This is a genomic window from Ruegeria sp. AF3 (genome assembly GCF_056536285.1).
In genome coordinates this window covers 1518661-1572337 of sequence record NZ_JBQFJM010000001.1, presented here as the reverse complement: position 1 = coordinate 1572337, position 53677 = coordinate 1518661, and the positions used below count along the sequence as shown (strand labels likewise).

Annotated in this window: 59 protein-coding genes (2 of these 59 running past the window's edge); 33 read left to right on the top strand and 26 right to left on the bottom strand. The window is 57.9% G+C overall.

The window, feature by feature from the left end; all coding sequences use genetic code 11:
- Together rlmN and ACR3FC_RS07955 are read left to right on the top strand one after the other, a co-directional pair.
- A protein-coding gene (gene rlmN / locus ACR3FC_RS07960) for a dual-specificity RNA methyltransferase RlmN (protein WP_480474202.1) crosses the window boundary here: on the top strand, positions 1-432 show its final stretch. Its footprint begins 756 nt before the window's first position; the window shows 432 of its 1188 coding nt (coding positions 757-1188); its start codon lies beyond the left edge, outside the window; it ends in the stop codon at positions 430-432.
- Positions 433-718: 286 nt separating this feature from the next.
- Entirely contained in the window at positions 719-1339 is a 621-nt protein-coding gene (locus tag ACR3FC_RS07955; protein ID WP_480474201.1) for a cytochrome P460 family protein, read from the top strand.
- On the opposite strand, the gene ACR3FC_RS07950 is transcribed toward ACR3FC_RS07955, so the two are convergent.
- The 3 genes from ACR3FC_RS07950 to ACR3FC_RS07940 form a co-directional block, all read right to left on the bottom strand.
- Positions 1336-2994, bottom strand: a complete 1659-nt coding sequence (locus tag ACR3FC_RS07950) for a U32 family peptidase (RefSeq protein ID WP_480474200.1) — start codon at positions 2992-2994, stop codon at positions 1336-1338. The genes ACR3FC_RS07955 and ACR3FC_RS07950 overlap by 4 nt on opposite strands.
- Positions 2995-3058: 64 nt before the next feature.
- Entirely contained in the window at positions 3059-3397 is a 339-nt protein-coding gene (locus ACR3FC_RS07945) for a hypothetical protein (RefSeq protein ID WP_480474199.1), read from the bottom strand.
- Positions 3394-4314, bottom strand: a complete 921-nt coding sequence (locus ACR3FC_RS07940) for a DnaJ C-terminal domain-containing protein (RefSeq protein WP_480474198.1) — start codon at positions 4312-4314, stop codon at positions 3394-3396. The genes ACR3FC_RS07945 and ACR3FC_RS07940 overlap by 4 nt, the downstream gene beginning before the upstream one ends.
- Positions 4315-4473: 159 nt before the next feature.
- Between ACR3FC_RS07940 and ACR3FC_RS07935 the strand changes: the two genes are divergently transcribed.
- A complete protein-coding gene (locus ACR3FC_RS07935; protein WP_267363718.1) occupies positions 4474-4857 on the top strand; it encodes a hypothetical protein in 384 nt (127 codons plus the stop codon).
- Here ACR3FC_RS07935 and ACR3FC_RS07930 read toward each other — a convergent pair whose 3' ends face one another.
- Positions 4858-5958: a cystathionine gamma-lyase gene (locus ACR3FC_RS07930; RefSeq protein WP_480474197.1), complete on the bottom strand. Its 1101-nt coding sequence runs from the start codon at positions 5956-5958 to the stop codon at positions 4858-4860.
- A gap of 3 nt (positions 5959-5961) precedes the next feature.
- On the bottom strand, positions 5962-6804 hold the full coding sequence (locus ACR3FC_RS07925) for an LOG family protein (protein ID WP_480474196.1): 843 nt from the start codon (positions 6802-6804) through the stop codon (positions 5962-5964).
- 79 nt (positions 6805-6883) lie between these two features.
- Here ACR3FC_RS07925 and ACR3FC_RS07920 point away from each other — a divergent pair, with 79 nt between their 5' ends.
- The 3 genes from ACR3FC_RS07920 (at position 6884) to dapD (ending at position 9376) form a co-directional block, all read left to right on the top strand.
- Positions 6884-7795, top strand: a complete 912-nt coding sequence (locus ACR3FC_RS07920) for a threonine/serine dehydratase (protein ID WP_480474195.1) — start codon at positions 6884-6886, stop codon at positions 7793-7795.
- A 44-nt stretch (positions 7796-7839) separates the two neighbouring features.
- Positions 7840-8439 (top strand): GntR family transcriptional regulator, encoded by a 600-nt coding sequence (locus tag ACR3FC_RS07915; RefSeq protein WP_209598385.1) that lies wholly within the window; start codon positions 7840-7842, stop codon positions 8437-8439.
- A gap of 109 nt (positions 8440-8548) precedes the next feature.
- Positions 8549-9376: a 2,3,4,5-tetrahydropyridine-2,6-dicarboxylate N-succinyltransferase gene (gene dapD / locus ACR3FC_RS07910; protein WP_480474194.1), complete on the top strand. Its 828-nt coding sequence runs from the start codon at positions 8549-8551 to the stop codon at positions 9374-9376.
- A 298-nt stretch (positions 9377-9674) separates the two neighbouring features.
- Here the strand turns inward: dapD and ACR3FC_RS07905 are convergent, their stop codons facing one another.
- On the bottom strand, positions 9675-10031 hold the full coding sequence (locus ACR3FC_RS07905; RefSeq protein ID WP_480474193.1) for a cupin domain-containing protein: 357 nt from the start codon (positions 10029-10031) through the stop codon (positions 9675-9677).
- 116 nt (positions 10032-10147) lie between these two features.
- Here ACR3FC_RS07905 and ACR3FC_RS07900 point away from each other — a divergent pair, with 116 nt between their 5' ends.
- On the top strand, positions 10148-10492 hold the full coding sequence (locus ACR3FC_RS07900; protein WP_480474192.1) for a hypothetical protein: 345 nt from the start codon (positions 10148-10150) through the stop codon (positions 10490-10492).
- Here ACR3FC_RS07900 and ACR3FC_RS07895 read toward each other — a convergent pair.
- Positions 10489-11547, bottom strand: coding sequence for a transporter substrate-binding domain-containing protein (locus ACR3FC_RS07895; RefSeq protein ID WP_480474191.1), 1059 nt, complete (start codon positions 11545-11547; stop codon positions 10489-10491). The genes ACR3FC_RS07900 and ACR3FC_RS07895 overlap by 4 nt on opposite strands.
- Positions 11548-11756: 209 nt before the next feature.
- On the opposite strand from ACR3FC_RS07895, the gene dapE reads away from it, so the two are divergent.
- The 3 genes from dapE to rnr are packed head-to-tail and all read left to right on the top strand — an operon-like array spanning position 11757 to position 15781.
- Positions 11757-12896 carry a succinyl-diaminopimelate desuccinylase gene (dapE, locus tag ACR3FC_RS07890; RefSeq protein WP_480474190.1) on the top strand — a complete coding sequence of 380 codons (1140 nt, stop codon included), beginning with the start codon at positions 11757-11759 and terminating at the stop codon, positions 12894-12896.
- A 3-nt stretch (positions 12897-12899) separates the two neighbouring features.
- Entirely contained in the window at positions 12900-13475 is a 576-nt protein-coding gene (locus ACR3FC_RS07885) for a TIGR04282 family arsenosugar biosynthesis glycosyltransferase (protein WP_480474189.1), read from the top strand.
- Positions 13476-13522: 47 nt separating this feature from the next.
- The gene (rnr, locus tag ACR3FC_RS07880) at positions 13523-15781 is read left to right on the top strand and encodes a ribonuclease R (RefSeq protein WP_480474188.1); all 2259 of its coding nucleotides are present in this window, start codon (positions 13523-13525) and stop codon (positions 15779-15781) included.
- On the opposite strand, the gene ACR3FC_RS07875 is transcribed toward rnr, so the two are convergent.
- Together ACR3FC_RS07875 and ACR3FC_RS07870 are read right to left on the bottom strand one after the other, a co-directional pair.
- Positions 15772-16158, bottom strand: a complete 387-nt coding sequence (locus tag ACR3FC_RS07875; protein ID WP_480474187.1) for a DUF1801 domain-containing protein — start codon at positions 16156-16158, stop codon at positions 15772-15774. The two genes, rnr and ACR3FC_RS07875, sit on opposite strands and share 10 nt — an antisense overlap.
- The gene (locus ACR3FC_RS07870; RefSeq protein ID WP_480474186.1) at positions 16155-16853 is read right to left on the bottom strand and encodes a glutathione S-transferase family protein; all 699 of its coding nucleotides are present in this window, start codon (positions 16851-16853) and stop codon (positions 16155-16157) included. The genes ACR3FC_RS07875 and ACR3FC_RS07870 overlap by 4 nt, the downstream gene beginning before the upstream one ends.
- An 84-nt stretch (positions 16854-16937) precedes the next feature.
- Between ACR3FC_RS07870 and ACR3FC_RS07865 the strand changes: the two genes are divergently transcribed.
- Both ACR3FC_RS07865 and ACR3FC_RS07860 read left to right on the top strand, forming a co-directional pair.
- Positions 16938-17651 carry a helix-turn-helix transcriptional regulator gene (locus ACR3FC_RS07865; protein WP_480474185.1) on the top strand — a complete coding sequence of 238 codons (714 nt, stop codon included), beginning with the start codon at positions 16938-16940 and terminating at the stop codon, positions 17649-17651.
- 87 nt (positions 17652-17738) lie between these two features.
- Positions 17739-19031, top strand: coding sequence for a lytic murein transglycosylase (locus tag ACR3FC_RS07860; RefSeq protein ID WP_480474184.1), 1293 nt, complete (start codon positions 17739-17741; stop codon positions 19029-19031).
- A gap of 50 nt (positions 19032-19081) precedes the next feature.
- Here the strand turns inward: ACR3FC_RS07860 and ACR3FC_RS07855 are convergent, their stop codons facing one another.
- Positions 19082-20479, bottom strand: coding sequence for an aspartate aminotransferase family protein (locus tag ACR3FC_RS07855; protein ID WP_480474183.1), 1398 nt, complete (start codon positions 20477-20479; stop codon positions 19082-19084).
- A 77-nt stretch (positions 20480-20556) separates the two neighbouring features.
- Positions 20557-21240, bottom strand: coding sequence for a GntR family transcriptional regulator (locus ACR3FC_RS07850; protein WP_480474182.1), 684 nt, complete (start codon positions 21238-21240; stop codon positions 20557-20559).
- 140 nt (positions 21241-21380) lie between these two features.
- Between ACR3FC_RS07850 and ACR3FC_RS07845 the strand changes: the two genes are divergently transcribed.
- The 5 genes from ACR3FC_RS07845 (at position 21381) to ACR3FC_RS07825 (ending at position 26669) form a co-directional block, all read left to right on the top strand.
- Complete coding sequence (locus ACR3FC_RS07845) at positions 21381-22466, top strand: polyamine ABC transporter substrate-binding protein (protein ID WP_480474181.1); 1086 nt, start codon at positions 21381-21383, stop codon at positions 22464-22466.
- Positions 22467-22535: 69 nt separating this feature from the next.
- Positions 22536-23663: an ABC transporter ATP-binding protein gene (locus ACR3FC_RS07840; protein WP_480474180.1), complete on the top strand. Its 1128-nt coding sequence runs from the start codon at positions 22536-22538 to the stop codon at positions 23661-23663.
- The gene (locus ACR3FC_RS07835; RefSeq protein ID WP_480474179.1) at positions 23663-24553 is read left to right on the top strand and encodes an ABC transporter permease subunit; all 891 of its coding nucleotides are present in this window, start codon (positions 23663-23665) and stop codon (positions 24551-24553) included. The genes ACR3FC_RS07840 and ACR3FC_RS07835 overlap by 1 nt, the downstream gene beginning before the upstream one ends.
- Positions 24550-25368: an ABC transporter permease gene (locus tag ACR3FC_RS07830; protein ID WP_480474178.1), complete on the top strand. Its 819-nt coding sequence runs from the start codon at positions 24550-24552 to the stop codon at positions 25366-25368. Before ACR3FC_RS07835 ends, ACR3FC_RS07830 begins: the two co-directional genes overlap by 4 nt.
- Positions 25365-26669, top strand: a complete 1305-nt coding sequence (locus tag ACR3FC_RS07825) for an NAD(P)/FAD-dependent oxidoreductase (RefSeq protein WP_480474177.1) — start codon at positions 25365-25367, stop codon at positions 26667-26669. Before ACR3FC_RS07830 ends, ACR3FC_RS07825 begins: the two co-directional genes overlap by 4 nt.
- Here the strand turns inward: ACR3FC_RS07825 and ACR3FC_RS07820 are convergent.
- From ACR3FC_RS07820 to ACR3FC_RS07810, 3 genes are read right to left on the bottom strand one after another with little or no spacing between them, the layout of a single operon-like run.
- The gene (locus ACR3FC_RS07820; RefSeq protein WP_480474176.1) at positions 26662-27549 is read right to left on the bottom strand and encodes a phosphotransferase; all 888 of its coding nucleotides are present in this window, start codon (positions 27547-27549) and stop codon (positions 26662-26664) included. The two genes, ACR3FC_RS07825 and ACR3FC_RS07820, sit on opposite strands and share 8 nt — an antisense overlap.
- Before the next feature lie 50 nt (positions 27550-27599).
- Positions 27600-28262 carry a flagellar hook capping FlgD N-terminal domain-containing protein gene (locus tag ACR3FC_RS07815; protein ID WP_480474175.1) on the bottom strand — a complete coding sequence of 221 codons (663 nt, stop codon included), beginning with the start codon at positions 28260-28262 and terminating at the stop codon, positions 27600-27602.
- 3 nt (positions 28263-28265) lie between these two features.
- A complete protein-coding gene (locus ACR3FC_RS07810) occupies positions 28266-29510 on the bottom strand; it encodes a flagellar hook-length control protein FliK (protein WP_480474174.1) in 1245 nt (414 codons plus the stop codon).
- A gap of 110 nt (positions 29511-29620) precedes the next feature.
- On the opposite strand from ACR3FC_RS07810, the gene ACR3FC_RS07805 reads away from it, so the two are divergent.
- From ACR3FC_RS07805 to ACR3FC_RS07780, 6 genes are all read left to right on the top strand, one after another.
- Positions 29621-29896 carry a rod-binding protein gene (locus ACR3FC_RS07805; protein ID WP_480474173.1) on the top strand — a complete coding sequence of 92 codons (276 nt, stop codon included), beginning with the start codon at positions 29621-29623 and terminating at the stop codon, positions 29894-29896.
- A complete protein-coding gene (locus ACR3FC_RS07800) occupies positions 29886-30245 on the top strand; it encodes a flagellar biosynthesis protein FlgN (protein ID WP_480474172.1) in 360 nt (119 codons plus the stop codon). Before ACR3FC_RS07805 ends, ACR3FC_RS07800 begins: the two co-directional genes overlap by 11 nt.
- 210 nt (positions 30246-30455) lie before the next feature.
- A complete protein-coding gene (locus tag ACR3FC_RS07795; protein WP_209505009.1) occupies positions 30456-31667 on the top strand; it encodes a flagellin N-terminal helical domain-containing protein in 1212 nt (403 codons plus the stop codon).
- Positions 31668-31744: 77 nt separating this feature from the next.
- On the top strand, positions 31745-32119 hold the full coding sequence (gene flaF / locus ACR3FC_RS07790) for a flagellar biosynthesis regulator FlaF (RefSeq protein WP_267366590.1): 375 nt from the start codon (positions 31745-31747) through the stop codon (positions 32117-32119).
- Positions 32119-32520 (top strand): flagellar biosynthesis repressor FlbT, encoded by a 402-nt coding sequence (flbT, locus tag ACR3FC_RS07785; RefSeq protein WP_267366588.1) that lies wholly within the window; start codon positions 32119-32121, stop codon positions 32518-32520. The genes flaF and flbT overlap by 1 nt, the downstream gene beginning before the upstream one ends.
- The gene (locus ACR3FC_RS07780) at positions 32517-33311 is read left to right on the top strand and encodes a DUF1217 domain-containing protein (RefSeq protein ID WP_480474171.1); all 795 of its coding nucleotides are present in this window, start codon (positions 32517-32519) and stop codon (positions 33309-33311) included. Before flbT ends, ACR3FC_RS07780 begins: the two co-directional genes overlap by 4 nt.
- A 76-nt stretch (positions 33312-33387) precedes the next feature.
- On the opposite strand, the gene ACR3FC_RS07775 is transcribed toward ACR3FC_RS07780, so the two are convergent.
- From ACR3FC_RS07775 to ACR3FC_RS07765, 3 genes are all read right to left on the bottom strand, one after another.
- Positions 33388-34962 carry a DUF427 domain-containing protein gene (locus ACR3FC_RS07775; RefSeq protein WP_480474170.1) on the bottom strand — a complete coding sequence of 525 codons (1575 nt, stop codon included), beginning with the start codon at positions 34960-34962 and terminating at the stop codon, positions 33388-33390.
- Between the two features lie 104 nt (positions 34963-35066).
- Positions 35067-35768: a winged helix-turn-helix domain-containing protein gene (locus tag ACR3FC_RS07770; protein ID WP_267365085.1), complete on the bottom strand. Its 702-nt coding sequence runs from the start codon at positions 35766-35768 to the stop codon at positions 35067-35069.
- Positions 35740-36027 carry a hypothetical protein gene (locus ACR3FC_RS07765; RefSeq protein ID WP_480474169.1) on the bottom strand — a complete coding sequence of 96 codons (288 nt, stop codon included), beginning with the start codon at positions 36025-36027 and terminating at the stop codon, positions 35740-35742. The genes ACR3FC_RS07770 and ACR3FC_RS07765 overlap by 29 nt, the downstream gene beginning before the upstream one ends.
- A 176-nt stretch (positions 36028-36203) precedes the next feature.
- Here ACR3FC_RS07765 and ACR3FC_RS07760 point away from each other — a divergent pair, with 176 nt between their 5' ends.
- From ACR3FC_RS07760 to ACR3FC_RS07745, 4 genes are all read left to right on the top strand, one after another.
- Complete coding sequence (locus tag ACR3FC_RS07760) at positions 36204-36662, top strand: hypothetical protein (protein ID WP_480474168.1); 459 nt, start codon at positions 36204-36206, stop codon at positions 36660-36662.
- A gap of 110 nt (positions 36663-36772) precedes the next feature.
- Positions 36773-37390 (top strand): ribonuclease HII, encoded by a 618-nt coding sequence (locus tag ACR3FC_RS07755; protein ID WP_480474167.1) that lies wholly within the window; start codon positions 36773-36775, stop codon positions 37388-37390.
- 107 nt (positions 37391-37497) lie between these two features.
- Positions 37498-38601: a DNA methyltransferase gene (locus tag ACR3FC_RS07750; RefSeq protein ID WP_480474166.1), complete on the top strand. Its 1104-nt coding sequence runs from the start codon at positions 37498-37500 to the stop codon at positions 38599-38601.
- A gap of 139 nt (positions 38602-38740) precedes the next feature.
- Positions 38741-40123, top strand: a complete 1383-nt coding sequence (locus ACR3FC_RS07745; RefSeq protein WP_480474165.1) for an adenylate/guanylate cyclase domain-containing protein — start codon at positions 38741-38743, stop codon at positions 40121-40123.
- A 65-nt stretch (positions 40124-40188) separates the two neighbouring features.
- Here ACR3FC_RS07745 and ACR3FC_RS07740 read toward each other — a convergent pair whose 3' ends face one another.
- Entirely contained in the window at positions 40189-41325 is a 1137-nt protein-coding gene (locus tag ACR3FC_RS07740; protein WP_480474164.1) for an alkane 1-monooxygenase, read from the bottom strand.
- Between the two features lie 61 nt (positions 41326-41386).
- Complete coding sequence (mutY, locus tag ACR3FC_RS07735; RefSeq protein WP_480474163.1) at positions 41387-42442, bottom strand: A/G-specific adenine glycosylase; 1056 nt, start codon at positions 42440-42442, stop codon at positions 41387-41389.
- A gap of 81 nt (positions 42443-42523) precedes the next feature.
- On the opposite strand from mutY, the gene ACR3FC_RS07730 reads away from it, so the two are divergent.
- Positions 42524-43030: a DUF721 domain-containing protein gene (locus tag ACR3FC_RS07730; RefSeq protein ID WP_480474162.1), complete on the top strand. Its 507-nt coding sequence runs from the start codon at positions 42524-42526 to the stop codon at positions 43028-43030.
- Between the two features lie 13 nt (positions 43031-43043).
- Positions 43044-43706: a DsbA family protein gene (locus ACR3FC_RS07725; RefSeq protein ID WP_480474161.1), complete on the top strand. Its 663-nt coding sequence runs from the start codon at positions 43044-43046 to the stop codon at positions 43704-43706.
- A gap of 37 nt (positions 43707-43743) precedes the next feature.
- Here the strand turns inward: ACR3FC_RS07725 and lpxK are convergent, their stop codons facing one another.
- From lpxK to ACR3FC_RS07700, 5 genes are all read right to left on the bottom strand, one after another.
- Complete coding sequence (gene lpxK, locus ACR3FC_RS07720) at positions 43744-44745, bottom strand: tetraacyldisaccharide 4'-kinase (protein WP_480474160.1); 1002 nt, start codon at positions 44743-44745, stop codon at positions 43744-43746.
- A complete protein-coding gene (locus ACR3FC_RS07715; protein WP_480474159.1) occupies positions 44732-45970 on the bottom strand; it encodes a 3-deoxy-D-manno-octulosonic acid transferase in 1239 nt (412 codons plus the stop codon). Before ACR3FC_RS07715 ends, lpxK begins: the two co-directional genes overlap by 14 nt.
- Positions 45967-46767, bottom strand: a complete 801-nt coding sequence (locus ACR3FC_RS07710) for an inositol monophosphatase family protein (protein ID WP_480474158.1) — start codon at positions 46765-46767, stop codon at positions 45967-45969. Before ACR3FC_RS07710 ends, ACR3FC_RS07715 begins: the two co-directional genes overlap by 4 nt.
- On the bottom strand, positions 46754-48100 hold the full coding sequence (locus tag ACR3FC_RS07705) for a TldD/PmbA family protein (RefSeq protein WP_480474157.1): 1347 nt from the start codon (positions 48098-48100) through the stop codon (positions 46754-46756). Before ACR3FC_RS07705 ends, ACR3FC_RS07710 begins: the two co-directional genes overlap by 14 nt.
- 168 nt (positions 48101-48268) lie before the next feature.
- Positions 48269-49816 (bottom strand): DUF2125 domain-containing protein, encoded by a 1548-nt coding sequence (locus ACR3FC_RS07700; RefSeq protein ID WP_480474156.1) that lies wholly within the window; start codon positions 49814-49816, stop codon positions 48269-48271.
- A gap of 107 nt (positions 49817-49923) precedes the next feature.
- On the opposite strand from ACR3FC_RS07700, the gene ACR3FC_RS07695 reads away from it, so the two are divergent.
- The 3 genes from ACR3FC_RS07695 to ACR3FC_RS07685 are packed head-to-tail and all read left to right on the top strand — an operon-like array spanning position 49924 to position 52006.
- Positions 49924-50667 carry an SDR family oxidoreductase gene (locus ACR3FC_RS07695; RefSeq protein ID WP_480474155.1) on the top strand — a complete coding sequence of 248 codons (744 nt, stop codon included), beginning with the start codon at positions 49924-49926 and terminating at the stop codon, positions 50665-50667.
- Entirely contained in the window at positions 50664-51272 is a 609-nt protein-coding gene (locus ACR3FC_RS07690; RefSeq protein ID WP_480474154.1) for an enoyl-CoA hydratase/isomerase family protein, read from the top strand. The genes ACR3FC_RS07695 and ACR3FC_RS07690 overlap by 4 nt, the downstream gene beginning before the upstream one ends.
- The gene (locus tag ACR3FC_RS07685) at positions 51269-52006 is read left to right on the top strand and encodes a VOC family protein (protein ID WP_480474153.1); all 738 of its coding nucleotides are present in this window, start codon (positions 51269-51271) and stop codon (positions 52004-52006) included. The genes ACR3FC_RS07690 and ACR3FC_RS07685 overlap by 4 nt, the downstream gene beginning before the upstream one ends.
- Here ACR3FC_RS07685 and ACR3FC_RS07680 read toward each other — a convergent pair whose 3' ends face one another.
- Positions 52007-52303 carry an HNH endonuclease gene (locus tag ACR3FC_RS07680; protein WP_480474152.1) on the bottom strand — a complete coding sequence of 99 codons (297 nt, stop codon included), beginning with the start codon at positions 52301-52303 and terminating at the stop codon, positions 52007-52009.
- Positions 52304-52351: 48 nt separating this feature from the next.
- Between ACR3FC_RS07680 and ACR3FC_RS07675 the strand changes: the two genes are divergently transcribed.
- The gene (locus tag ACR3FC_RS07675; RefSeq protein ID WP_480474150.1) at positions 52352-53536 is read left to right on the top strand and encodes a TIGR03862 family flavoprotein; all 1185 of its coding nucleotides are present in this window, start codon (positions 52352-52354) and stop codon (positions 53534-53536) included.
- Between the two features lies 1 nt (position 53537).
- Here ACR3FC_RS07675 and holA read toward each other — a convergent pair whose 3' ends face one another.
- On the bottom strand, positions 53538-53677 hold the 3' end of the coding sequence (gene holA, locus ACR3FC_RS07670; RefSeq protein WP_480474149.1) for a DNA polymerase III subunit delta. Its footprint extends 889 nt past the window's final position; 140 of the gene's 1029 nt are visible here — the last part of the coding sequence; its start codon lies beyond the right edge, outside the window; its stop codon occupies positions 53538-53540.

Genomic DNA, 53677 nt, shown 5'->3' with positions numbered 1-53677 from the left:
ACGGATGAAACCCGCGACGTTCTGGTCCCGATCAATAAGCGCTGGAATATCAATGAGTTGTTGCAGGCGCTGGCCAGCTATCCCAATGCCTCGAACTCCGAGCGGATCACGTTCGAATACGTGATGCTGGACGGTGTGAATGACAGTGACGAGGATGCCCATCGTTTGATCGACCACATCAAGCGCCACAAGATTCCGGCCAAGATCAACCTGATCCCGTTCAACGAATGGCCCGGTGCACCGTACAAGCGCAGCTCGAACAACCGCATCCGCGCTTTTGCCAACATCATCTATCAGGCAGGCTACGCCTCTCCCATTCGCAAGACACGGGGCGAGGATATCATGGCGGCGTGCGGTCAGTTGAAATCGGCAACCGAACGTGCCCGAAAATCGCGCAAACAGATTGAGTCCGAAGCCGGTTTAACCCGGTAGTTTTTCTGTCCGGTTCATCATGGATCGGGTGGTCGTGCTTTGATTGTCCAAAATGACCGCCTGCACGCATGAAGTGTGCCTGTAAACTTAATGTTTCAGATACTGATTCAATATGCATAATTTGCTATATTTTAAAGATTCAATGCCGCAGGATGCAGGTTCAAATCGAAGCACAAGGCGGTGAGATTCTGGGACCTGAGCTGGTAAGAGATCCCAGAGCCGCTAGAATAAGAACTCTGTCGTCACGTGGCGCTCAGGCGAACTGATTTTCAGGTGGGTCGTAATAATGGACTCCTATCTACGAATAATTCTCCAGCACAAAGCCATTGCGTGCGCGATACTTCTGATTTCTTCAGGACTGGCAACGGCGGATGGTCACAACGCTCATATCGCGATCGAAAATCCGGCAGAGTTGAGCAAGGATGAGGCCGCGGCCCACTACCATTCACTAAGCCGTCGCATGGCACGGGGGTATGCCGCGGCGCAACTGGATCTGATCCTCAACTACCAAAGCTGGCCGCTTTTTAACGACGCGCCTTATATCTCGGCCACGCACGGGCAGCGTTACGTAAACTCGTATGCCAACCGAATGGCACATAATTACGGGACATTGCAGCAAGGCGAAAAACTTCCCATGGGATCGGTGCTTGCCAAGGACAGCATGACGGTGACCGATGAAGGTCACATACATCCAGGGGCCATGTTCATAATGGAAAAATTGCCAGACGGTACCAGCCCGAACACCGCTGACTGGCGTTATATAATGGTGCTGCCGGACGGGTCGGTGTTCGGGGATACTATGGGGGACCGCGCCAGTGAGGTCGCGTACTGCCATGTCTGTCACGAGCAAGTGGCGGATCGCGACTATACGTTCTTTATCCCCGAAGAATATCGGGTGGAAAACTAAGCCGGTTCACCCGGCAGCTTGAGTTCTGTCGCCTCACGGCGGCTGAGCTGTTCGCCTTGTTTCCGTTTGGACAGTACCTCGCGGGCCAACGCGTATTTGTCATCCTGCCAGAAGATCAGGCATCCGTTGCAGCCCTTGCCGCAGCATCCTTCCGTGCCGATGCGGTTTGTCTTGAACCGGCGTTCGTTACCGTCTTCGCCAATCTTTTCAACCAGATCTTCGCGACGGCGTGCATAAGCTGTTGAATTGTCGCGACCGGAGGTTTCTAATCCCTGCACGAGCTTGTCAAAGCGAATGCGGCTCCAGTGTTCGCCGGTCAGGGCGCGTTCCTTGCGCAGCACTGAATAGACCGGAAAACGGGCGCGCAGATCGTCGATATCCTCGTGATCAAACAGGGTGAAAGGCAACCGGATGATGGTTTTTGTGCTGCCATGCACCACGTCCAGCCGCGCGCCATCATGGGCGCGTTCGAAATCATAAACCCGCAGCAGAACCGTGTCGCGTGCGATTGGCGAGACGAAATCCAGAACATCACCCGGTTCCAGCTTGTTCTTCACCTCAACCAGAAAGGCATCCTCGGTCACTTCGGTGACGATCCCGGCATATTCCCATTGCGAGATCGAGGCCGTGTGTTCGTAATCATGTGCATAGTTTGTCAGCCGACCCTCGTGAAAGGCCAGCGTATAGCCGCGATTTCCGACGGTTTCGAGCTCGCGCATGTAAGGCTTGGGGTCCCAGTTTTCGGGATCCGCGAAATAGTCATCGATGGCCATACGATAGGCCCGCGCGACGATCGCGGCGTAGTATTCCGATTTGCCGCGCCCTTCGACCTTGAGGCTGTCGACACCGATTTTCAGGTACTCGTCCAGCTTCGGCATGATGCAGAGGTCGCGTGAGTTTAGGATGTACGAGCCGCGATCATCCTCTTCGACGGGCATCAGGTCACCGGGGCGACAGCCTTCTTCCAGCAGGAATTCGAACAGGTCGGCGTTTTCTTCGGTGATACGCAATTCCTGATGCGTACCATCCTTGAGGCGCAGTTTCAGACCGTAGTTCCAGCGGCAGGAATTGGCGCAGTTGCCCTGGTTGGCCCCGCGTTCGGCCATGAAATTCGACAGCAGGCAGCGGCCCGAATAGGTCATGCACATAGCGCCGTGCACGAAGGCTTCTAACTTGATATCAGGGCATTTCTCACGGATCTCGACCAGTTCGGGATAGGAAACCTCACGCGCCAGAACCACCAGCTCGGCCCCCTGATCCTGCCAGAACTTCACCGACAGCCACGAACAGATATTGGCCTGGGTCGAGATATGCAGCGGCAGTTCGGGCGCGCGCTCGCGGACGTATTGGAATACGCCCGGATCGGCGATGATCAACCCGTCGGGCTGCACCTTGCGCACCGTGTCGATGTATTCGTCCAGTTTCGGGATGTCTTTGTTATGCGAGAACAGGTTCAGTGTCAGGTAGGCGCGCCGGCCATGGTTGTGGCAGAACTCGACCCCTTCAATTACCTCGTCCAGCGAAAACTCGGACTTGGTGCGCAGCGACATATCCGGCGTGCCCAGATACACGGCGTCTGCCCCATAGAGGATGGCGAGTTTTAGTTTGCGCAGATTGCCCGCAGGCATCAGCAACTCGGATCTGGGCTGGGTCATGGAAGCTACCTGACAAAGGATCAAGGCGGCCTTCTACGCCATAATCATTGCGCCCAAAACCCTGTTATCTGCGACGGAACCGCGCTGTGCCGAAAACTTCGATCAGTTGTTGGCGCACCGGCTCGGGTTGCGCCTCGACTGCGTTCAGAACCTCACGCAGTTCGGCGCGCAGCCCATGCATCTGATCAATCAGCGAGATCATCATCGACAGCGCATCGGCCTCCATGTCGTATTGCTCGTGCAACTCGCAAGCCAGTTCCAGCCGGGCAACGTCGATACTGTGATAGACCAGCCCCTGCTCCGATTGTTCAGGGATCACGATCTCGGCCGCAAGATATTCGGTCAGGCGGTCAGAGGTCAGGCGCGAGACGGTTTCGATCAGTTCCTTTTCGGTCAGGGTCATGACGGCATTCCTTTCCGCGGATCGTAGCGGTGCGTTTCGCGCCAGGTCTCCATGAACTGCCTGAGGTCATCATCGATCTTGTCGGGCATCGAGACAGTCAATTCGATCAGTTGGTCGCCGCGCTGGGATGAGCCGCGTTTCTTCACCCCCTTGCCGCGCAGGCGAAGGGTTTTACCGCTGCTGGTGCCCGCCGGAACATTGACGTTTACACCGCCATCGATTGTGGGGGCGGCGACTTTGCCGCCCAGAATGGCCTCATCTATGCTGATCGGCAGCGTAATATGGATGTCGTCGCCCTGACGGTCAAACACCGGATGTTTGGCGACCGTGACGGTCACCAACGCATCCCCCGGAGGGCCTTCGCCATAACCCGGAGCACCCTTGCCGCGCAGACGGATGGTTTGACCCTCGGTTATACCGGCGGGGATCTTGACCTCGATCCGGTTACCGTCTGGTAGGGTCAGTTTCTGGCTGGCGCCAAACACGGCATCCAGAAAGCTGATCTGAAGGGAATAGTTCAGGTTATGCCCTGGCGCATGAAATTCATGTCTTTGCTGGCCGCCAAATCCACCGCGGCCGCGCATGAATTCGGCAAAGATGTCCGACATGTCGTCCGGGTCCGCCTGACGCCCGCGATAGGGGTTTCCAGCGGCCTCGGCATAGTCCCGGTAATAGTGTTGTTGCGGGCGTTCCTGACCCGATGCGTCGATTTCGCCATTGTCGAAGCGGGCGCGGGTTTCAGGATCTTTCAGCAAGTCATACGCGGCAGCGGCGGCCTTGAATTTGGCCTCGGCCTTGGCATCGCCGGGTTTCAGGTCCGGGTGGCACTCCTTAGCAATACGCCTGTAGGCTTTCTTGATTTCGTCGGCGCTGGCGTCTTTCGGTACGCCAAGGACGGAATAGGGATCGTCGCTCATCTCACACTCGCGGGTCAGGGCAGGTCTGATCTTGATGAATGTGTTCTATCACGTGTTTTCAACGGGTCAAAAGGAAGAGGCAATTGAATTGTCTCGAAAAAACTCAGAAGCCTGCTAATATCTTCATATTTCTGATTGTAGATAGACGGAGGCCATCCCATGTCGCGCAGAATCAAATCCGCTTTGGCCCTGCTGGCCGGCAATGCCATCGGGCTGTTGCTGGCTTCGCTGATACTGTCCGGTTTCGCGATCAAACCGATCTCATTTATCGTGGTTGTGATTGTTTTCACCGTCGTTCAGGTGATCGCCGAGCCCTTGATACTGAAGCTTGGCGAAAAGAAAGCGCCCGCATTGAAAGGTGGGATCGCCCTGGTCGTGACATTTGTGGGCCTGCTGGTGACCGACCTCATCGCGTCGGGGCTGACCGTTGGCGGTATCTCGAACCTGCTGGCGGCGACGCTGCTTGTCTGGCTGGGGGCGCTGATCGCCAGCGTGGTACTGCCGATCTACGTTTTCAAGGACCTGCGTGCCGCGAAGAAGTAATCACAGCGCGTTCAGGCTGGCCTCGATCGCCTTCCACAGTTCGTCCACCGGTTCGCATCCAACGGACAGGCGGATGAAGGCCGGGTCGACACTATCGCCCCAGCGCGCGCGGCGCTCGGCCGAGCTGTGAACACCACCGAAGGAGGTGGCGGGGCGCAAAAGCGGGCAAGTGTTGATGAAGGCCTCGGCCTTGTCTTCGCTTTCCAAAGTCAAGGATAGCAGAAATCCGAACCGTGCCGTTTGTGCCTGCGCCAGTGTGTGTGATGGATCTTCGGCCAGCCCGGGATAGCGGACCTGCTTGACCGCCGGGTGACCTGCCAACCGTTCCGCTATTACCTGAGCCGAGTTGCACATCCGGTCGAACCGGACATCCAGCGTTTCCAACCCGCGATGCAACAGCCATGCCTCATGCGGTCCGGGGATCGAGCCGGAGACTCTCCGCCATTCCTCGACCCGTTCCATGATGTCACTGTTGCGGCTGGCCACGTGACCCATCAGCATGTCGGAATGCCCGCCCATCGCCTTGGTGTCGGACGACACGACCACGTCGATGCCCAAATCCAACGGGCGCTGACCCAGCGGTGTCATCGTCGTATTGTCGGCAATCGTCACCCCGCCAGCTGACCGCACCTGTTCGGCTATAACTTTCAGGTCAATCATGTCCAGACCGGGGTTCGAAGGGCTTTCGGCGAACACAACGTCAAACTCATCAAAACCACCTGCGGCAAACGCTGTGGTCGGGCGCTCTTCAACTGTCACGCCAAGACGCGAAAGGAATCGGTCCGCCAGCAGACGGGTGACATAGTACCCGTCCGAAGGGATCAGAAGGCGCGACCCGGCTTGCACCGTTGCAAACAGAGCCGCAGAAATCGCGGCCATGCCGGACGGGAAGCTGAGACAAGGCGCGTCTTCCAGATGCGACAAAACATGCTCAAGATGTACCCAGGTGGGGTTATCGACACGGCCATAGGTCGGGTGGCCGTCCGGCGCACCGGGCAGATGGAACATGCTGCTTTGCGTCAGTGGAAGGGCGACGGGTTCGCCTTTTGACAACGCGTTGCCACGCAGGTGGAGCATTTCGCCTGTCTTTGGAGTTTTCATCGCTCAGCGCCCCGGAATTTCGTCGCGGGGCGGGGCGGGTTCCCAGTTCTCGATGATCTCGGCCGCCTCCTGCGCGGTATCGACAAAGCGGAACAGGTCCAGATCCTCGTCCGAGATCGTACCGGCATCCGCCAGTGCGTCCCAGTTGATGACCTTTTCCCAGAACGCGCGGCCAAACAGCAGGAAAGGCACACGATCCATTCTGCCGGTCTGGATCAGGGTCAGGGATTCGAACAGTTCATCCAGCGTCCCAAACCCACCGGGAAAGATGGTGATGGCGCGGGCGCGCATCAGGAAGTGCATTTTGCGGATCGCAAAATAGTGGAAATTAAAGCTGAGATCTGGCGTCACGAAGCTGTTTGGTGCCTGTTCGTGCGGAAGCACGATGTTCAGCCCGATCGAGCACCCGCCTGCTTCGTGTGCACCGCGATTGCCAGCTTCCATCACACCGGGGCCGCCGCCAGTGACGATCACATTCTCGCGGCATCCGGTTTCTTTCGATTTCACGGTCATCAGTCGCGCGAATTCGCGTGCCTCATCATAATATTTCGACAGACCGGCCAGGGTTTCTGTCCGCGCGGTGTGCTTTTGCGAGGGTTCGGGAATGCGGGCGCCGCCGAACATGACGATGGTCGACGTGATCTCCCGCTCGGTCATGATCATTTCGGGTTTCAGCAACTCAAGCTGCAACCGTACAGGGCGCAGCTCGTCCCGGCACAGAAACTCGTCATCCGCGAAAGCCAGACGGTAGGCCGGAGAGCGTGTTTGCGGTGTGTCCGGAACCTCTTTCGCGGTCGAGCGGTCGGTCTGCGCATCGCGAAACGGACTGTGACGGTCTTCCTTCATCGGTGATCGATCCCTGCTTGCGTGTTTGACAAACAGCTATAGGGTTCGCGGGCAGAGTGCCAGTCACGGAAAGATGAGAATGAATTGGAAAAGTGAAATATCGGCAGCACGGGACCGCATCGCGGGATATGCGCAGGTGACCCCTGTTATGGAAAGCAACATTCCCGGCTATCCGGTTGAACTGAAACTCGAGCACATGCAGCATACTGGCAGTTTCAAGGCGCGGGGTGCGTTCAATACGCTGCTCAGCTCGGACGTGCCGGCTGCGGGTGTGGTCGCCGCATCCGGTGGCAATCATGGTGCGGCGGCGGCCTATGCAGCGCAGACGCTGGGGTATCCTGCAAAAATATTTGTGCCGGAACTGGCGGGCCCGTCCAAGATCGCACTGATCCGGCAAACCGGTGCCGACCTGAGTGTTGTTTCCGGTGAATACGCGAACGCGCTGACCGCAGCGCAAGAGCATGAGGCAACGACGGGTGCAATGCAGATCCATGCTTATGACGCCCCGGCCACGGTGGCGGGGCAAGGGACCTGTTTTGCCGAATGGGACGCCCAGGGCTTGCAGGCGGATACGGTACTGGTCGCTGTTGGCGGCGGCGGGCTGATCGCAGGGGCGCTGGCCTGGTTCGGTGGCGCGCGCAAGGTTGTGGCGGTCGAGCCGGAAACGTCCTGTGCGTTGAATGCAGCGTTGCGCGCTGGTGAACCGGTCGATGTTTCCGTGTCGGGGATCGCCGCAAACGCGCTGGGCGCGCGGCGGATCGGCGAAATCTGTTTTGAACTGGCACAGGGTATGAGTTCGGTTCTGGTGTCTGACGATGCCATCGCTGCGGCACAACTGGCGCTTTGGCGCGCGCATCGCATTCTGGTAGAACCTGCGGGCGCGACCGCATTGGCAGCCTTGACCTCGGGTGCGTATCGGCCTGAACCGGGTGAACGCGTGGCCGTTCTGGTGTGCGGTGCAAATATCGCGCCGGACCCGTTCGCTGGGTAAATTATCGGGTTGTGGATGTGGATGGTGGATTTTATCTATAATCCATGACTGCAATGATTTCCGACACGATTTACCAAAGCCTCAGCCAGCGGATCATCACCGGAGAGCTGGCGGCCGGTGAAAAGCTGCGGCAGGATCATATTGCCCGAACCTTCGATACCAGCCATGTTCCGGTGCGCGAAGCCTTGTTGCGGCTTGAGGCGCATGGGTTGGCCCGGCATGAACCGCGCAAGGGAATGCGTGTAACAGCATTAGACCCGGCAGAGGTTCGGGAGGTGATCGAAATGCGCGTGGCGTTGGAAACGCTGGCGTTGCAGCAATCGATGCAAAACATGTCTCCGGTCGCGTTGGAAAAGATCGAGAACGCACGTATCGCCTGTGACGAGGCGCAGTCGATGCCGCAATGGGAGGCCCTCAACAGAACGTTCCATCGCGCCATCCTGACACCTTGCGGGCTGCCTCGGCTTTTGCACGCAATCGACGATCTGCATATCGCAAGCGCACGCCATCTGTTCGCGCAATGGCGGTTGAAATGGGTGCAGAGGGCTGACACGGATCATGCGGCCATTGTGCGGGCGTTGAAGCGCAAGGAAATGGCCACAGCAACGGCGATCCTGACCCGCCATATCCGGCGCGCAAGCTGATGACCCTGAGCCTCAGACGCAATTGGGCCCGTCTGCGTCGCATTGCGCCATGGGTCGGGCTTGCGTATAGGCCAAATCAACGTGAACAGATTCTGTAGGGAGACACTCCATGTCCAACGCGCAACTGGAAGCCGCCATCGAAACCGCCTGGGAGGCACGCGAGACCATCACGCCCGCCACCACAGGCGAGCAGCGCGAGGCGATCGAGGATACGCTGAATGCGCTGGACAGTGGCTCGTTGCGCGTGGCGGAAAAGCTGGAATCCGGTGACTGGCACGTAAACCAATGGGCCAAAAAGGCGGTTCTGCTGGGCTTCCGTATCAAGGACATGGAAATCCAGCCGGGCGGTCCGCAGGACGGCGGCTGGTGGGACAAGGTGGACAGCAAGTTCGCCGGTTGGGGTGAAAACCAGTGGCGTTCTGCCGGGTTCCGCGCGGTTCCAAACTGCGTTGTCCGCAAATCCGCTTACATCGCACCGGGCGTGGTGCTTATGCCGTCTTTCGTGAACCTTGGGGCCTATGTTGACGAAGGCACGATGGTTGATACCTGGGCCACCGTCGGATCCTGCGCACAGATCGGCAAGAATGTGCACCTGTCGGGCGGCGTTGGTATTGGCGGAGTGCTTGAGCCGATGCAGGCTGGCCCGACCATCATTGAAGACAATTGCTTTATCGGCGCGCGCTCGGAAGTGGTGGAGGGATGTATCGTCCGCGAAGGCTCGGTTCTGGGGATGGGCGTGTTCATTGGTAAGTCCACCAAGATCGTGGATCGCGAAACCGGAGAAGTCATGTATGGCGAGGTTCCGCCCTATTCGGTTGTGGTCGCGGGTTCCATGCCGTCGAAGAACAACGTCAGCCTCTATTGCGCTGTGATCGTGAAGCGGGTTGACGAAAAGACCCGCTCGAAAACGGGCATCAACGAATTGCTGCGGGACTGATCGTTCTGATTAACGCGCAAGGCCGGGGCATAACTGCTCCGGCCTATTTGTTTTTTGGGTCAAGCCGACTGAACCAGATACGAAGTTCGTGGCCGCGATCAGCTTTGAAGTGCTGCTTAGCGGTTCTCACCCTGCATGGCTTCGACTTCAGTGCTTCCTGTGTTTACTTCAGCACTTTCGGTTTCGCTGCCGCCTTCGGATTCACCGTTGCCTTCGGTTTCACCATCGCCGCCGGATTCAACTCAACAGCTTTTCGGGCCGGAGGTCTTCAATCAATGAGGGAGGCCGAGACTCGCGTTCACTGAGTCTCTCGCCCAGCTAATCCCTTGATCGGATACCGGTCCGGTTCCTCGAAAACATCGATAACCCGTGTGCCAGCCTTGATTTTGCCGCCATGTTCCACGCCTGACGGGATCGAATAACTGTCGCCAGAGCGGTAGGTTAGGGTCTGCCCGTCGATGGTCAATTCAACCTCACCCTCGACCACTGTGCCCCATTGGGCTTTGTGAGAATGTAAGGGCAATTCGAAATCCTGAAGAAAAGTAAAGAACGCCACCAACCCTGCATCCGACCGGATCACGGCCGTTTGCACCACGTCGTCGGGGAACGGTACGTCGAGGCTGGGAAAACTCGTTATGAAATCTGGGTAGGGCATGAAGGCGTCCTTTGGTATCCGGGATCGGTTTATTCCGGGTACTATGGGCGCAAGGCGGGGCTCCTGCAATTGTTGGCTGCTTGACCGCGAACCGGCGCGGGGCTATGGCCCGGTGCATGGAGAAGCAAAAGAAACCCTCACGTCAGCAAGTCTATACCCTTTTGGTCCAGATTGGCCGCAAGGAGGGCGACGGCCTGCCTGATGGGGCGACCGGCGCGGCACTGATGTGCTATGCCAGCGGCGTGGATGAGGCCGAGGCCGTGCGTGAGACGGTTGCGATCCTGAAGCAGGCAGACACCGCACCGCTGGATGTCACCGGATATGGCACATTGGCCGAGCGTGAAGCGCAAGGCCACGATATCGAGCCGGACGAACGTGCGCTGATGCAAAGAGCATTGGATGAAAACGCAGTGATCGTCGCGCAGATGACACCGTTTTTCGAAGACGAAGCACAAGCCTAGTTTCGCGACCCGAACCACTTGCGATAGATTTCGTCATAGGTTCCGTCTTCGCGCAGGCCGAGCAATGCCTGGTTAACATCCTCGACCAGCGGTGATCCGGTCGGAAATGCGATGCCGTAATTCTCGCGCAGGAAGACGCCACCTGTCATCGATGCAATCCGCCGCCCTTCATGAGCTGCAAAGTAGGACAGGATCGGCGCGTCGAACACGACGGCATTCAGTTCTTCGGCTTTGAAGGCGTCCAGCATCTCGTTCAGTCCGGGGTAGCCGGTGAATTCGATCTCGCGCCGGTTCAGAAAGCTCGCCGCTGTAGACCCCGAGATTGTCCCGACATTCTTGCCGTAAAGGTCGTTCACCGAATTCACGCTGCCGGTAATCGCGTCCACCGTCATGACCGAGGTGATGCGGGCGGTAAACACCGACACGATGAACAAGGATGACACCACCAGGGTAACCCCCAGCATACGACCGAACGGTGTTCGCGGCATTCGTTCTTCGAACCCGCCATTCACAACCAAATTCAGTGCCCACCAGAACGATGGGAACCACGCCTCGTTAAGGTTGCGGTCGAAATAGGGTTGGGCACGGCGTTCAAAGCTCCACATCAGCATGCCGCCACCGAGGAGAATGGCAAAGGCAAGCCCGATAGCGATGAAAAGTTCTTTCGATAGCAGAGCCTGCAAAATCGAAGGCTTTCGTACCGCGTCCGAGGGCACCATGATCTGAAGACCCGCTTCAAAGATCGGCTGAGAGAAGTCCATTTGCGTTTCGCGCAGGGCGGTGATCGAGATATTGGCGATGGCAAGGTCTGCAGATCCGCTCTGCACGGCACCCAACATGTCAGAAAACGCGTCGACGCGGTTGACCGTGTAGTCCCAGTTCAGAGCCTCGGCCAGGGCCGCCAGCAAATCCATGGAAAAACCGGTTTCATGGCCGCCCTCGACATAGGAAAACGGCGGGCGGGTCACTGTTGTGACCGAAAGGGACTGTGCCAGGCTCTGCTGTGCGATGACGGCGAAAGTCAGGCAGATCAGTGCGAAGAGGGCGCGCTTCATATTCAATTCACCTGTTTCGCGGCCCTGTAACGCGAATTTGTGGCGGGCGGCAAGGTGGTCGCAGGGTAAAGTTCCATGTTTTATTGGGGTGCCGCTTTGACATCTACATATTCGGATGACCGTTTTTTTACGGATTGGGGTTGGAAAACCGGCCAAATCGTTGAATCTGTGCGCGAACCCGCGTCAGACACAGTTACAGAGGTCCCCGCATGACTGATCCCGTCCAATTGACAGCCGAACTGATCCGTTGCCCTTCGGTCACACCTTCAGAGGGCGGAGCACTTGTTTTGCTTGAGACAGTGCTGTCGGAGGCAGGTTTCGAATGCACGCGCGTCGATCGCGGCGGCATCAGTAACCTGTTCGCGCGTTGGGGGCAGAAAGGTCATGCGCGTAGTTTCGGATTTAACGGTCACACAGACGTCGTCCCTGTCGGCGACGAAGCTGCCTGGACTGCGCCGCCTTTCGGGGCCGAAGTGCGGGATGGTGTGATGTATGGGCGCGGTACTACCGATATGAAATCCGGTGTTGCGGCTTTTGCGGCTGCCGCAATGGATTTCGTGCGTGACACCCCGCCGGATGGGGCAATTGTTCTGGCGATTACTGGTGATGAGGAAGGCGATGCGTTGGACGGCACCACTGCGCTTCTCGATTACATGGAAGGCGCGGGTGAGCGTATGTCGGTCTGTCTGGTGGGTGAGCCAACATGCCCGAACAAAATGGGTGAGATGATCAAGATCGGCCGCCGGGGCTCAATGACTGCATGGTTTAAGATTACAGGTGTGCAGGGGCATTCGGCTTATCCCCATCGAGCTAAGAACCCTCTGCCCGCCATGGCGCGGCTGATGGATCGGCTTGCCAGCCATGAACTGGATCAGGGCACGGACCATTTCGACGCCTCAACACTGGCTGTTGTCACCATCGACACCGGAAACGCCGCAACCAACGTGATCCCGTCGCAATGCAGCGGCGCGGTCAATATCCGCTTTAACGATCTGCATTCCGGGGCCAGCCTGAGTGACTGGTTGCAATCAGAGGCGGATCAGGTGGCAGCCCAATACGGTGTCGACATCGGTGTCACGATCAGCATATCGGGTGAAAGTTTTCTGACCCCACCAGGGCCTTTGTCGGATCTGGTGGCCAAAGCGGTCGAAGCCGAAACCGGCGTTACGCCTGAACTGTCGACAACCGGCGGCACCTCGGATGCGCGCTTTGTCAAAAACCATTGTCCGGTGGTGGAGTTCGGCTTGGTCGGACGCACGATGCATCAGGTGGACGAGTGCGTTGAGGTTGTGCAGATCGAGCAACTCAAATCGATCTATACCCGTATCCTGACGGATTATTTCGCCTGATCCATGCAGCGCACATTGGTGATCATGGTCAAGGAACCTCGACCGGGCCGTGTCAAGACGCGGCTGGGGCGTGATATCGGCATGGTTGGTGCCGCGTGGTGGTTTCGGCACCAGACCCGCGCTTTGATCCGAAAGCTGCGCGACCCTCGCTGGCAGATCGTGCTGGCCGTGTCGCCCGATGCAGAAGGTCTTGCAAGCCGTATCTGGCCCGTTGATCTGCCGCGCGCGCCGCAGGGGTCCGGCGATCTGGGGGACCGGATGAGACGGATGTTGCGCGGAATGCCCAAGGGGCCGGTTTGCCTGATCGGAGCGGATACTCCGGGTATTTCGCGTGCACATATTGCCCGCGCTTTTGGAGCGCTTAGGCGAACCCAGATGGTGTTCGGCCCCGCGCCGGATGGCGGCTATTGGCTGGTCGGTGCGCAGCGCTATGGCGCGCTGCCCGCAGGTCTGTTCCACGATGTGCGCTGGTCCACAGAACATGCATTGGCCGACACACTTGCCTCAATCCCAAACTGCCGTGTGACCCTGCTGGACCAGCTGCGCGATGTGGATACGGTCGCTGATCTGAAACCCTGAGGTTTTTTGGTCATGACGCGGTCGCAAACGCGTGCTACGCCGGAAGCATGACTCGCATCCCCACCAAGCAGGAGGTCCTTGACTGGATCTCGGCGAACCCCACCCTGACCTCGAAACGCGACATCGCCAAAGCCTTTGGTATCAAGGGCGCGGATCGCATTGACCTCAAGCGCATCCTCAAAGAGCTTGAGGCCGAAGGACATCTTGAAAAACGCAAGCGCAGCTATCGCGATCCAGACCGTCTTCCACCTGTCAGTGTCTTGCAGGTGAAGGCCCCGAATGCCGATGGTGATCTGTTTGCCCGTCCACTGGAATGGCATGGCGAAGGCGTCGAGCCCATCGTTCTCATCATCGCGCGGGCCAGCGACCCGGCCCTGGGTGAGGGTGACCGCATTCTGGCCCGCCTGACCGTCGTGCACGAAGAAGATCACAATTACGAAGCCCGCCTGATCCGCCGAATCGGGACCAACCCGCGCAAGATCGTGGGCATATTCCGTAAAGGGGCCGAAGGGGGCAGAATCGTTCCTATCGACAAGGCAGGCCAGACTGAATGGCTGGTTGCCGATGGCGCGGTGCATGGTGCCAAAGACGGCGAATTAGTCGAGGCCGAACAGGCCGGGCCGAAAAACCGTATGGGCCTGCCGCGCGCGCGCATCGTTGAACGGCTGGGTGATCCGACCGCGCCCAAGGCTGTTTCGCTGATCGCGATCCACCAGCACGGTATCCCGGATGACTTTCCCGACAAGGTCATTGCAGAAGCAGACAATGCCAAACCCGTTGGCCTGAAGGGCCGCGAGGACCTGCGGGACATGCCGCTGCTGACCATCGACCCTTCGGATGCGCGCGATCGTGATGATGCCTGTTACGCGCACGCGGATGAAGACCCCAAGAACCCTGGTGGACATGTGATCTGGGTCGCTATCGCCGATGTTGCTGCTTATGTGCTGCCCGGCTCGGCCCTGGACCGCGAGGCGCGCAAGCGGGGCAATTCAAGTTATTTCCCTGACCGTGTGGTGCCGATGCTGCCTGATCGGCTGTCGGGTGATCTGTGTTCCCTGCATGAAGGCGTCCCGCGCGCCTGTGTCGCTGTGCGGATGCAGATTGACGCGGACGGTAACAAGATTGGTCATCGTTTTGTGCGGGGGTTGATGCGTTCGGTTGCGTCACTGAACTATGCCGAAGTGCAGGAGGCCATCGACGGCAACCCGAACGACCGCACTGGGCCATTGCTGGAGACGGTCTTGAAACCGCTTTACGCCGCCTATGCCGCGCTAAAGAAAGCGCGGGCTGTGCGACAGCCACTGGAACTGGACCTGCCCGAGCGTAAGATCGTGCTCAGCGAGACGGGTCATGTTGAAAGCGTGGCGTTCCGCGACCGGTTGGATGCGCATCGGTTGATCGAAGAGTTCATGATCCTCGCCAACGTCTCGGCTGCCGAGACACTTATCGCCAAGCGCCGTCCGCTGCTGTTTCGCGTGCACGAGGAACCCGCGCCCGAGAAACTGGAAAGCCTGCGGGAAACGGCGCAGGCCGCCGGATTAAACCTTGCCAAGGGGCAGGTGCTGCAAACCCGACACCTGAATGCGCTGCTGAACGCCGCCGCCGGGACCGAGGATGCGGAACTGATCAACCTGACCACCCTGCGGTCGATGGCACAGGCCTATTACAACCCTGAAAACTTCGGCCATTTCGGGCTGGCGCTGCGGAACTACGCGCATTTCACCTCGCCGATCCGGCGCTATGCCGACTTGGTCGTGCATCGGTCGCTGATCTCAGCCCACGGTTGGGGCACGGACGGTTTGACCGAAGACGAGATTACCCGGCTCGAAGAAACGGCGACTCATATTTCAGATACCGAACGCCGATCCATGATGGCTGAACGGGACACGACTGATCGCTATCTGGCCGCGTATCTGAGCGAGCGTGTCGGCAATGAATTCACGGGCCGGATCAGCGGCATTGCCCGGTTTGGTGCATTTGTCAAAATGGACGAAACCGGCGCGGATGGCTTGGTTCCGGTGCGATCATTGGGGCGCGAGTTCTTCCATTTCGACCGCGAGGCCGGGACACTTATGGGGGCGGACACGGGGCTGATTATCGCCATCGGCCAACGTGTCACCGTTCGACTGACCGAAGCGACACCTGTGACCGGCGGGTTGGAGCTGGAGCTGCTGTCCATCGATGACCAGGCCTTGCCGCGCGGACATGGGCCAAAAGGGCGATCATCCCGGCGCAAAGCGATCAGCACCAAGCGCAAGAAAGACAAGATCAAGCGCAAGGTCGAACGCAAACGCCGTCAGAGGTGATAGGTCAACGCCCGGGCAATCAGCCATCCGTGGCGTGTTGGATCGATTTGTGTAGTGTCATCAAACAGAACGGCACGGTTCCCATCTATCTGGTCCTCGCCCGGAAAGGCGGATGTGAAATCGCTTATCAACCGGGTTCGGCAGTGCACAAACAAGGCGAAACTTGCCGACTTGTGCGCGCCCAGCCGGATCGTTGACCCCTTGGGCGCAAGATAGGCGGGCTGACCCCACCGCAGTTCCTCTTGCACCGTGGGGGCGGCAGGCAGAGAGGCTGCCGTGTCAAACACAAGCGCCCGCAAGGCCAGAGCCCCCGCACGGATTTGCGGGGGCAGGGCTTCAAAGGCCGAAGCGACCAAAGGGTTTTCAAAGGGTTTCATGCAATTGGTATCGCCTGTTCCAACCGATCCACGTAGCTGTTTAGCAGGTTATCCTGTTTGATCCGGCGGGTCAGGGGGGTGTCCGCAGGTGTGGCGCGCATCGCGGCAAGCATTGGACCAACGCTCATGTCAGCCGATGTCGGCCGGTCCCCAAGCAGGAAAGAGGATTGCCACAGATAGGCCGAGATCGCCTCGAGGTCACGTTCGATCCGGTCCAGCCGTTCGGACAGCGAAAACCGCCCGATTCCCTGCGACGTGATCCCCTTCAGAACGGATTTCCGGATCGCATTGGATGCGGGTTTTCGGATCAACGCCGGAATTCTAGTAAAGAACGTATCACGCAAGATCGGCCAGACTTGGTCATTGCCCCAGCGATCCAGAACGATGTGAAAATACAGATGCTCTTCGGCCATGCGCACCAGGGCGCGGGACTGCGCCTTTTCGACATCCGTCAACCCTTTGTCGAAATCCGCGCCCTGCTGTTCCAACCAATCGCGGATCAGGTCGCTGTCCGGGACCAGGCGTTCCGGCGTCCGCAAAACGGGCAGCTTCTGGTGGGGCATCTTGCGGGGGTCAAGCATGTCCGAGCGCTGCCAGGTCTGGCCGGACTGCTGAAGCATCAATGCTGTCTTGACACAGAAGGGGCTGGCACTGAACAGGCCGAAGGCAGAGGGGAAGGTGAGAAGGGTCAGCATTATAAGGCTCCGTGTTATGGGGTGCTGACTGAGTATCGGGACCTAATGACAGTTTCTGTCATTAGGGATAAGCTATAATACATCATGTCCCGCACCGCCCGTTTGTTCCAACTGATGCAAGCCCTGCGTTCTGGCCCTTCGCCTAGAACATCCGAACAGTTGGCGCAGGATTTGGGTGTTTCGGCCCGAACAATTCATCGGGATATTGATGCATTGCGCGGACTGGGTGCCGTGATCGATGGCGAAGCGGGGTTTGGCTTTACGCTGATCGAGGACGCAACCCTGCCCCCATTGGGGTTCACTGATGATGAGCTTGAAGCGTTGGTTCTGGGCCTGCGCGAAGTTCAGGTGATTGGCGATCCGGCTTTGTCGGGCGCAGCGGGCACGGCCCTGCGGAAACTTCAGGGACGCTTGCCGCAACGCCAGTCCCACCGGCTCAGCCATGCGGTTCTGGCTGCTACGCGGTTCAACCGCCCGCCTGAACCCACGATTGACGTGGCCACTCTGCGGCAGGCGACGTGGGATGAGCGCGCGGTTGAGTTTTTCTATACGGACGCGAAAGGCGACGCTACGCACAGGCGCGTCAGCCCTTTGAGCATCGTCTATCTGGATCACTCGAACGTGTTGTTGGGCTGGTGCCACCTGCGACAGGATTTTCGCGTTTTCCGGTTGGATCGCTTACAGGACATGTCAGTGACGGAACAAAGTTTCAGGCCGAACCGCGTGCCCCTGCTGCGCGAGGCATTGGAACGCATTCGGGCAGAGCGTGCTGCGCAGGAGCGAGAGGCGAACGTCTGAGCACTTTGTGAATTTCTGATTCTGCGCTACCCTGTGGTCGAGCAGTAATCAGGAAAAAACGGAATGCGAAAATGCGTAGGCGGCGTCATGACCGTCGCATTGTGGGCATCCATAGTGCAGGCGGAAACAACAGAAAACACCAGATGGGCAGACAGCGGGATTTCACGCGCAGCGCTGCAACTGGCTTCGGCGGATGTGACCGTTTCGATCCGTCCGGTCCCGCGCCCGTTGATTGAGGCCTTGCCCGTGGCTTCTGCGACAACGGCAAGGTTTCAGTCCTGGCTTGGCGCCTTTCAGGGACGCGCGCGGCGGCAGGGCATTTCGCAGGGAACACTGACTCAGGTGTTTTCGGGGATGAGCTATGACGAAGATGTCCTGGAACGGGATCGCAATCAGGCGGAGTTTTCGAAACCCATCTGGGAGTATCTTGAAACCGCAGTGTCGGAAACGCGCCTGTCGAACGGGCGCGCCGCCCTGCAGCGGCATCGGCAGGTGTTGAACCGGATCGAGGCTGAATACGGTGTCGAAAAAGAGGTGGTCGCTGCCATCTGGGGGCTTGAAACCTCTTTCGGGTCTTATCGCGGCAGCAGTCCAACGCTTCGTTCATTGGCAACACTAGCCTTTGATGCGCGGCGGGCACAATTCTTTGAAACGCAGTTGGTCGCTGCCCTGCGGATCGTGCAGGCTGGCGATATCAGCGCCGGCAAGATGCTTGGCAGTTGGGCCGGCGCAATGGGGCATACGCAATTCATGCCCACGTCATATCTGGATCACGCGGTGGATTTCGACGGTGATGGCCGACGGGATATCTGGTCGGATGATCCGACGGATGCGCTGGCTTCGGCGGCGTCTTATCTGGCGCGGCATGGTTGGACCAGGGGTCAGCCATGGGGCGTGGAGGTGCGTTTGCCCGCCGATTTCGATTACGCCTCAGCCCGTCGTGATTTTACGCTGATGCCGTCTGAATGGGCCGCACAGGGTGTCGTGTCGCGGGATGGCACCGTCGTGCCGGATCATGGGAAGGCCGCGATCCTGCTTCCGGCCGGAAGTCAGGGCGTCGCGCTGATGATCTTTGACAATTTCAACGTGATCGAGGCGTATAATGGGGCCGATGCCTATGTGATCGGCATCGGGCATCTGTCTGACCGGCTTGCAGGGGGCTCAGCGTTTCGGGCCAGCTGGCCGCACGGCGACCGGGTGCTGAGCTTTACCGAGAAAAAGGAATTGCAGAACCGTCTGACGGATGCGGGCTTTGACACAAAGGGTGTCGACGGGCGCACCGGGCCAAATACGATCAACGCGGTTCGGGCGTATCAACTGGCGCAGGGGCTGGTCCCGGACGGATACCCCACGCCAAACCTGCTGGAGAGGTTACGGTAAAGAAAAGGCGGCCCGAATGGGCCGCCTTTGAAGACGCATAAGTCGCTAAATCAAGATGCGGCTTTCATCAGCCCTTGTGCAATGATCTCGGCCTGCGCTTCGTCCAGCGACTTGTAGATCCGCACGAACATCTCGTCGATATCCGCAGGTGTCAGGATCAGCGGGGGTGAAATGATCATCCGGTCGCCGACGTGGCGCATGATCAGGTTATTGGCAAAGCACCGATCACGGCAGATATAGCCGACCGTGCCGGGTTCGGATGCGAATTTGGCGCGGCTTGCTTTGTCCGGGGTCAGCGCGATGGAGGCCATCATGCCAACGATCTTGGCCTCACCCACCAGCGGATGATCTGCCAGTGCTTCCCACTTTTCTTTCAGATAGGGGGCGGCAACGTCGCGCACATGCTCAACGATCTTCTCTTCTTCGAGGATGCGCAGGTTCTCCAATGCCACGGCAGCCGCGACCGGGTGGCCGGAATAGGTATAGCCGTGGTTGAATTCGGTACCGCCAATCACTTCGGCGATTTCGTCGTTCACGATGGACCCGCCGATGGGCGCATAGCCCGAGCTAAGGCCCTTGGCGATGGTCATGATATGCGGCTTGATGCCAACGGTTTGCGACCCGAACCAGTTGCCTGTCCGGCCAAATCCGCAGATGACCTCGTCAGCTATCAGCAAGATATCGTACTTGTCGCAGATACGCTGAATTTCCGGCCAGTATGTATCGGGCGCGACAATCACACCGCCTGCACCCTGAACCGGCTCGGCGATAAAGGCGGCTACCCGGTCTTCGCCCAACTCCTCAATCGCCTCTTCCAGCTCGCGCGCGCGGGCCAGACCGAATTCTTCGGGCGACATGTCGCCGCCTTCGGCCCACCAGTTGGGTTGGTTGATGTGGTGGATGTTCGGGATCGGAATGCCACCCTGTGCGTGCATCCCGGCCATACCACCCAGCGAGGCCGAGCCCACGGATGAGCCGTGATAGGCGTTCTTTCGGCTGATGATGATGTTCTTGTCAGGCTGGCCCTTCTGGGCCCAGTAGGTGCGCACGAGGCGGATATTGGTATCGTTTGCCTCGGACCCGCCTGCTGCGAAAAAGACATGGTTCAGGTCGCCCGGAGCCAGTTCGGCAATCTTGGCAGCCAAAGCAATCGCCGGGACGTGGGTCGTTTTGAAGAAGGTGTTGTAATAGGGCAGCTCGCGCATCTGGCGCGCGGCAACATCAGCCAGCTCATCACGCCCGTACCCGATATTGACGCACCACAGGCCCGCCATCGCGTCCAGAATTTCTTCGCCTTCGCTGTCAGTCAGATAAACGCCAGTGGCACGTGTGATCACGCGCGCCCCTTCCTTCCCCAGCGCACCATTGGCCGAGAAGGGGTGAATGTGATGCGCCGCATCCAGCGCCTGCAACTCGGCGGTCGGCATATGGTTGGTGATGATAGACATCGGAGAATCTCCTTCAAGAACGCAGTTGGCGAACACAATATGATCAAATTTTTTCCTGTCAATCGAATCAGGCTGAATCAGACGGACGTCAATGCTTCCGCCATCAGGTCCATGCCTTGTTCGATGTCCTGGGCGGTTGCCTTTGCGGTCATTTCAGCGTCACCGACGCGCAAAGCGGCAATAATGTCCTTGTGCCGATCCGGAAGGCTCTGTGTGCCGAAGCGCCCGCAGACAACACGCAATGAGGGGCCAAACCGCAACCAAAGTCTTTCAGCCAGGTCACTGAGGATCGGCGCGTTTGCGTAAGAATACAGCGTTTCGTGAAAAGCCTGGTTCAAACGCAGATAGCCACCGACATCTCCATCGGCGATCATGCGATCCAAATGCCTGTCCAGGCGTTCCAAGTGATCAATGTCCTGCGTTTTCAGGTTGGCGGTTGCACGTCTGGAAAGCTCTGATTCTATTGAAATTCTGGCGAAGATCATCTCTTCAATATCGTTGGAGTTCAGCAACGGTACACTGACGCGCCGATTGCCCTGGAAAACCAACCCTCCATCCGAGATCAACCGGCGAATCGCTTCGCGGACCGGAGTCATCCCAACACCCAGCGAATCAGTCAGACCCTGGATTGTGACGGGCTGACCTGGGACCAGTTCACCGAACAGAATCTGTGATCTGAGTGTTTGGTAAACCTGCTCATGCGCGGGTTGTTTGCCCCCTTCGGTCGACGGCGCATATGCCTTATTTTTGATCAAATCCAATTGGTTCTTCCTATTTCGACTAAGCCTGACTTGTCAGGTGACTGGCCACGTGAAACCATACGCTGGATCGAGGGAAAACGCAAAACTTGATCAAATCCAAAAAAACGGGAAAATACCCGTACACTTGCAGGGAGAAGAATATGACAATCAAAACGCTGACCATGACGGCGGTCATCGCATTGGGGACTTCGGCGGCATTTGCCGAAGAGGTGCGTGTTTACAACTGGTCCGACTACATCGACGAAGAACTGCTGAGCAAGTTCGAAGCAGAAACAGGTCTGACCCTGATCTATGACGTGTTCGACAGCAACGAGGTTCTGGAAACCAAGATGCTGGCCGGTGGCTCGGGCTATGATGTGGTTGTGCCGTCAGGTACATTCCTTCAGCGCCAGATCCAGGCCGGCGCGTTTCAGCAGCTGGACCAAAGCAAGCTTTCGAACGCCGGAAACCTTTGGGATGTAATCGAAGAACGAACCGCCGGCTATGACCCGGACAACGCGTATTCGATCAACTACATGTGGGGAACAACCGGGATCGGCGTGAATGTCGGTAAGGTCAAAGAGGTTCTGGGCGACGACATTGCCCTGAACAGCATGGACTTGGTCCTGAAACCCGAGAACATGGAAAAGCTGGCCACTTGCGGTGTGCATTTCCTGGATGCCCCGGCCGAAATTATTCCCATGGTGCTGCAATACCTTGGAGAAAACCCTGACAGCCACGACGCGGACGTGATCGGCAAGACCGAAGCGGTTTTGACAGCAGTCCGCCCGCATATCCAGAAATTCCACAGCTCGGAATATATCAATGCGCTGGCAAATGGCGACATCTGCGTTGCTGTTGGCTGGTCGGGTGACATCCTTCAGGCACGCGACCGTGCCGCAGAGGCAGATAACGGGGTAGAGATCGAATACCACCCCTTCGCCGAAGGGTCACTGATGTGGTTCGACCAGATGGCAATTCCTGTCGATGCTCCAAATCCCGAAGGCGCGCACACGTTCCTTAACTTCATTCTGGACGCCAACAACATGGCGGCGGCATCGAACTATGTGTATTACGCCAACGGCAACAAAGCGTCTCAGGAATTTCTGGAAGAGGACGTGATCGGCGATCCGGCCATCTACCCGGATGATGCCACGATGCAGAACCTGTACATCACGACACCTTATCCGGCGAAAACGCAGCGGGTCGTGACGCGTCTGTGGACCAAGGTCAAATCGGGCACCTGATCCGAATTGCACCGGCAGGGCGGCGCCGCCGCCTTGCCTCTCTTTTCAGCTATTCGAACGAGGGCCGTAGTGAATTCTGACGTCTTTGCGCCATGGGATGACCCGCAGGCGAAACCCTTGATCCAGTTCCGAAACGTGACCAAGCGTTTTGGTGAATTTACTGCCATCGACAACCTGTCTCTGGATATCTTCGAGCGAGAGTTCTTTGCCCTGCTTGGTCCGTCTGGATGTGGCAAAACGACGATGATGCGGATGCTGGCCGGGTTCGAAACACCGACCGAAGGCCAAATCCTGCTTGGAGGGAAGGATATCGACCCAATCCCGCCCAATAAGCGTGCCGTAAACATGATGTTCCAGTCCTATGCCCTTTTTCCGCATCTTAGCGTCTGGGAAAACATCGCCTTTGGCCTGCGCCGGGACAGAATGCCCAAACATGATCTGGAAGACCGGGTCGAAGAAATGCTGCGCCTGACCCGGCTTGAACAGTTCGCCCGCCGTAAACCGCATCAGATTTCGGGTGGGCAGAGGCAGCGTGTGGCGCTGGCGCGCTCGCTTGCCAAGGCACCCAAGCTTTTGCTGCTGGATGAACCGCTGGGCGCACTGGACAAGAAATTGCGCCAGGATACCCAATTCGAACTGATGGATATTCAGGAAAAAACCGGCACCACATTCGTGATCGTTACGCACGATCAGGAAGAGGCCATGACAGTCGCCAGCCGTGTGGCGGTGATGGATCAGGGTCAGCTTATGCAGGTTGCCACTCCGGACCGGATTTACGAAAATCCTGCCTCGGTCTATGTCGCTGATTTCATCGGGGACGTGAACATCATAGAAGGGCGCGCGACATCTGTCGGAGAGGATACCTATCAGGTAGACTGGGCTGAAGGGCAAGCGCCGCTGACCGCAGCGTCAGCGAAGAACTTTGAAAACAGTCAGTTGTGCCATCTGGCGATCCGCCCGGAAAAAGTGACAATCTCGGCTGAGCGTCCGGCGGATGCAGTGAATGCGGTGCAAGGCAAGGTTCATGACATCGCGTATCTGGGCAATCTGTCCACTTATCACGTTGAACTTGCAAACGGCACAATCATCAAGGCGCAGACGGCCAATACCCGCCGCATCTCGCGCCGTTCATTCACCTGGGAAGACCCGGTCTGGCTGTCCTGGACGGCCACCGCTGCGGTTCTGCTGGTCGACTGATGCGCCGTGCTGTTCTGATCGCCATACCTTATGTCTGGCTGTTGGCGCTGTTCATGGTGCCATTCTTCATCGTTCTGAAGATTTCGCTGTCGGATACCGCGCTTGCGATCCCGCCCTATACACCGACACTGGATTTTTCCGCTGGTTGGGCGGGGATCAAAGAGTTCTTCAGCCAACTTGATCTTGAAAACTTCGTCTGGCTGACCGAGGACGACCTGTACTGGAAAGCGTATCTGTCCAGCGTCAAGATCGCTTTGATCTCAACCTTCCTGACTTTGCTGGTTGGTTACCCCATCGCCTATGGCATGGCCCGTGCGCCCGAGGAATGGCGGCCAACGCTGATGATGCTGGTGATCCTGCCTTTCTGGACGTCATTCCTGATCCGGGTTTATGCTTGGATGGGCATTCTGTCGAATGAAGGGTACCTTAACCAACTGCTTCTGTGGACGGGTATCATTTCGACGCCTTTGACGATCCTGAACACCTCGACTGCCGTCTATATCGGTATTGTTTACACCTATCTCCCGTTCATGATCCTGCCGATTTATTCGTCATTGGAACGTATGGATGGTTCGCTGATCGAGGCGGCCGAGGATTTGGGTTGTTCGAGGGCACAAGCCTTCTGGCTGGTCACCGTTCCACTGTCCAGACCGGGCATCATCGCAGGTTGTTTTCTGGTGATGATCCCCGTGATCGGCGAGTTTGTGATCCCGTCACTGCTGGGTGGGTCCGGCACGCTGATGATCGGCAAGGTGTTGTGGGAAGAGTTCTTCTCGAACCGAGACTGGCCCGTGGCAAGTGCCGTCGCGATCGTGCTGTTGCTTATACTGGTCGTTCCCATCGTGCTGTTCCAGCGCAACCAGCAGAAACAGGCGGAGGCTGACGGATGAACAGATTAAGCTGGTTCAATACGGTTTCGCTGACGCTGGGTTTCGCGTTCCTGTATATTCCGATGATCATCCTGATCATCTTCAGCTTTAACGAAAGCAAGCTGGTCACGGTTTGGGCCGGGTTTTCGACCAAATGGTATGGCGAACTGGTTCAGAACGAGGCATTTCTGGATGCCGCATGGGTCACGGTCCGGGTTGCGGTGTTTTCTTCGACATTGGCAACCATTCTGGGGACTGCGGCCGCTTATGTGCTTGTCAGGGGCAAGCGGTTCTTTGGTCGGACACTGTTTTCCGGCATGATCTACGCACCGCTTGTGATGCCCGAGGTGATCACCGGCCTGTCGCTGCTGTTGCTCTTTATCGGGATCGGGCTGGACCGGGGTATCCTGACCATCGTTCTGGCTCACACAACATTTTCGATGTGTTTTGTGTCGGTTGTCGTCTCGTCACGGCTTGTGACATTCGACAAATCGCTGGAAGAAGCCGCTTTGGATCTGGGTTGTTCACCCGCGCAGGCCTTTGGTCTGGTCACCCTACCGATTATCGCGCCCGCGGTAATCTCGGGCTGGCTGCTGGCTTTCACATTGTCGCTGGATGATCTGGTTATAGCGTCGTTCACATCGGGCCCGTCGGCGACGACCCTGCCGATCAAGATCTTTTCGGCCGTGCGGCTGGGCGTCAGCCCCGAGATAAACGCGCTGTCGACGATCATGATTGCGGTCGTGACGGTTGGGGTGATAACGGCCTCACTTGTGACCAAGCGCGCCATGATGCGTCAACGGCAGGACGAGCAGGCCGCTGCGCGCACCGAATGAAACGGATATTTCCCGAATACACCTATGGTGCGGGTCCTCGTGATGGTTGCTGGTGGGACGAGACCATTGCAAACCCGAACTGGCCAGAGTTTCAGGGCGATCTGAACGTTGATGTCGCCATCGTCGGTGGCGGCTTTACAGGGGTCTCAGCGGCTTTGCATCTGGCTGAAAACGCGACCTCGGTTGCTGTGCTCGAGGCAGGCCCACCGGGGTGGGGCGCATCAGGTCGCAATGGCGGTTTCTGCTGTCTTGGCGGATCGAAGCTAGGGCAAAAGTCCATGGTGCGCCGCTATGGCCGCGAAGCGGCGCAGGCCTATGAGACGGCTGAACAGGACGCGGTCCAGCTGGTTGCCGATCTGCTGGCGCGGCATCGGATAGATGCGGATACGCATTCCAATGGTGAGACCCAACTGGCCCATTCGCGACATGCGATGGATGTCCTGCGCCGACACGCGGACGAGACCGGCATTCTGCACCAAGCTGCTGATTTGCCAGCGCTTGGTATGGGTGGTGCATTCTTCGGAGGGTGTACTCTGCCGGTCGGCTTTGGGCTCAATCCCCGGAAATACCTGTTCGGGTTGGCAAGCGCTGCGGCGGCTTCGGGTGTGAATTTCTTTCAGAACAGCCCCGTTCTGAACATTGAAAAAACAACGTCCGGCTTCAGACTGCAAACAAGCGCAGGGCAGGTTAACGCTCAGGTCGTGCTGATTTGTACCAACGGGTATTCTAGCGAAGACATCCCCGATTGGATGTCCGGACGCTACTTGCCCGCGCAATCGACCGTGATGGTAACGCGCCCGCTTAGCCAGGCAGAACTATCGGCGCAGGGCTGGAACTCGGACCAGATATGTTACGACACGCGCAATCTTCTGCACTATTTTCGCCTGATGCCGGATGGGCGTTTTTTGTTCGGAATGAGAGGCGGCTTGTTATCGTCGCCCGGGTCCGAGGCCGCGATCCGGGCAAAGGTTCAACAAGATTTTAAACGCATGTTCCCGGCCTGGGCGGCAGTTGAGGCGACTCATATCTGGTCAGGTATGGTGTGCCTCTCGCGAAGCCTCATGCCTTTTGTTGGTGCCGTGCCCATGCAGCCAGGCATGTTTGCCGGATTTGCGTATCATGGCAACGGCGTCGCTATGGGCACATACAGCGGACGCGCATTGGCACGGCTGGCTTTGGGCAAGGATGCCCGTTTGCCTGCCCCGATGAGGCAAACTCCTGAACGGTTTCCGTTGGGCCGCTGGCGTCGCGCATTGATGCCACCGGCATACGCCTTGTTTGCGCTTTCGGACCTCAGGTGAATTCGTTCGGTTTCAGGGTTTCGATTTCCAGTTTCAAGCCTTCGGAATAGTCGGGTGCACCGTTTTCCGCGCGCCACAGGCAATAAGCGGCCATGCGCCAAGCATACCATGGCTTGAGCCGTTGATAACGGGAAACAATCTCAGGTCTGCGATAGGCGGACAGAAACTGAACTTCTTCCGCGTCCGACAAAGGTGAGCCCCGGTAAAGCCTTTGCATCGCCGGGGACAGAAACATCGCAAGGTCTTCGCACGGGTCGCCAAAGGCAGGGCATTGCCAGTCGATCAAGGTCAGGCCGCGGGATGCAACCAGAATATTCCCAGCGACCGGGTCGCCATGGATCAGGCAAGTCTTGGTCGTGGAAGGGACAGATATCGAGGGTTGCAATACTGCCAGTTCGTTTCTGGTTTCTGACCTGCACCCTTGCAGAATTCTGTACCCATGGGCCATCAGATCCGCGCTGCCGTTGCACCCGGCAGGCGCTGGAATGGTGTTGGGCAGCGAATGCAGCCTGCGCAGCAGTTCACCAACCTTGTCCGAGCCATTCCGCCAGGGTGTTCCGGGTGCGTGGTCGTAAAACACCCAATGCGCGTCCTTGTGCTGTCCTGCGGCGCGCAGCCTTGGCACAAAACCGGTCGGACCAAGCGCCTTAAGGCAGAGGGTTTCCAGCTTTGCATCATTTCGAAACAAGGGGTTGCGCAGGGTCGGGCTGTAAAGCTTCAGCACTTTGTCGCCGTCGTCCCCCAGCACTTTCCAAACCCTGTTGGTCCGACCGCCATACAGGATTTCGAACTGCGCATACATGTTGACCAGCCCAAGAGAGCTGAGGTGTTCAACCAGATCATGAGGGGGGGCAGGCAGGTTGGGCAGAGGTCTTTTCACTTCTTCTGGCGAGTCAAGTTGCCAACCTTTGGCCCGTCCAGCCCAACAGATCAAGCGCCCGTTCGAACAGCCGTGACCAGATCTGCGGGAATCACCTGACCGCCTTGCAGGGTCAGCAGAACAGCATCTTCTCCCACCTGCGCCTCGACGACCCGGTTATAGGCAGCGACGGGTTTCTCGGAAATCAGCCGGTCATTCTTGTAGCTTTCAAGCGTCGCGGTGTAGTTGCCAGCAGCCATCGGATCACCTGAGGAACTTACACCTGCCCAAGCAAACTCCGTCGCCGTTGTAGGAACAGAAACCGTGTCGACGACTGTGCCTTCATGATCACGGATCACCAGTTTGGTTGCGTCCGCGTCAGAATCCGCGCGCGAAAACAGGGTCACTGGCTGGCCGTTGAAATGAAAACCCGAGGCAGATCTGACGTCCATTCCGACCCAGCTTGCAAGGTCGTTCAGATTGACACTGCCAAGCGTGCTGGTCAGGGCGGAAAGCAGGTCATTGGTTTGAACCTGTTGTTCAACCATCGAAAACTGCGCAAGTTGCGATGCGTATTCGGTTGAGTCCATCGGCTCCAGCGGGTCCTGATTCTGGGCTTGCGCGGTCAGCATCAACAGAAACGTTTCGAAATCCGAAGTGATCGCAGAACTTCGGGACGGACCGGCAGTTTCCTGAGATGTGGCAGCCTGTGTGGCAGTGACGGGTGTGATCATCTTTCAATATCTCATATCGATGCCCCTGACCGGAGCAGGAGTTTGTGGATGTGGCGTGGCTTGCGCGAGGTGTACGTTCCGAACCAGTTCGGATTCCGGTGTGGCCTGAGCGTCGAATTCATTTGCCGGTTTATCCCGTGCACCTGAATCCGACGGAGTCCCCAGATCGATGTTCAGGTTTCCATAGCCCAGTTTCTGAAACTCCTCCGTAAGAACGGACAGGTGGCGGCGTATAAGTTCCATCGTGTCCGGGCGTTCGGTGGCGATTGTCATCTGGAGCCCGTCATCCCTACCGTTCAGCACAATGGATACACGCCCCAGTTCTTCGGGGCTTAGCGAGATTTCCATGATGCCGGTTCCCGGTCGGGTCTGAATCGTTGCCGCCAATTGCCCGGCTATAGCACGAGCAATTTCAGCACGGGCGGACGGAGAGGGTATCGCCGTGTGTTGTGCCACCTCGCGGGGGGCTTGCTGAACGGGTTCGTTTAAGGCGATGGACCCCGCGTCAACCTCCTGCGCCGGTGTCGCCTGTTCCGCTTCGATTGAGTTGAGGATCAGTTGAAGCTGCGCAACCGGTGTCGCGCGGTTTGGATTTGTCGGCTTGGGCGTGGCAGCGACTTCTGCTGTCTCGGGCGCCGCCTTTGTGCTTTCAAGGAGCCGTTCGGTTTTCACCCCGGTTGTCTGGTCCTTAGATTGGGGTGGCTGGCCCAAAACAGGCAAAGCCTCTGTGGGTTTTTGGGCAGGCACGACCTGGGTCGAAGCGGCGTGAACCTGCCTTTCGGTTGGTTGCCCAGGCACAAAGGGTTGAATGTCGGTCTGACGGGGTAGACCCGTTGACGCAACGGTTTGTTCCGGTTCTGTCGTGCCCGTTGCGGGGATATCCGCCCTAGCAGGTATAAACGGCGCGGGATGCACCGTATTCGCCGTAGGCGTTTCAAACGTTCCGACAATTTCGGTCTGCGGTGAAATGTTATCTGCCAACTCTGGTGCCCGAGGTGAAATCGCCACGACAGATGCCTCAGCCGTGTTTGGCAGAATGGCCTCCACCTCAATCTCGGCAGTTTCGTCGGTGGTTTCGATAGAAGCGTCCAAAACCGTATTGTCGGTGGCGGGACTTGTTTCGTTTCCCTGTTCAAGGATGTCCTCGAAACTGCCCACCCCGGTAGCACGACCCGGTTCTTTTGCGGGCGAATTGGGTTTCGCAGTTGCTGTTGGCGCTGCGGCCGCCAGCGTTAGTGGTTTGGGCATTTTGCTCTGGCTCCGTGTGACTGATCAGAACTCTGCCCGCAGGAAGTTACGTTTATTTTAACCGCTTTCACCTTTGATCGAGAAAGTTCGAAGCATTTTCGGAGAATACCATGCAGGTTTCGACATTTCCCCAGGCGGTTCAAACGCCCTTGACTCAGACCCGACTAAAAAGCGCGGCCATCGAGTTGGAGGCCGCATTCCTCAGCGAAATGATGAAGTCCGCCGGATTGGGCAAAACGCGCCAGTCCTTCGGTGGCGGGGCCGGTGAAGACCAGTTCTCTTCGTTTCTAGTTCAGCATCAGGCCCGGCAACTGGCCCGGGCTGGCGGAGTGGGCTTATCAGAAATTCTGCTGAAATCTTTGATGGAGAAAACCGATGACGTCTGAGGTCGACATGGCACTGATCAAATCTCTGGAAGAAGTTCTGGATCTGGAGCGTGCGGCGCTTGTGCAGGGTGATCTGGATCGTCTGACGCATATGGTGCCGGAAAAAGAAAAACTGATTGGCGCGATCAACGACCTTCAGGTGCTGAACAGCGATGCACTCATGCGGGTTCAGCAGAAAGTCGAACGCAATCAGGCATTGCTGAACAGTGCCGCCGACGGGATTCGGGCCGTCGCCAGCCGCATGGCTGAACTGCGACGGGTTCGGCAGGAATTCAGCACGTACGGCGCGGATGGGCAACGAAGTGAGTTTTCCGTTCGAAATACGGCAAAGCTGGAAAAACGCGCATAGGCCTGGGTTTGATTCAAATCTGAAACACCTGGTTCGGGCGTTTTAGCACTCCGTTAGGGGATCGGGCTCAAAAGTGATGCTGCACCTGGAAACATCAGGTGGCGCGAACAGCCACGCGGCGCGTCGCACAAGTCAGAAAGACACCAATGCCCGCAGATATTGTGGGGTGAACATGGGCGAAAATCGCCCGAAGGCAAAAGGATAAAAGCTATGTCCAGCATTCTGACAAACAATGGCGCGATGGTTGCGCTGCAAACTCTCAAGTCGGTCAACAAGAACCTGGCGATGACCCAGAACGCGATTTCGACCGGTAAGGACGTCGCGACAGCCAAGGACAACTCGGCGGTTTGGGCGATCTCGAAAGTGATGGAGTCCGACGTCAAGGGCTTTAACGCGATCAAAGACAGCCTCGCGCTGGGCGAATCGACTGTTGCGGTTGCGCGAAATGCGTCTGAAACTGTCACCGACCTCTTGACCCAGATGAAAAGCAAGATCGTCGCGGCGCAGGAAGACAACGTTGATCGCGGTAAGATCAATGACGATGTGACCGCACTGAAGGATCAGATCGCATCGGTTGTCAGCGCGGCCCAGTTCAACGGTCTGAACCTTGTTGACGGCTCGACCGGCTCTGCATCGATCCTCGCATCGCTGGATCGGGACAACACCGGGGCAGTGACTGCGTCGTCAATCTCAGTCTCGGGGCAGAACCTGTCGACCGGTGGATATGTCACCAAACAGGTTTTCGACGGCTCTACCGGCGCATCGACCGGCAATGACCGCGTGGGGGCAACCATTGACAATGGTGCAACGGCCGCGACGGCGTTGGTGACCGATGAATCCAGCGGCGCTTTCGCGGCCGGAGACAAGGTTGTCGTCGCCATTAACGATCAGGTTGTTTCCTATACCGTTTCCGCGGAAGATGCTGCTGCGACGACGACCGGTGACCTTGTTGCTGTCGGATTGAAATCGAAGATCGAAGAGCTGGGAATTACCGGCCTGACCGTCGATTACGACTCCGGCACTGCGGGTACGTTGTCGGTTACAAACGGCACAGGATCTGACATCTCGTTCTCGGCTCAGTTCGTGAATGCGGGTGCCGGTGGTTTGGGCGCGCTGGCAGGTATTGATGTGTCGACAGGTGCGGGGGCAACCGCTGCGTTGGCGGCTGTCGAATCGCTTATCGATACTTCGATTGATGCCTCGGCCGCCTTTGGCTCGGCGCAGGGTCGTATCGAGACCCAGAAAGAGTTCATTTCGAATCTCTCTGACTCGTTCAAATCCGGTATCGGTGCGCTGGTCGACGCTGACATGGAAGAAACCTCGGCGCGTTTGCAGGCCCTTCAGGTGCAGCAGCAGTTGGCAACACAGTCGCTTTCGATCGCCAACCAGGCACCGCAGTCGATCCTGTCGCTGTTCCGCTAATACGCAACGCGGTCCGGGGCGCGGTTTTCGCACCCCGGTCGTGACTAACTGACGACGGCTTTTTGGAAGGATTTCAAGTGACCCCGCAAACCCTCGCTCAATACACCTATGCGCAAGCCGCCGCGCCGACGCGAACGCCCCGTGACACTGAATATGAGGCAATTTCCAGAATTACACGGCGTCTCAAGGCGGCCACGGCGCGCAAGGCAACGGACTTCTCAGCGTTTGTTCAGGCCGTGCACGAGAACCGCCGGTTATGGGGGGTGTTGGCGACAGGTGTCGCGGATTCGGCAAACGCTTTGCCGAACGATATTCGCGCCAGGATTTTCTACCTTGCCGAGTTTACGGAACTGCACAGCAGCCGCATTTTAGCGGACGGCGCGTCCATCGAACCATTGCTTGAAATAAACACGGCGATTTTGCGCGGATTGCGCCAGATGAGGGCAACCTGATGAGCGGGCTGGTTTTGAAACTCGCCCCGAAGGAAAGAGTGCTGATCAATGGTGTCGTGATTGAAAACGGCGACCGCCGTGGCCGGTTTTCAATCATGACGCCGCAGGCCAATGTCCTGCGGTTGCGCGATGCGATACATCCGGATGAAGTAAATACTCCGGTGCGCCGTGTCTGCTATGCCGCGCAACTTGTTCTGTCCGGAGACATGGATCCGGCTCGGGCGCGTCAACACCTGTTGCGCAGCGTGGAAGAGCTGAGCCAGGTTTTTACAGATACAGACAGTCGCCGTGTGTTGTCCGAGGCAACAGACGCTCTGGTGGCCGAGCAATACTATAAATGCCTCAAGTCACTTCGCTCGCTTCTTCCGCGCGAAGAACGGTTGATGGCCTATCAGCAATGAGCTTTCAACCGGTCATCCCCACTGGCGGGATCGTCGGCTGGCGGTTTCTGCAACGTACTTATCAAGGTCAGTTTCAAAGTTTCTCGTCTTCGGCAGTGAATGAGAGGGAGACGAAGTATTTCCTGGACAACATTGGGAAAGTGAAGACCGCCGAACAGTTGGTTTCGAACCGCAGATTGTTGCAGGTCGCTTTGGGTGCCTTTGGGTTGGAGGCGGATGTGGACAACCGGTTCTTTATCCGAAAAATTCTGGAGGATGGAACCCAGGCGGAGGACGCTTTGTCCAATCGTTTGGCAGATAAACGGTACCGGGAATTTTCGGATGCTTTCGGGTTTGGCCCGGGGGCTGTTCGAAAAACGGTGCTGGTTACCAATATGGAACAGATAGCCCAGGCCAATCTGTCTGCGCGGTTTGAGATAGCGGTCGGACAGTCGGATGAGACGATGCGCATTTCGCTCTATGCCCAGCGCGAGCTGTCTGATCTGGCGAAAAGCGGAAGCAGTACAGATACGAAATGGTTCGATCTTATGGGATTGCCCCCGCTGCGCAAAATGATGGAAACGGCGCTTGGGCTACCGCAGTCATTCGCCCAACTGGATATCGACAAACAATTGGTCGAGTTCAAAAGCCGGCTATTCAATCTGACTGGATCGGATGATCTGGCACAGTTTTCGGACCAGAAAGCAGTTGAGAAACTGACCGACACCTATCTGGCCAGAAGTCAAATCGCGGGTCTTCAGAGTACGATATCGCCAGCGCAGACCGCTTTGATCTTGCTTGGGGCCGTGTGATCAGAAGACACGGGGCAAAAGCCCGGGCCGCAATCAAGTATCCGACGTCTCTCGTTTAACCTGCACAAACCACATGTTAACCGTTCAAAATCTCGTCGGCCGTGGTGTGCAAAGCGTAGCATACAACGGGTCGAGACACGTTGTGCAGGTTGACCGCGCCTAACGGTATAGCGTTAGAACAGGCAGGCTCGATATCTTCGGAAACGACTATGCGATGCCCTTCGGTTTTCCCATATTCGCCCAACCGCGCTGCTATGTTGGCCGCTTGTCCAATAACCGTAAAATCAAGACGTTCACGAGAGCCCACATTGCCATAGGTGACGCGCCCATAAGCCACACCAATCGAACAGTCGCAATGTATGCCCGTACCTGCTTTGCGCAACTCACCCAATGTTTCGACGATCTTGATTGCCGAGCGCTGTGCGTTGGCACGGGCCGCGCTGGCGTTTTCATCGGTTGCCGGGAATACCGCCAGAACAGCGTCACCAATGAATTTCAGAACTTCGCCTTCGTTCTCGTGAACGATACCCGAGACGGTTTCAAAGAACTCGTTCAAAACACTGATATACGTGCCCCGCCCCAGTTTCTCTTCGAGGCTTGTCGAGTTGCGGAGGTCACAGAACATGATTGCCGCGTCGATCTCATCCCCGTCACCGCGTCGGATCTCGCCCCCCAGAACGCGTGCGCCAGAGCGTTTTCCAACATATGTTTCCAGCAAAACCTGCGCATTCTCGCGTTGCATGAACACTTCGTAAAAGCGTGCGATTACCGAGGAGCATTCGAATACAAGGCCCAGATTCTCGGTGGTGAAGCCGTTGGGGTGGTCACAGGTCAGGGTCAGAACGTTGGTTCGCCCGTCAGAAAAGGGCAACGGCATCGCGACATAGTCGGTGGCACCCTTGTCCCGCAACTCCTCCATGATCGGGAAGCTGTTATGCGGGTTATCGTCGTTCAGCCTTTGCCGTACGCCGCCTAACCCGTTCGAGACATGGCGCAACGGGCTGTTGATGAAAGCCGGGTGATCATAGATTTCGTAGGTCGGGGCGCGGGTCAGAATCTCGTCCTGATCCTTTTCCCAGATATAGTGTTTGCCCGCGATTAGGGGGTGCAAGGACCATGCCAGAATGCTCAGCCGCTGGATGGCAATGCCGTGCTCCAGCATCTTCTCGGCCAATGCCTTGGTAAAGCTTTCGGGAGTGGTCGCGGCCGAAGCACCGCGCATCAGCCAGTCGATCAGAGGTCCGCTGATATTGCCGTCGTCCGGCTCGCGCAGGCGATTGTCCCCCAGGTCAATCCGGGTGTAGGCGCCGGACACAAACCCGATACATCCCCGGATATCCGCGCTTTCCGGCAGGGCTTGTTCATAAGCCCAGACGGAATTGGTCAGAGGCCCCGAGGCCAGTTGGATGTCGTGGTAAGTGGCGGTGCCTTTGAACGGGCAGAATGTTTGCAGGTCTGTTTCTTCGCTCAGATCCACACATACATCTGCGCGGGGAACGTAAATCGTTGGCGGCAAACGCGTTTCATACATCACCTTTGCATTTGTGCTTTCAGCCAAAAGAATGTCGTTCCGGTAAATGGCAATCCTGCCATCCAGCGGCTCAACCGAGATTCCATATCCATTCATCTGTGGCGCGGCGTGGACGTTCATAAGCGACCTCCTCTGCCTGGGGTTTGTTTAGAATGGGGCTTTCCATCTGACATTCCAAGAGGCTGCAACGGGAATTTACCGGGTGCAAGCGACGCGTCAAAACATCAGACCATTTGAATGACGTCCTTCTCGATCGACAGCATGTACCCCTTCTTGGCAATATTCTTGACCAGCAGTTCGCTAACCATCTGGTTGCCAAGCGCATCGCGCAACCGTTTGATCCGTGTTGCGCCAGCGGCTTCGTCACAATCGGCAGCATCGCGACCGGAAATCATGGCCTCGATCTGGGCGCCGGACAACACCTCGTCATCCAACCGGGATTCCGCCAGAATCGACAGGGTTTCCATGGCGGCGGGTGTCAGTTTGAAATCCATGTTGTTAAGGTAGACAGTGTTTTCTTCGCGACTGATCAGCAGCGACGTCACCTGAATGCCGGTACGTTCGATCTGCGCCATGCGCCGGTTCAACAAGACCAGCATCACCAGAAAGACCAACGCCGAGATCATCATCGCGCTGGCAAAAACCAGCAACACATAGATCACCATCCGGTAACTGGACAGGGTGTCAGCAAAGGCGGTACCCGATTGGGCCAGAATTTCAAGCAGGCGAATCTCGGTCTGTGACGTCAGATCGGCCTCGACAAACAGCCGTTCGACACGAGCGTTGAACGCATTTGCGTCTGGCAAGGTCCAGAACAGGAAAACGGCAGCGGTGATCAGAATGACGACAATGGCCGCGATGCCCAGCACAACCAGGCGGACACCCGACCGACGTGCATCAGAAACGGAGATAGAATTGTCCGGCATTGCCTTTCCTCTGATCCAACCCTTCCGGCCCGAAAACGGACTGCACTTCAAGCAAGGTCCAGCCTGATGCGCTCAGGCGCTGGGCGATTTCTGCCCGGGCCTGCCCCTTGTCGCAGTTTGTGACCTGCATGACGCCGTAATGCAAACGCAGCGGGTTGTCCTTCTTGGCTTTGTAGTCCGCATAACAATCTGCCGCTGTCGCAGCAGAACCAAGCGATAACAGGGCCGCAAAGGTCAGAGAAGAGAGGATCTGTTTCATAGGCCGCATCCTGCGCATGAGTTGCCACGATATTCAATAACTCAAGGGGATTGCGGCACCTGATATCCGATAACACCGGGCCGTTATTGCTTGTCTGGCGCAGGTGTCCCCACTTTCAGGGCAATCAGCACGCGGTCCGTCATACGGTCGCACGAACATCCGAAAGGACAGGCATCATGCATAAGAAATTCATCGCTTTGATCATTGCAACCGCAGTTGCGATTACCGGTGTTTCAGCTTCTCAGGCGAAGGCGGCCGACGCAAAGGACATTCTTGGGGGGCTGGCGGCCATCGCAATTATCGGTGCCGGTGTTCATTACTATAACAAGGAAAAGAAAAAGGACCGGGCGACGCGTCAACAGACCTATTCCCATACACCATATGTGGCGCAGCCAGTGCGCCCGTTGCCGCCGCATGTGGCGCGTTACGACCTGCCCCAGCGCTGCCTGCGCACCTATGATGGGTATTCGCAGGATCATCCACTGCTTGGGCCGAAATGTCTCGAGAAACATTACAAACATGCCAATAGCCTGCCGCAAGAGTGCAAGGTCGGTTTCTGGAATGGCAATAAGGTCAGGCAGGCCTATGAACCTGCATGCCTGCGCCAGAAGGGATACCGCGTCGTTTATCAGTAGTTTGGGTTGAGCAGGAAGGGCGCCAAAGAAGTGCCGTGAGAGAGAGGGTGGTGTGGGCCGTCCTCTCTTTTCTTCTTGCGGTGCTACGCGAAACGCGGTTTTCCAAGGGAATGACAATGCCAAACTTCGAACTTGAGCAGGCGCTGCTGGACATGGGCCACATCCGTATCGCCGGTGTGGATGAGGTCGGGCGCGGCCCATTGGCCGGGCCGGTTGTGGCTGCCGCCGTGATTCTGAACCCGAAGCACTTTCCTGACGGCCTGAATGACTCGAAAAAGCTGACCGCAAAACGCCGGGCTGCGCTGGACGCTGAGATTCGAAACACTGCTGAGTTCGCGGTAGCCGAAGCTTCTGTAGCCGAAATTGATGAGGTCAATATTCTGAGGGCGTCGCACTTGGCGATGATGCGCGCGGTAGAGGCGTTGACCCCGGCACCTGATTTTCTGCTGATTGATGGCAACCTGATACCGCAGGGTCTGAGAATTCCGTCACAGGCCGTTGTGAAGGGCGATGCACGATCGGTGTCGATCGCGGCTGCTTCGATCCTGGCGAAAAACTGGCGCGATCAGGTGATGGTGGATTTAGCGCAACAGCATCCGGGTTATGGGTGGGAAACCAACGCGGGCTATCCGTCAAAACAACACAAGGAAGCGCTGCGAAATCTTGGCGTGACCCCACACCATAGGCGTTCGTTCAAACCGGTGCACAATATCTTGTATCAAGAGTAAATCGTAAGTTGCTGATTCAAAAAAGAATTTGACGGCGAATCGACTTTGACTCATCCTTGTCTCAACCAAATGAGCGCAAAAGCGCCGTGGACACTTGAGGCAGTGATATGACAACAACCACCAAAAAGGGCGCAAAAGCGCTCCCTTTAAACACGATTCTCTCCGGGGACTGCATCGATGTGATGAACAGTCTACCCGAGGCGTCCGTGGATCTGATTTTTGCGGACCCGCCGTATAACCTGCAATTGAAAGGTCAGTTGCATCGTCCGGATAATTCGCAGGTCGATGCGGTGGATGATCATTGGGATCAGTTCGCAAGCTTCGGGGCGTATGACCAGTTTACGCGCGAATGGCTGAAGGCGGCACATCGTCTGCTGAAACCCAATGGTGCGATCTGGGTGATCGGGTCTTATCACAACATTTTCCGCGTGGGGTCAGCGCTGCAGGATGCCGGATACTGGATCCTGAACGATGTTGTGTGGCGTAAGTCGAACCCGATGCCGAATTTTCGCGGCAAGCGGTTCACCAATGCGCATGAAACGATGATCTGGGCGTCCAAGCGCGAAGGCGCGAAATACACCTTCAACTATGAGGCGCTGAAAGCTCTGAACGAAGGTGTGCAGATGCGCAGCGACTGGGTACTGCCGATTTGCACCGGGCATGAGCGCCTGAAGGACGAAAACGGCGACAAGGCGCACCCGACGCAAAAACCGGAATCGCTGTTGCACCGCGTGCTGGTCGGCTCGACCAACCCCGGCGATGTGGTGCTGGACCCGTTCTTTGGTACCGGAACCACCGGGGCCGTCGCCAAGATGTTGGGGCGCGAGTTCATTGGTATCGAGCGAGAGGAAAGCTATCGCAAGGTGGCTGAAAAACGCATCGCCAAGGTCCGCAAGTTTGATCGCGAAGCTCTGGAAGTCAGCGCCAGCAAACGTGCCGAGCCACGCGTGCCATTCGGTCAGCTGGTCGAGCGCGGATTGTTGCGCCCGGGTGAAGAGCTCTATTCCATGAACCAACGTCACAAGGCGAAGGTGCGTGCGGACGGAACGCTGGTGGGTGACAATGTCAAAGGGTCAATCCATCAGGTCGGCGCGCATCTGGAAAACGCACCGTCCTGCAACGGCTGGACATACTGGTGCTTCAAACGGGACGGCAAGACCGTACCGATTGACATCCTGCGGCAACAGATCCGCGCAGAAATGCACAATTGAATTCACGAACACCGCCGGTGCCTGTGGCCTGACACATGGCACTATACCTAGCCCCGCCGATCAACCGGCGGGGTCTTTTGTTTTGCCTTCAACAGTGATTGCATAAGGCTGCCAAGCCTCTGCAAGAAAGACCACGGCCATGACCGAGACGACCGCACAGCCCCGCCGAAGCCTGTTTTTCACCCAGCCCGATGCGTTTGATCTGGACAACAAATATACCGAGGCTGCGTTGGAACGGCACAAGCGCGAGGGTCTGGAACTGGCTGTGCGTGCGCGATGGGTGGCGATGGCGCTGACTGCGGTGCTGCTCATTTTTCTGAACCCGCAATGGGAGGTGCTTTGGTATCACTTCATTCTGCTGCTGATCTGCGGCAACGGGTGGTTGATCCGCCGTGCAGGTCGTGTCGGGCAATCGCGGGGCGAGTTGTTTTTGATTTTCGTCGACCTGCTGATCATGACGCTCGGGATGATCGTGCCCAATCCCTTCAGCGATGATGTCAGGCCATTGGCCATGCAATACCGGTTCGACAACTTTCAGTACTTCTTCGTCATTCTGGCCGCAGGCACGTTGGCTTATTCCTGGCGGACCGTGATCGCCATCGGAACCTGGACGGCGATGATGTGGACGATCGGTTGGATCGTTGCGTCGTGGGTCGCAACGCCTATTCCGGGGATCAGCGAAAAAGTTGCAGCCGCCCTGCAAGGCTACCCAGATGTTGCCGAGCTTCTGGATCCGAACAGTTTCATGGCGCCTCTGCGCATCCAGCAGGTGATCGTGTTCATGATGGTGGCCGTGACTTTGGGCATTTCGATGCAGCGGCTGAACCGGCTATTAATGAGCAACGCAGGGCTGGAACGGGAACGGGCCAACCTGTCACGCTATTTCTCGCCCAACGTGGTAGAGGAGCTGAGCCAGAATGACGAGCCGCTGAAACGGGTCCGAAAAGAGAATGTGGCCGTTCTGTTCATCGACATCGTCGGGTTTACAAAATACGCGGCCGGGCGTAACCCCTATGATGTGATCGAAGTGCTGCGAGGCTTTCACGCCCGCATGGAAACCGAGGTTTTTCGCCACCACGGAACCCTGGACAAGTATCTGGGGGATGGTCTGATGGCGACCTTTGGCACCCCGGTGCCTACACCGCTGGACGCGAGCAATGCGCTGGGATGCGCACGCGCGATGGTCGGCGTGATTGATCGATGGAACCTGGACCGCCGCCGGACGGGAGAGCCGGAAATCCGCGTCGGGATTGGGGTGCATTATGGCTCGGTCGTATTGGGCGACATTGGTGCGAACCGGCTTGAATTTGCTGTCATCGGGAATGCCGTCAACGTCGCAGCCAAGCTCGAGGCGCTGACGCGTGATTTGCAGGCGCGTATCGTGGTCAGTGATGCCGTGCGCGTGCGGATTGCAGAGGAAAACCAGTCTGCGTCGGTCGCCATGACTGGTTTTGCAGAGCTTACCGATCAATCCGTGCGCGGCGTGGAAACACCGATGGATATCTGGGTGATGAAAGGCTGAGGACCGTACACCCCACCAGAACAGCACCCTAAGCGCCGAGCCTGATGGGCAGGGCTGCGCATCGGTTACGCATCAGGTACCGGGTTCAGGGCCTTGTTATAGGCGTGCCAATCGGTGATCTCGGGGTAGTACTGGCGTCGCCATTCCCGGACCCGCGGGTTCATGACCCGCCGCCACAGCGGTGGGATCATCGCAGCCACAGTCATGACGGGATAGCCATAGGGCAGTTGCGGTGCCTTTTCGGGCGTGTGGTGTTGAAGCAGCGGAAACCGGCGGTTTGGTTTGTAGTGGTGATCCGAATGGCGTTGCAGATTGATCAGCAACCAGTTTGAAGCCTTCTGTGATGCGTTCCAGGAATGCCTGGGCAGGACGTGTTCATACCGCCCGTCCCCCAGATGTTTCCGGGTCAGGCCGTAATGTTCCACGTAGTTGACCAATTCCAGCTGCCAGATCGCGACACCGGCCTGCAACAGAAAAAGGGCCAGACCTGACCAGCCTCCGATCAGCGACGCCAGTGCTAGCATCCCCAATTGCAACGCCCAGTAACGCCAGAACGGGTTGGAGCGGTCGGTCCAGGGTCGGTCATTGCGGGCCAGTTTTCCGCGTTCGGCGATGAAGGCCGAGACCAGACTTTGCCGCAACACCCTAGGGTAAAAGCGGTGAAACCCTTCGTTGTATCGCGCCGTCACCGGATCGCGTGGCGTTCCTACATAACGGTGATGGACCAGCAGATGCTCGGACCGGAAATGAGAATAAAGCACCATTGCAAGAAGGATATCGCCCAGCCAGCGTTCCCAACGGCTTTTCTGATGCATCAGCTCGTGGCTGTAATTGATACCGACCGTACCCGAGATAACACCCATGCCAAAGAACAGGCCGATTTTCTCAGGCGTCGAAAGCTGGCTGCCGTGGCTCGCGTACCAGATCAGGCCAAACAGGGTAAGGAACTGAAGGGGTGCCCAAAGCTTGGTCAGCAGGATGTACCGTTGCAGATCGCCGTCCGGCGTCTCGGGGTCCGCATTTTCCACGTTGAGCCCGGTGATCCGGTCCAGCACGGCAAAGACCCACCAGGTCGAGATCGGGATCAGCAAAACCCACCATCCGCCCGCGAAAGCAGTGAACCAGATCAGCGGGATCAACAGCAGGGACACCCAGAAGGGTGATGCTGATTGCCAGCGTGCCAACGAGACTGTTGCGGTCATCTCTGGTGCTCCTGCTAGATGGGAACAGCCTAGCCGCGAGGCCAAGGAATGCACAGCGGTCTTATTGTCCTTTCCACAGATCATAGGCTTTGCGCATCACCGTGGGCAGGTCGCTGGGTTGGAAGCTGTGCTTTCCCACTGCGATCAAGTGTTCGGGAACATCCTGACCGGTGGTTTCCGCGGCCCAGATTCTTAAAATCAGATGAAAATGCGTAAAGGTGTGGCGCACCTCGCCCGGCACCATTTTCCAATCTGCCGCAAGCGGGGGGTGCTCGACCGGATCGTCAGCCCACTCCGTTCCGGGCCAGCCCAGCATTCCGCCCAGCAGACCTTTGTCCGGTCGGCGCTCCAGCAGCATGGCCCCATCTGACATGCGCACAATATAAACGTGACCGCGACGGGTGGGTTTGGGCTTTTTCGGTGTTTTTCGGGGAAGATCAGCCTGTGTTCCCGCGATCCGCGCTTCGCATGGTTCGCGCAGCGGGCAAATGCCACATGCCGGGGATTTCGGCGTGCATATCGTGGCCCCCAAATCCATGACCGCCTGTGCGTAATCACCGGGCCGAGTAGAAGGTGTCAGCGCTGAGGCTTTTTCCTTCAGCAGGGGTTTCGAGCCAGGCAGCGGCGCGTGGATGTCGTAAAATCGGGCCATGACGCGTTCGACATTGCCATCCAGAACCGTTTCAGGCTGATCGAAGGCGATGGCCGAGATTGCCGCAGCCGTATAAGGGCCGATGCCGGGTAACGTCAGCAGCGCATCATATGTATCGGGGAACTGACCATTGTGATCCCGTGTCACAGCGCGGGCGCATTTCAAGAGGTTGCGCGCACGCGCGTAATAGCCAAGACCGGCCCATTCCCCCATGACCTGCTCATCCGGCGCGGCGGCCAACGCCTGAACCGTAGGCCAACGTGTCATGAAGCGCAGAAAGTAATCCCGCACCGCTGCTACAGTCGTCTGTTGCAACATCACTTCGGATAACCAGACCCGATAGGGGTCAGGGCGTACCCCGGCGGCGCGCTCTGCCGGTCCTGTGCGCCATGGCATGGCGCGAGCGTTGTGGTCATACCACTCCAGAAGCGCAGCGCTGGCGGTGAATTCAAAGGAATCACGCAAGTTTTATTCGTCTCCCTGTCAGGTTTCGCTGGCACCCGGTGTTCTGCCTATTACAATAGCGGCGCAGGAGTTGGAAACCAGATGCAACGCAGACGTTCGTCAACCCGCGGGTTCAAGCGCACCGCGTCTTTGCTGAATGACCAGATCAGGCGCGCCGGGGAAAGCCGGGGCTTTGCTGTCTCACGTCTGTTGACCCATTGGGCCGAGATCGTGGGTCAGGATACCGCCGCCATCGCGCGCCCAGTCAGTGTCGGCTATGGCAAAGGCGGTTTCGGCGCGACCCTGACCGTTCTGACCACAGGCCCGCAGGCCCCGATGCTGGAAATGCAGAAGGAACAGCTGCGTGGTAAAGTGAACGCGGTCTACGGCTATAATGCCATCAGCCGTGTCCGGATCACCCAGACCGCTCCGACCGGATTTGCCGAGGGGCAGGCCAGTTTCGACCATAAACCGAAACAGGCAATACCCGAGATTGCACCTGAGATTGCTGCCGAGGCAGACAAAGTGTCACGCAGTGTAAATGATGAAGATTTGCGCGCGGCCCTTGAACGTCTTGGGCGCAACGTTTTATCCAAACAGAAACGCTGAGAAAGGGCTGAGAATGAGCCGTATTGCAACCGTAATCTGTGCGGCCGTCGCCGTGGCCGCTGGCGGCTATTGGGTGTCGCTGACAAATTCCAACACAAGTTTTCCGCTGGTCAGTGCCGCCGAGGCGCAAGAGGCGGACCTGGATACATCCACAATCATTGACATGGTTCAGGGGGCCGAAGGGGCGCCTGTCGAAATCATCGAATACGCATCCTACACCTGCCCGCATTGCGCGAATTTCCACAAGAGCGCGTATAAACAGCTCAAGAAGGATTTCATTGACACCGGCAAGGTCAAGTTCACCTATCGTGAGGTCTATTTTGATCGCTACGGTCTGTGGGCGTCGATGGTGGCCCGCTGTGCCGGCCCCGAGAAATTCTTTGGCATCACCGATCTGATTTACGAAGGTCAGGCAGAATGGACGCGCGCAGGTGGCCCGGCCGAGATCGTCGATGAACTGCGCAAGATTGGTCGTCTGGCAGGTATTGATGGCGACCAGCTTGAGGCCTGTTTGCAGGATGGCACCAAGGCGCGGACATTGGCCGCGTGGTATCAGGAAAACGCTGAACGCGATGGAATTCAGGCAACCCCGTCCTTCATCGTGAACGGCAAGAAAGTTGACAATCAGTCCTACGCGGACTTCAAAAAGCTGATCGAAGCAGAGCTCGGCAGCTGACCCGAACCCGGCTGGCGCCACCGGGGGCCAGCCTGAGTTACTTTGGTGAAGGGACGGTTTTCAAAAGCATGTCCCTGACCACGTCGGCGTCTGAAATCTGAAGCCGAACCGGCAAAGTGATCACCTTGCTTCGGAAAGCGGGCGGCAGGCGAACGGCGTCTTTTTCGGTGGTGACCATCTGAGCGCTAAGCAAACGCGCCTCGTTTTCCAGCCGGGTCATCAGGGCCTGTGTCAACGGTTGGTGATCGTCCAACGCCTCGGCCCGGACCAGATCCACACCCAACCGACGCAGGGTTTGGAAGAACTTTTCGGGATAGCCGATTCCTGCAAACGCCAACGCACGCGTTTCTGACCAATCCATACCGGTTTGCAGGGGTTCGACTGCCCCGGTGACATGAGGAACGGTCAACCGGCCTTTCCAGTTGTCGGAAAATACCTTTTGCGCCGCCTCTTCCCCCAAGGACAGTACAAGATCGGCCCGTTGCAGGCCGGTATCGACCGGCTCTCGCAATGGACCGGCTGGCAGGCATAATCCGTTTCCAAATCCGCGCTGGGCGTCCACAACGATAATCGAGAAATCCTTGGCGACCGAAGGGTTCTGAAAACCATCATCCAGAACGATCACTGTTGCCCCCGCCGCGGCCGCTGCACGCGCACCCGCCGCCCGATCCTTGGCAACCCAGACCTCGGCAAACATCGCCAGCAACAGCGGCTCGTCCCCCACCTCGGCTGCGGTATGCCTTCCCGGATCGACCTGCACCGGGCCTTCCAGTGACCCGCCATGTCCTCGTGTCACGACATGCGGCTTGTGCCAGGCGTTACCAAGCTGTTCGAGGGTCCAGATCACGGTGGGCGTTTTCCCGGTTCCACCTGCATTGAGATTGCCGATGCAGATCACGGGCACACCGGGATTTTCCCCTGATTTCGAGGCAATCCTGCGGGCAGTCGCCGCTGCATAAAGGCGGCCCAGCGGGGCCAGCAGCCGTGCCCTCAGATCCGGCTGGTCCGGAGGAGTGTTCCAGAAATCAGGTGCCCGCATGATCTGCGCTCCTCTCGTCCAGAATATCCTGCACCATTTCGATGAGGGTGTCTGCCTGCGGCGCACCTTCGGTGATTATCTGCCATCCTGCCAAAGCCATGTCAGCGGCGCGGTCCGGTGCCAGAAGCTGTACGACGGCATCGCCCAACTCGGTTGCTGACTTGACCTCCTTGGCTGCGCCTGCCTGTTGCAGGTGGGCGTAAAGCTCGTGATGGCGATGCACGAATGGTCCTGAAATTATGGCAGACCCCAGCGCGATTGCGTCGGACGGGTCCTGACCGCCTGCACCGCGTTCCAGTGAACTGGCCATGAACGTCACTGCCGACACACGGTGCCACAACCCCAGGTTTTCTGGGTCCGCAGTCAGAACGACCTGCGTGCTGTCTTCGATCAAGTCGCCATCGTCCCAGTTGACACAGCGTAGATCCATCGCCTCCAGCCTCCGTTTTAGGGGGGCAGCTTCGTGAACGTCGGCGACGTGAAGTACAAGAACCAGCCGGTGCAAAAGGCGCAATGCCTGACGATGTGCTGTCAGAACCGAAATGAACTCTTTGTCCTGCACCCAGGCAGCCAACCAAACAGGTCGCCCTGCAAGCGTGTGGTTGGTTTCGATCAGCTCGTCTTCTGGCCAAGGTCTTGGATTTGGGCTGATGCGCAAAGGCGGCGATTCTTCGACTGTTGAAAACGGGATGCCAAGTCTCCGGATGTGACGGGCGGTTTCAGAATTTGCAGTCAGTATCTTGCGAAAGCAGCTAAAGGTCACTCTGGTTATGTCTGGCAGCCAGCGCGCGTTCCGGGACAGTGCAACGGTAAACTGGGCGTCAAACAACACAAGGGGTACAGCCTGTTCATCGGCTCGGGTTATGATGTTGGGCATCAAATCACCGCCGACCCAAATCCCGATACCTGGGCGCCAGTACTCGATAAAGTCACGCGCGGCCCCGCTCTGTTCCTGAGGCAGGTTGATCAGGGGAAAGCTGCATTCCGGCCAGGCAGACAGATCCGCGTCCGGCGGAGCGGTCAGTAGAAAATGCAGCTTGGATCGGGACTGAAGCAACCGGCGACAAAAATCACTCACCGCCCGCAGGCGGTCTGGCGTGGCGACGTGCATCCACACGACCTCGCCTTCGGGGCGTGGCAGGTCGGTTTTTACACCAACGCCGTTCCGCATTCTCCAGGACAGCACCCGATAAGCGGCAAGGCTTAATGAGCGCGGTTTGCTCATGCGCCGATTCCGGGCCCGATCGGGTCCAGCTGAGCAGACAGTTGCGCGTGGATCGCAGTGCTGGCGGCGATAACGCCATTTAGCCTGGGGTGGGCATTGTTGAAGATCAGCGGTTGACCCAAACGGTCTGAACAGACGCCGCCTGCCTCTCGGATGATCAGATCACCAGCGGCAATGTCCCATTCCCAGCTGGGGCGAAGGGTCAGCATGGCGTCGAACCGCCCCTGCGCGACCAGCGCCATGCGATAGGCAAGCGAGGGACGGTACGCGCGGTGGAAGGCTGGAACATTCTGATTGCGCCAGTGCTGTGCGTCCAGATTTGGTTTGGCGGCCAGAACCTGCGACTGCAATAACTCAGACGTTTTCGACGTCGTGATCTTTTGCCCGTTGAGAGTTGCGCCCTGACCTTGCGCGGCAGCATAAAGCAAGTCGCGCATCGGCAGATAGATTACGGCGGAAGTCACAATACCATCGACTGCAACGGCCAGCGAATGCGCCCAGGTGCGTGCGCCTTCGGTAAAACTGCGGGTGCCGTCAATCGGATCGACGATAAAGGCGTTGCTGCGGTTCAACCGCTCGGGCGAATCCTCGGATTCCTCGCTGAGCCAGCCATAGCCCGGCCGCGCAGCGCACAGCTTTTCTTCCAGCATCGCGTTGACGGCCAGATCGGCCTCGGTCACCGGACCGGCGCCACCGGGTTTGTCCCAACGCTGTGCCTGCGTCCCGGAATAGCGTGTAGCGATCTTGCCGGCCTCAATCGCAGCCTCAATCAGAAGGGGCAGATCAGTTGCCGGCAAGTGTCATTCCTTCGATCAACAGCGACGGGACCACGCGCGACAAATATGGGCGGGCGTCATTGGCGGGAATGATCCGCCGCAGCATATCACGCAGATTGCCTGCGATTGTGCATTCGTTGACAGGATGCGTGATCACACCGTTTTCGACCCAAAAACCTGATGCACCACGGGAATAGTCGCCCGTATTGGGGTTGATCGTCGATCCGATCATGGACGTGACCAGCAAACCGGTGCCCATATCGCGCAACAGATCGTCGCGACTGCGGGTTCCCTGTGTAAGGCTCAGGTTCCAGTTGCTGGGTGAGGGTGGGCCGGACACACCGCGCGCAGCGTTGCCTGTTGAGTCCATTCCCAGCTTGCGGCCACTCGACAGATCCAATGTCCAGCCCGTCAGGACACCGTTTTCCACGATCACCCGGCGCTGCGTGGGCAGACCTTCGGCATCAAATGGGCGCGAGCCAGAGATACGCGGGCGGTACGGATCTTCGATCAGTGACAGATGCGCGGGCAGCACGTCTTGCCCCAGGCAATCCTTCAGCCAAGACGCGCCGCGCGCAATCGCGGCCCCATTGCTGGCGGCCAGAAGATGCCCGATCAGCGAAGACGAGATACGTTCATCAAACAACACCGGGAAACTGCCGGTCGCCGGTTTGCACGCGCCAACCTTTTGCACAGCGCGTTCCCCTGCTGTGCGCCCAATCTCAGCCGCGTCGCGCAAGTCGGATTGAAACGTCCGGCTGTCACCGTCATAGTCGCGCTCCATCCCGGTGCCTTCACCCGAGATCGCAACGCATGAGATGGATCGGCTGCTGCGCTCATACCCACCGGAAAACCCGTTTGTAGCCGCCAGATGCACCCGGTGCGTTCCGTAGCTTGCAGCGGCATCCGACACCTGCGTGACGCCTTTTACTGTCAGTGCTGCGGCCTCGGCGGCCAGCGCATCCTGCATCAGGCTTTCTGCGGACGGGGCCGGGGCGGAGTCCAGCAATTCCAGTGACTGAATATCCCAGTCAAAGGCCAGTTGGCTTTTGTCCGCCAGCCCGGAATAGGGGTCCTCGGGCGCTTCTTTTGCCATGGCCACGGCGCGTTCGGCCATCGCCGCAAGGGTTTCCGGGCGGCTGTCACAGCTGGACACAATGGCTGACCGCTTGCCCAGAAACACACGCAACCCCAGATCAGCGCCTTCCGAGCGTTCCGCATGTTCCAGTGCGCCGCCCCGCACATCGACCGAGACCGAGGACCCTTCGAGAACGATGGCATCTGCCGCTTCTGCGCCTGCCCGGCGAGCAACATCGAGCAATTGTTGGCTGATTTCTTCTGGTGTGCGGGTCATGAGGTCTCCAGGTTGATTGCCAAGGACCTAGCCTTGCACCGCCCGCCCCGCAAGACCTGTGACCGGATTGTGCTGTGTGGATCGGGATTAATCCATGCCGCTACCGGGTTTGGCACAAGGTTCACAGGAATGGAAAGGGCCGCACTGCGCGGCCCTTTCAGATAGGTATCACTTGATACGCTGGCCATTCGCCAAAATCTGACCGTCTTCCGTGAATTCGATGGTCGAGTTCAGGGTGTCAGGCTCATCGCCGGGGACAGCCATCAGACCCATCATCATCCGCGCGCCCAGCGCATCGTCGTCCGAAATGAGGCCCATGCCGATCAGCGTATCGATCAGCTGATTGGCGCCAACAAGTTTCAGGTTCGCCACGCCGCTTGGGCTAGGCATTCCGCCAAACTCTTCTGTGTTCGAATTGTCGAAGGCGAAATCGCCATCACCGGTCAGTTTGGCACCAACCAACGAAACCAGAAGCTGGCTGATTTTCAGCGAATGTAACTCACCCGGAGTCTCATCCGACTCAACGACAATTTCCGGATCGAAGATGTTCATCAGAACTTTTGCCGTGCCGGTCGTTTCCAGCGCGATTGTCGCCGGATCGCGGGGCAGCGCGCCTGCCGGGTCAAAAATGCCCCACAGGACATCAGACATGGTGAAATCGGTCATGTTGAGGCCAAAGGCGAAGGGCTGTATTTCGTCCGATTGCTGGATCGGGAATTCGAAGTTCAACCCTGCACTGGCCATGGACAACTCGATCGGGAACGGCAGATCCGCTGTTGTCACCGCCAGTTTGGTGCTGTTCTGCGCGATGTCATAGGCGATGCGCTCGGCGTCGATGCTGGCGGCAAAGTGCCCACCCTCCGAGGTGCTGTTCATCGAGAACGCCTGTCCTTCGCTGGTCCCGCTCAGATCGGTGCTGCCGGATGCATAGGTAAACGTGCCATCAAAGGCGAAACCCGCTTGGTAAAACGCCTGCGGATCAGACATGTCAAAATCCAGTGGGATCACGTTTTCGCCTTCAAAGGCCAGTTGGCCCAGTTGGCCATTGATCAGCCCGCTTTCACCACTTTCCGGATCCTGAAAGTTCAGGTTATAGGTCAGTGTATCGCTGTTGAATATCTGAGTGATGTTTCGGTGTTCGCCGATTTGCATCCGCGACCGACCGGCCAGATCACCTGCTTCGACCGCGATGCTGAAAACCTCGTTCGGCAGCGGTTCGCCATCAACTTCAATCGAATCCAGCGCAATGCCCAGTTTGTCAGCGGTGTAGTCATAAGTCATGTCTTCGGGTGTACCCGAAACGACCATGTTCAGCTGGCTGTGCGAATAAATCACTTTGGCTGCAAACTCTTCATCGTCGGCTGTTCCCGTGACGTCCATGGGAAAGCTCTCGGGCAATCCGATGGTAACGGTTCCGTCACCATTTTCGGTCAGCGTCATTTCCGGCATGACCATCTGGAACTGCCCGTCTTCTTCCGGAAAGGTCAAAGAAAGTGTCATGTTCGAAATTGTGGTGACGTCACCGGCGATGCTTTCGTCGCCTGTAACGGTGTAGCCCATTGATGTGAAATAGCTTTGCCAGTCGGACCAGACATCATTTGCAGTAAGGTCGGCGAACGCGCCCTGGGTCGCGACGGCATAAGCCAGAACAGCACCGCAGCTGCGGTGGAGGAAAACGGACATAAGGTAACCCTTCTTGATCAATTTGCGGCGCATGGTCGGGGTTGTGGCACCTATCGTCAAGGGGGCAAGGGCTGGACCATTTCCCCGTTTCCGCGTTACGCCTGTTGCCGGGATCAATAACAATGCGTGAGGAGAGGCGAATGCAGGGGAAAACAGTTCTGATAACCGGGGCCAGCCGTGGCATCGGGGCCGAAGCGGGGCGCGTTTTTGCCGCAGCCGGGGCCAATGTCGCATTGGTGGCCCGCAGCCGCGATCAGATTGATGCCTTGGCCGCTGATCTGGGTGATCAGGCCATCGCGCTGGCCTGCGATGTCAGCGATTTCGCGCAGGTCGAGCAGGCTGTGGCCACATGTGTGGATCGGTTCGGCGGGCTGGATGTTCTGATTGGCAATGCCGGTGTGATCGATCCGATCTTTCATCTTTCCAACGCCGATCCTGAGGCCTGGAGCAAAGCCATCGACATCAACCTCAAAGGCGTTTTCTACGGGATGCGTGCGGCATTGCCGGTGATGCGGGCCGCCGGGGGCGGAAGCATTCTGACCGTCTCGTCCGGCGCGGCGTCCAACCCGGTTGAGGCGTGGAGCCATTATTGCGCGTCAAAGGCCGGGGCAAAAATGCTGACGGAATGCCTGCATCTGGAAGAAGCCCAACACGGCATTCGCGCAATGGGGCTGTCGCCGGGGACGGTTGCCACGGATATGCAGCGGTCCATAAAGGCAAGCGGCATCAATCCGGTCAGTCAACTGGATTGGGAAGCGCATATTCCTGCAGATTGGCCAGCACGTGCCCTGTTGTGGATGTGTTCCAAGGGCGCGGACGAATACTTGGGAACGGAAATCTCGCTGCGCCTGGAAGACATCCGAAAAAGGGTCGGGTTGATATGATCGACCTGACGAAACAGGATGGCCTGTGGGTCGTTACGATCAACAATCCCGAAAAGGCAAACGCCCTGACCGGAGCGATGCTGAATGAACTGGCCGGGATTGCCGAGGCCGCAACCAGCGCGCGGGCGCTGATCCTGACGGGCGCGGGCAAAGTGTTCAGCGCCGGGGCCGATCTGGACGAGGCGCGCGCCGGTCTGGCCACCTCTGACGTCTGGGAAAGACTGTCCGGTGCCATCGCCGCATTGCCCTGTCTGACCATTGCGGCATTGAACGGTACTCTGGCTGGCGGGGCCAATGGCATGGCTTTGGCCTGTGACCTTCGCATTGCGGTGCCAACGGCCAAGTTTTTCTATCCGGTGATGAAGCTGGGGTTTCTGCCGCAACCGTCCGATCCGAAACGGTTGGCGGCATTGGTGGGTCCGGCCAGAACTAAGTTGATCCTGATGTCAGGTCAGAAGATCACCGCGCAAGAGGCGTATGACTTTGGTCTGGTTGATCGGATTGTCGAATCCGATCACCTGATGAAAACCGCGCGTGAGCTTGTGACAGACAGCGTGAACGCTGACCCCGTTATCGCCGCGGACATCGCAAGGATGTGTTCATGAGGATTTCGGCCATTCGGTTGCGGGTCACTGACCCGAAAAGACTGGCAGTATTCTATCGCGACGTTCTGGGTATGCGGGTTTACCCGCAGGGGTCAGGTTGCCGCGTGGGCTACAACTCGGAAGATGCGGACCTTCTGCTGCTGCCGGGTGGCGGCGGATACACCCATGACCGGGGCCAAAGATATTGGAAGATCGGAATTACCGTCCCTGATGTCGATCTTGCGGCAGCGCATTTGCGCGCGCTGGGTACTGCGGTAAGCGCGCCGAGCCAGTTTTTGGATATCGGGTACATGTGCCATCTGGCTGATCCCGAAGGGTTTGTCATCGAATTGCTGCAGCATGATTTCGAAGGCAACAAACCGGCGCAGGTGGCAGATCCGGATGCTCCGTTTGCGCAGGCCCGGATCGGTCAGATAACCCTTCGGACCGGTGATATCGCGGGTGAGGACGCGTTTTGGCGCGCGCAAGGTATGTCCTTGCTGTCAATGCAGGAGGTGGCCCCCCATGGCTTTGATCTGCATTTCTATGCCTTTACCGACGAAACCCCTCCAAACGCCGATTTGTGGGCCGTCGAGAATCGCGAGTGGTTGTGGAAACGACCGTATACGACACTGGAATTCCAGCATCTTGCGGGTGCAGAGTTTGCGCCTGTACCGGATTACCGGGGAATAGAAGTCGAAGGGTTGGCCGCACCTTTGAAAGACGCCTTTGGCGATACGGTCTTGCCGGGCTGATCACCTGTTGCGTCGCTTGCCCGGAACTTTCGACCGAAATCCGGGTGGGCGTTTACGCACCCATATCAGGAATTTCTCAAGCCTGGGATGCGCGCGCAAGGCTGCGATCGTGTTGTAACAGCGCGCCAGTTCGGCCTCGGTCAGGGTGGCATGGACTTCTTTGTGGCAAATCTGGTGCAGAAGAACGGTGGGTCCGCCCTTGCCTCCTTTGAGTTTTGGGATCAGATGATGCAGGCTGCCACCCCCGCTGGGGATCGGGCGGTCGCAGAGCGGGCAGATCGGATCGTTGTTCGCCATAATGGTTTGAAACTTGCGCCGATAGATGGCGAAGGCAAGAGGGTGCGAATGGCGCAGGCAGTCGTGATCGGAGCAGGCCCCGCAGGGTTGATGGCGGCCGAGCAACTGGCCGAGGCCGGGCATTCCGTGCTGGTTGCCGAAGCCAAGCCCTCGGTTGCACGCAAATTTCTGATGGCTGGTAAATCGGGGCTGAACCTGACAAAGGACGAACCGCCTGAGACACTGATGCGGTCTTTTGCCGATGCGGCGGACTGGTTGCGCCCGATGATCACCGCCTTTGATGCGCAAGCCGTGCAGCACTGGGCGCGTGGACTGGGACAGATATTATTCACAGGTTCTACCGGGCGGGTTTTTCCCGAGGCCATGAAGGCGTCGCCTTTGCTACGCGCATGGCTTGCGCGACTGGGCGCAGCCGGGGTTGAGATCAAAACCCGTTGGCGATGGAAAGGTTGGGAAGCTGATGCGCTGGTATTCGACACCCCGGACGGGCCGCAAAACCTGACTGCTGCTGTAACCGTGCTTGCGCTGGGTGGGGCCAGCTGGGCCCGCCTTGGATCGGATGGTCATTGGACGCAAGTCCTTTCCGGCAGGGGCGTGGAACTTGCACCGTTTGAACCTGCGAATTCAGCCCTGTCGGTGGACTGGAGCACTCATATGCAGCCACATTTCGGGGCGGCGCTGAAGTCGGTTCGGTGGAAGGCCGGTGACCTGGATAGCCGCGGCGAGGCTGCGATCTCGGCAACCGGGCTGGAGGGAGGGGGGCTTTACACTCTCACCCCTGCTTTGCGCAAAGGGCAGCTACTTTTTGTCGATCTGGTGCCCGACCTGGAACAGCAGTCCTTGCAGGCGCGTTGGTCTTCCAGAAAGTCGAAAACCACACTTTCGCAATGGTTGAGAAAGTCGTTGAACCTGTCACCGCAGAAGATCGCCGTGTTTCACGAGATGGCAAAACGCAGTCACTTGCCGCTGCCCGGCGAAGTGGCGGTCCTCAAGAAACTGCCAATCCTGCACGCGGGGCTGCGACCGATGGATGAGGCCATTTCGACGGCAGGTGGCGTGAAACGATCCGCGTTGGGTGACGGGCTGATGCTGAAGACCATGCCGGGCGTGTTCTGCGCCGGTGAGATGCTGGATTGGGAAGCGCCGACCGGGGGGTATCTTTTGACAGCCTGTCTTGCCACTGGCCGCTGGGCCGGTCGGGCCGCTGCCGATTGGCTGGATCAGGGCAAGTAACTCAGCGCGACCGCGCAAGCATCGCCAGACGAATCATTGCGCGCTCGACCAGTGCCATTGAGGGGGCGGTCTGTCCGGCGGAGCGCAGGGAGAGGTCGGTATCCGTAAGAACGGTCAGAGCAGTTTGCAGCTTGGGCGCGC

What these genes read in the sequence shown, in the direction of transcription:
- ACR3FC_RS07955 (WP_480474201.1), top strand. Translation starts at nt 719, where the DNA reads ATGGACTCCTATCTACGAATAATTCTCCAGCACAAAGCCATTGCGTGC.
- ACR3FC_RS07950 (WP_480474200.1), bottom strand. Translation starts at nt 2,994, where the DNA reads ATGACCCAGCCCAGATCCGAGTTGCTGATGCCTGCGGGCAATCTGCGC.
- ACR3FC_RS07945 (WP_480474199.1), bottom strand. Translation starts at nt 3,397, where the DNA reads ATGACCCTGACCGAAAAGGAACTGATCGAAACCGTCTCGCGCCTGACC.
- ACR3FC_RS07940 (WP_480474198.1), bottom strand. Translation starts at nt 4,314, where the DNA reads ATGAGCGACGATCCCTATTCCGTCCTTGGCGTACCGAAAGACGCCAGC.
- ACR3FC_RS07935 (WP_267363718.1), top strand. Translation starts at nt 4,474, where the DNA reads ATGTCGCGCAGAATCAAATCCGCTTTGGCCCTGCTGGCCGGCAATGCC.
- ACR3FC_RS07930 (WP_480474197.1), bottom strand. Translation starts at nt 5,958, where the DNA reads ATGAAAACTCCAAAGACAGGCGAAATGCTCCACCTGCGTGGCAACGCG.
- ACR3FC_RS07925 (WP_480474196.1), bottom strand. Translation starts at nt 6,804, where the DNA reads ATGAAGGAAGACCGTCACAGTCCGTTTCGCGATGCGCAGACCGACCGC.
- ACR3FC_RS07920 (WP_480474195.1), top strand. Translation starts at nt 6,884, where the DNA reads ATGAATTGGAAAAGTGAAATATCGGCAGCACGGGACCGCATCGCGGGA.
- ACR3FC_RS07915 (WP_209598385.1), top strand. Translation starts at nt 7,840, where the DNA reads ATGACTGCAATGATTTCCGACACGATTTACCAAAGCCTCAGCCAGCGG.
- dapD (WP_480474194.1), top strand. Translation starts at nt 8,549, where the DNA reads ATGTCCAACGCGCAACTGGAAGCCGCCATCGAAACCGCCTGGGAGGCA.
- ACR3FC_RS07905 (WP_480474193.1), bottom strand. Translation starts at nt 10,031, where the DNA reads ATGCCCTACCCAGATTTCATAACGAGTTTTCCCAGCCTCGACGTACCG.
- ACR3FC_RS07900 (WP_480474192.1), top strand. Translation starts at nt 10,148, where the DNA reads ATGGAGAAGCAAAAGAAACCCTCACGTCAGCAAGTCTATACCCTTTTG.
- ACR3FC_RS07895 (WP_480474191.1), bottom strand. Translation starts at nt 11,547, where the DNA reads ATGAAGCGCGCCCTCTTCGCACTGATCTGCCTGACTTTCGCCGTCATC.
- dapE (WP_480474190.1), top strand. Translation starts at nt 11,757, where the DNA reads ATGACTGATCCCGTCCAATTGACAGCCGAACTGATCCGTTGCCCTTCG.
- ACR3FC_RS07885 (WP_480474189.1), top strand. Translation starts at nt 12,900, where the DNA reads ATGCAGCGCACATTGGTGATCATGGTCAAGGAACCTCGACCGGGCCGT.
- rnr (WP_480474188.1), top strand. Translation starts at nt 13,523, where the DNA reads ATGACTCGCATCCCCACCAAGCAGGAGGTCCTTGACTGGATCTCGGCG.
- ACR3FC_RS07875 (WP_480474187.1), bottom strand. Translation starts at nt 16,158, where the DNA reads ATGAAACCCTTTGAAAACCCTTTGGTCGCTTCGGCCTTTGAAGCCCTG.
- ACR3FC_RS07870 (WP_480474186.1), bottom strand. Translation starts at nt 16,853, where the DNA reads ATGCTGACCCTTCTCACCTTCCCCTCTGCCTTCGGCCTGTTCAGTGCC.
- ACR3FC_RS07865 (WP_480474185.1), top strand. Translation starts at nt 16,938, where the DNA reads ATGTCCCGCACCGCCCGTTTGTTCCAACTGATGCAAGCCCTGCGTTCT.
- ACR3FC_RS07860 (WP_480474184.1), top strand. Translation starts at nt 17,739, where the DNA reads ATGACCGTCGCATTGTGGGCATCCATAGTGCAGGCGGAAACAACAGAA.
- ACR3FC_RS07855 (WP_480474183.1), bottom strand. Translation starts at nt 20,479, where the DNA reads ATGTCTATCATCACCAACCATATGCCGACCGCCGAGTTGCAGGCGCTG.
- ACR3FC_RS07845 (WP_480474181.1), top strand. Translation starts at nt 21,381, where the DNA reads ATGACAATCAAAACGCTGACCATGACGGCGGTCATCGCATTGGGGACT.
- ACR3FC_RS07835 (WP_480474179.1), top strand. Translation starts at nt 23,663, where the DNA reads ATGCGCCGTGCTGTTCTGATCGCCATACCTTATGTCTGGCTGTTGGCG.
- ACR3FC_RS07830 (WP_480474178.1), top strand. Translation starts at nt 24,550, where the DNA reads ATGAACAGATTAAGCTGGTTCAATACGGTTTCGCTGACGCTGGGTTTC.
- ACR3FC_RS07825 (WP_480474177.1), top strand. Translation starts at nt 25,365, where the DNA reads ATGAAACGGATATTTCCCGAATACACCTATGGTGCGGGTCCTCGTGAT.
- ACR3FC_RS07815 (WP_480474175.1), bottom strand. Translation starts at nt 28,262, where the DNA reads ATGATCACACCCGTCACTGCCACACAGGCTGCCACATCTCAGGAAACT.
- ACR3FC_RS07810 (WP_480474174.1), bottom strand. Translation starts at nt 29,510, where the DNA reads ATGCCCAAACCACTAACGCTGGCGGCCGCAGCGCCAACAGCAACTGCG.
- ACR3FC_RS07805 (WP_480474173.1), top strand. Translation starts at nt 29,621, where the DNA reads ATGCAGGTTTCGACATTTCCCCAGGCGGTTCAAACGCCCTTGACTCAG.
- ACR3FC_RS07800 (WP_480474172.1), top strand. Translation starts at nt 29,886, where the DNA reads ATGACGTCTGAGGTCGACATGGCACTGATCAAATCTCTGGAAGAAGTT.
- ACR3FC_RS07795 (WP_209505009.1), top strand. Translation starts at nt 30,456, where the DNA reads ATGTCCAGCATTCTGACAAACAATGGCGCGATGGTTGCGCTGCAAACT.
- flbT (WP_267366588.1), top strand. Translation starts at nt 32,119, where the DNA reads ATGAGCGGGCTGGTTTTGAAACTCGCCCCGAAGGAAAGAGTGCTGATC.
- ACR3FC_RS07780 (WP_480474171.1), top strand. Translation starts at nt 32,517, where the DNA reads ATGAGCTTTCAACCGGTCATCCCCACTGGCGGGATCGTCGGCTGGCGG.
- ACR3FC_RS07775 (WP_480474170.1), bottom strand. Translation starts at nt 34,962, where the DNA reads ATGAACGTCCACGCCGCGCCACAGATGAATGGATATGGAATCTCGGTT.
- ACR3FC_RS07770 (WP_267365085.1), bottom strand. Translation starts at nt 35,768, where the DNA reads ATGCCGGACAATTCTATCTCCGTTTCTGATGCACGTCGGTCGGGTGTC.
- ACR3FC_RS07765 (WP_480474169.1), bottom strand. Translation starts at nt 36,027, where the DNA reads ATGAAACAGATCCTCTCTTCTCTGACCTTTGCGGCCCTGTTATCGCTT.
- ACR3FC_RS07760 (WP_480474168.1), top strand. Translation starts at nt 36,204, where the DNA reads ATGCATAAGAAATTCATCGCTTTGATCATTGCAACCGCAGTTGCGATT.
- ACR3FC_RS07755 (WP_480474167.1), top strand. Translation starts at nt 36,773, where the DNA reads ATGACAATGCCAAACTTCGAACTTGAGCAGGCGCTGCTGGACATGGGC.
- ACR3FC_RS07750 (WP_480474166.1), top strand. Translation starts at nt 37,498, where the DNA reads ATGACAACAACCACCAAAAAGGGCGCAAAAGCGCTCCCTTTAAACACG.
- ACR3FC_RS07745 (WP_480474165.1), top strand. Translation starts at nt 38,741, where the DNA reads ATGACCGAGACGACCGCACAGCCCCGCCGAAGCCTGTTTTTCACCCAG.
- ACR3FC_RS07740 (WP_480474164.1), bottom strand. Translation starts at nt 41,325, where the DNA reads ATGACCGCAACAGTCTCGTTGGCACGCTGGCAATCAGCATCACCCTTC.
- ACR3FC_RS07730 (WP_480474162.1), top strand. Translation starts at nt 42,524, where the DNA reads ATGCAACGCAGACGTTCGTCAACCCGCGGGTTCAAGCGCACCGCGTCT.
- ACR3FC_RS07725 (WP_480474161.1), top strand. Translation starts at nt 43,044, where the DNA reads ATGAGCCGTATTGCAACCGTAATCTGTGCGGCCGTCGCCGTGGCCGCT.
- lpxK (WP_480474160.1), bottom strand. Translation starts at nt 44,745, where the DNA reads ATGCGGGCACCTGATTTCTGGAACACTCCTCCGGACCAGCCGGATCTG.
- ACR3FC_RS07715 (WP_480474159.1), bottom strand. Translation starts at nt 45,970, where the DNA reads ATGAGCAAACCGCGCTCATTAAGCCTTGCCGCTTATCGGGTGCTGTCC.
- ACR3FC_RS07705 (WP_480474157.1), bottom strand. Translation starts at nt 48,100, where the DNA reads ATGACCCGCACACCAGAAGAAATCAGCCAACAATTGCTCGATGTTGCT.
- ACR3FC_RS07700 (WP_480474156.1), bottom strand. Translation starts at nt 49,816, where the DNA reads ATGCGCCGCAAATTGATCAAGAAGGGTTACCTTATGTCCGTTTTCCTC.
- ACR3FC_RS07695 (WP_480474155.1), top strand. Translation starts at nt 49,924, where the DNA reads ATGCAGGGGAAAACAGTTCTGATAACCGGGGCCAGCCGTGGCATCGGG.
- ACR3FC_RS07690 (WP_480474154.1), top strand. Translation starts at nt 50,664, where the DNA reads ATGATCGACCTGACGAAACAGGATGGCCTGTGGGTCGTTACGATCAAC.
- ACR3FC_RS07685 (WP_480474153.1), top strand. Translation starts at nt 51,269, where the DNA reads ATGAGGATTTCGGCCATTCGGTTGCGGGTCACTGACCCGAAAAGACTG.
- ACR3FC_RS07680 (WP_480474152.1), bottom strand. Translation starts at nt 52,303, where the DNA reads ATGGCGAACAACGATCCGATCTGCCCGCTCTGCGACCGCCCGATCCCC.
- ACR3FC_RS07675 (WP_480474150.1), top strand. Translation starts at nt 52,352, where the DNA reads ATGGCGCAGGCAGTCGTGATCGGAGCAGGCCCCGCAGGGTTGATGGCG.